The 43,687-nt window shown below is 50.9% G+C and carries 43 protein-coding genes and 2 tRNA genes; 44 read left to right on the forward strand and 1 reads right to left on the reverse strand.

All coding sequences use genetic code 11. The features are described 5' to 3' along the window. Positions 1-136: 136 nt before the first annotated feature. The 9 genes from KNP72_RS14085 to rsmI all read left to right on the forward strand — a co-directional run bounded on the left by KNP72_RS14085 (position 137) and on the right by rsmI (position 6,646). Complete coding sequence (locus KNP72_RS14085; RefSeq protein WP_251129033.1) at positions 137-1,558, forward strand: aminotransferase class I/II-fold pyridoxal phosphate-dependent enzyme; 1,422 nt, start codon at positions 137-139, stop codon at positions 1,556-1,558. A 2-nt stretch (positions 1,559-1,560) separates the two neighbouring features. After that, positions 1,561-2,199, forward strand: coding sequence for a dTMP kinase (tmk, locus tag KNP72_RS14090; protein WP_214720463.1), 639 nt, complete (start codon positions 1,561-1,563; stop codon positions 2,197-2,199). Further along, the gene (locus KNP72_RS14095; RefSeq protein WP_029594397.1) at positions 2,199-2,528 is read left to right on the forward strand and encodes a cyclic-di-AMP receptor; all 330 of its coding nucleotides are present in this window, start codon (positions 2,199-2,201) and stop codon (positions 2,526-2,528) included. Before tmk ends, KNP72_RS14095 begins: the two co-directional genes overlap by 1 nt. 17 nt (positions 2,529-2,545) lie before the next feature. After that, the gene (locus tag KNP72_RS14100; protein ID WP_214834077.1) at positions 2,546-3,538 is read left to right on the forward strand and encodes a DNA polymerase III subunit delta'; all 993 of its coding nucleotides are present in this window, start codon (positions 2,546-2,548) and stop codon (positions 3,536-3,538) included. Between the two features lie 6 nt (positions 3,539-3,544). After that, positions 3,545-4,375: a PSP1 domain-containing protein gene (locus KNP72_RS14105; RefSeq protein WP_021065761.1), complete on the forward strand. Its 831-nt coding sequence runs from the start codon at positions 3,545-3,547 to the stop codon at positions 4,373-4,375. A 23-nt stretch (positions 4,376-4,398) separates the two neighbouring features. Then, entirely contained in the window at positions 4,399-4,734 is a 336-nt protein-coding gene (gene yabA / locus KNP72_RS14110) for a DNA replication initiation control protein YabA (protein WP_021065760.1), read from the forward strand. A gap of 65 nt (positions 4,735-4,799) precedes the next feature. Beyond that, complete coding sequence (locus KNP72_RS14115; protein ID WP_058765157.1) at positions 4,800-5,534, forward strand: tRNA1(Val) (adenine(37)-N6)-methyltransferase; 735 nt, start codon at positions 4,800-4,802, stop codon at positions 5,532-5,534. After that, positions 5,527-5,805, forward strand: coding sequence for a GIY-YIG nuclease family protein (locus KNP72_RS14120; RefSeq protein WP_214834080.1), 279 nt, complete (start codon positions 5,527-5,529; stop codon positions 5,803-5,805). The genes KNP72_RS14115 and KNP72_RS14120 overlap by 8 nt, the downstream gene beginning before the upstream one ends. After that, a complete protein-coding gene (rsmI, locus tag KNP72_RS14125; RefSeq protein ID WP_214834083.1) occupies positions 5,777-6,646 on the forward strand; it encodes a 16S rRNA (cytidine(1402)-2'-O)-methyltransferase in 870 nt (289 codons plus the stop codon). The genes KNP72_RS14120 and rsmI overlap by 29 nt, the downstream gene beginning before the upstream one ends. A gap of 16 nt (positions 6,647-6,662) precedes the next feature. Here the strand turns inward: rsmI and KNP72_RS14130 are convergent, their stop codons facing one another. After that, positions 6,663-6,956, reverse strand: a complete 294-nt coding sequence (locus KNP72_RS14130) for a transition state genes transcriptional regulator AbrB (protein WP_012727742.1) — start codon at positions 6,954-6,956, stop codon at positions 6,663-6,665. A gap of 329 nt (positions 6,957-7,285) precedes the next feature. Between KNP72_RS14130 and metG the strand changes: the two genes are divergently transcribed. The 35 genes from metG (at position 7,286) to lysS (ending at position 43,333) form a co-directional block, all read left to right on the forward strand. Then, complete coding sequence (gene metG, locus KNP72_RS14135; protein WP_214834086.1) at positions 7,286-9,247, forward strand: methionine--tRNA ligase; 1,962 nt, start codon at positions 7,286-7,288, stop codon at positions 9,245-9,247. Between the two features lie 53 nt (positions 9,248-9,300). After that, positions 9,301-10,068 (forward strand): TatD family hydrolase, encoded by a 768-nt coding sequence (locus KNP72_RS14140; protein ID WP_214834088.1) that lies wholly within the window; start codon positions 9,301-9,303, stop codon positions 10,066-10,068. After that, positions 10,068-11,378, forward strand: a complete 1,311-nt coding sequence (locus KNP72_RS14145; RefSeq protein WP_251129034.1) for a 3D domain-containing protein — start codon at positions 10,068-10,070, stop codon at positions 11,376-11,378. The genes KNP72_RS14140 and KNP72_RS14145 overlap by 1 nt, the downstream gene beginning before the upstream one ends. Beyond that, on the forward strand, positions 11,371-11,931 hold the full coding sequence (rnmV, locus tag KNP72_RS14150; RefSeq protein WP_214834094.1) for a ribonuclease M5: 561 nt from the start codon (positions 11,371-11,373) through the stop codon (positions 11,929-11,931). The genes KNP72_RS14145 and rnmV overlap by 8 nt, the downstream gene beginning before the upstream one ends. Next, complete coding sequence (gene rsmA / locus KNP72_RS14155; protein WP_058765146.1) at positions 11,928-12,806, forward strand: 16S rRNA (adenine(1518)-N(6)/adenine(1519)-N(6))-dimethyltransferase RsmA; 879 nt, start codon at positions 11,928-11,930, stop codon at positions 12,804-12,806. The genes rnmV and rsmA overlap by 4 nt, the downstream gene beginning before the upstream one ends. 82 nt (positions 12,807-12,888) lie before the next feature. After that, complete coding sequence (locus KNP72_RS14160; protein ID WP_021065751.1) at positions 12,889-13,125, forward strand: Veg family protein; 237 nt, start codon at positions 12,889-12,891, stop codon at positions 13,123-13,125. A gap of 100 nt (positions 13,126-13,225) precedes the next feature. After that, positions 13,226-14,089: a 4-(cytidine 5'-diphospho)-2-C-methyl-D-erythritol kinase gene (gene ispE / locus KNP72_RS14165; protein ID WP_214720454.1), complete on the forward strand. Its 864-nt coding sequence runs from the start codon at positions 13,226-13,228 to the stop codon at positions 14,087-14,089. A 73-nt stretch (positions 14,090-14,162) separates the two neighbouring features. Continuing rightward, positions 14,163-14,987, forward strand: coding sequence for a pur operon repressor (purR, locus tag KNP72_RS14170; RefSeq protein WP_021065749.1), 825 nt, complete (start codon positions 14,163-14,165; stop codon positions 14,985-14,987). A 135-nt stretch (positions 14,988-15,122) separates the two neighbouring features. After that, positions 15,123-15,422, forward strand: a complete 300-nt coding sequence (gene spoVG, locus KNP72_RS14175; RefSeq protein WP_021065748.1) for a septation regulator SpoVG — start codon at positions 15,123-15,125, stop codon at positions 15,420-15,422. Between the two features lie 185 nt (positions 15,423-15,607). Continuing rightward, the gene (gene glmU, locus KNP72_RS14180; RefSeq protein WP_214834096.1) at positions 15,608-16,963 is read left to right on the forward strand and encodes a bifunctional UDP-N-acetylglucosamine diphosphorylase/glucosamine-1-phosphate N-acetyltransferase GlmU; all 1,356 of its coding nucleotides are present in this window, start codon (positions 15,608-15,610) and stop codon (positions 16,961-16,963) included. A 45-nt stretch (positions 16,964-17,008) separates the two neighbouring features. After that, entirely contained in the window at positions 17,009-17,965 is a 957-nt protein-coding gene (locus tag KNP72_RS14185) for a ribose-phosphate diphosphokinase (RefSeq protein WP_021065746.1), read from the forward strand. 55 nt (positions 17,966-18,020) lie between these two features. Beyond that, positions 18,021-18,578 (forward strand): aminoacyl-tRNA hydrolase, encoded by a 558-nt coding sequence (pth, locus tag KNP72_RS14190; RefSeq protein ID WP_214834098.1) that lies wholly within the window; start codon positions 18,021-18,023, stop codon positions 18,576-18,578. A 45-nt stretch (positions 18,579-18,623) separates the two neighbouring features. Further along, entirely contained in the window at positions 18,624-22,148 is a 3,525-nt protein-coding gene (gene mfd, locus KNP72_RS14195; RefSeq protein WP_214834101.1) for a transcription-repair coupling factor, read from the forward strand. Next, positions 22,132-23,679, forward strand: a complete 1,548-nt coding sequence (locus KNP72_RS14200; protein ID WP_214834104.1) for a polysaccharide biosynthesis protein — start codon at positions 22,132-22,134, stop codon at positions 23,677-23,679. The genes mfd and KNP72_RS14200 overlap by 17 nt, the downstream gene beginning before the upstream one ends. 1 nt (position 23,680) lies before the next feature. After that, complete coding sequence (gene yabN / locus KNP72_RS14205; RefSeq protein WP_214834107.1) at positions 23,681-25,096, forward strand: bifunctional methyltransferase/pyrophosphohydrolase YabN; 1,416 nt, start codon at positions 23,681-23,683, stop codon at positions 25,094-25,096. Next, a complete protein-coding gene (locus tag KNP72_RS14210; protein ID WP_021065741.1) occupies positions 25,093-25,365 on the forward strand; it encodes an RNA-binding S4 domain-containing protein in 273 nt (90 codons plus the stop codon). Before yabN ends, KNP72_RS14210 begins: the two co-directional genes overlap by 4 nt. 45 nt (positions 25,366-25,410) lie before the next feature. Beyond that, entirely contained in the window at positions 25,411-25,785 is a 375-nt protein-coding gene (locus tag KNP72_RS14215) for an FtsB family cell division protein (protein ID WP_214834110.1), read from the forward strand. Positions 25,786-25,860: 75 nt separating this feature from the next. Further along, positions 25,861-26,397, forward strand: a complete 537-nt coding sequence (locus KNP72_RS14220) for a S1 domain-containing RNA-binding protein (protein ID WP_029594406.1) — start codon at positions 25,861-25,863, stop codon at positions 26,395-26,397. 210 nt (positions 26,398-26,607) lie between these two features. Then, positions 26,608-29,010, forward strand: a complete 2,403-nt coding sequence (locus tag KNP72_RS14225; protein ID WP_214834113.1) for a YhgE/Pip domain-containing protein — start codon at positions 26,608-26,610, stop codon at positions 29,008-29,010. Between the two features lie 142 nt (positions 29,011-29,152). Beyond that, positions 29,153-29,229: transfer RNA gene (locus KNP72_RS14230), tRNA-Met, on the forward strand. A 9-nt stretch (positions 29,230-29,238) separates the two neighbouring features. Then, positions 29,239-29,310, forward strand: a tRNA-Glu gene (locus tag KNP72_RS14235). 68 nt (positions 29,311-29,378) lie between these two features. Next, positions 29,379-30,608 (forward strand): tRNA lysidine(34) synthetase TilS, encoded by a 1,230-nt coding sequence (gene tilS / locus KNP72_RS14240; protein ID WP_214720448.1) that lies wholly within the window; start codon positions 29,379-29,381, stop codon positions 30,606-30,608. Positions 30,609-30,643: 35 nt separating this feature from the next. After that, a complete protein-coding gene (gene hpt / locus KNP72_RS14245) occupies positions 30,644-31,189 on the forward strand; it encodes a hypoxanthine phosphoribosyltransferase (protein WP_021068188.1) in 546 nt (181 codons plus the stop codon). Positions 31,190-31,294: 105 nt separating this feature from the next. After that, on the forward strand, positions 31,295-33,322 hold the full coding sequence (gene ftsH, locus KNP72_RS14250; RefSeq protein ID WP_214834116.1) for an ATP-dependent zinc metalloprotease FtsH: 2,028 nt from the start codon (positions 31,295-31,297) through the stop codon (positions 33,320-33,322). Positions 33,323-33,416: 94 nt separating this feature from the next. Next, positions 33,417-34,181: a type III pantothenate kinase gene (locus KNP72_RS14255; RefSeq protein ID WP_021068190.1), complete on the forward strand. Its 765-nt coding sequence runs from the start codon at positions 33,417-33,419 to the stop codon at positions 34,179-34,181. A gap of 20 nt (positions 34,182-34,201) precedes the next feature. Next, positions 34,202-35,128: an Hsp33 family molecular chaperone HslO gene (hslO, locus tag KNP72_RS14260; RefSeq protein ID WP_285800955.1), complete on the forward strand. Its 927-nt coding sequence runs from the start codon at positions 34,202-34,204 to the stop codon at positions 35,126-35,128. Positions 35,129-35,214: 86 nt separating this feature from the next. Next, positions 35,215-36,168: a cysteine synthase A gene (gene cysK / locus KNP72_RS14265; protein WP_021068192.1), complete on the forward strand. Its 954-nt coding sequence runs from the start codon at positions 35,215-35,217 to the stop codon at positions 36,166-36,168. Positions 36,169-36,292: 124 nt separating this feature from the next. Further along, positions 36,293-37,642, forward strand: coding sequence for an anthranilate synthase component I family protein (locus KNP72_RS14270; RefSeq protein WP_251129036.1), 1,350 nt, complete (start codon positions 36,293-36,295; stop codon positions 37,640-37,642). Continuing rightward, positions 37,639-38,223, forward strand: coding sequence for an aminodeoxychorismate/anthranilate synthase component II (gene pabA, locus KNP72_RS14275; RefSeq protein WP_029594412.1), 585 nt, complete (start codon positions 37,639-37,641; stop codon positions 38,221-38,223). The genes KNP72_RS14270 and pabA overlap by 4 nt, the downstream gene beginning before the upstream one ends. Next, on the forward strand, positions 38,207-39,037 hold the full coding sequence (locus KNP72_RS14280) for an aminotransferase class IV (RefSeq protein WP_214834120.1): 831 nt from the start codon (positions 38,207-38,209) through the stop codon (positions 39,035-39,037). Before pabA ends, KNP72_RS14280 begins: the two co-directional genes overlap by 17 nt. Continuing rightward, positions 39,034-39,819 carry a dihydropteroate synthase gene (gene folP, locus KNP72_RS14285; protein ID WP_214720444.1) on the forward strand — a complete coding sequence of 262 codons (786 nt, stop codon included), beginning with the start codon at positions 39,034-39,036 and terminating at the stop codon, positions 39,817-39,819. Before KNP72_RS14280 ends, folP begins: the two co-directional genes overlap by 4 nt. Further along, positions 39,812-40,177: a dihydroneopterin aldolase gene (gene folB, locus KNP72_RS14290; RefSeq protein WP_214720443.1), complete on the forward strand. Its 366-nt coding sequence runs from the start codon at positions 39,812-39,814 to the stop codon at positions 40,175-40,177. The genes folP and folB overlap by 8 nt, the downstream gene beginning before the upstream one ends. Continuing rightward, positions 40,177-40,677: a 2-amino-4-hydroxy-6-hydroxymethyldihydropteridine diphosphokinase gene (gene folK / locus KNP72_RS14295; protein WP_353048462.1), complete on the forward strand. Its 501-nt coding sequence runs from the start codon at positions 40,177-40,179 to the stop codon at positions 40,675-40,677. Before folB ends, folK begins: the two co-directional genes overlap by 1 nt. 22 nt (positions 40,678-40,699) lie before the next feature. Continuing rightward, on the forward strand, positions 40,700-41,695 hold the full coding sequence (dusB, locus tag KNP72_RS14300; RefSeq protein ID WP_214720441.1) for a tRNA dihydrouridine synthase DusB: 996 nt from the start codon (positions 40,700-40,702) through the stop codon (positions 41,693-41,695). A gap of 147 nt (positions 41,696-41,842) precedes the next feature. Next, on the forward strand, positions 41,843-43,333 hold the full coding sequence (lysS, locus tag KNP72_RS14305; RefSeq protein WP_021068200.1) for a lysine--tRNA ligase: 1,491 nt from the start codon (positions 41,843-41,845) through the stop codon (positions 43,331-43,333). Positions 43,334-43,687: the final 354 nt, after the last annotated feature.

The raw sequence follows: 43,687 nt of genomic DNA on the forward strand, positions 1-43,687 counted from the left end.
GCGCCGAAAGTAGTTGGGGGTCTCCCCCTGTGAGGATAGGACGTTGCCAGGCCAACGCGAAAGACGATCAAGCATCCGCTTGATCGTCTCTTTTTGTATATAAGTCGCATCTATTTCGGATAGGAAGGTTGCCTATATGACTCGAAAACCTAAACATAATCCTTTCACATTTATGGAAACATTGGAGCAACATGTACGCGAAGATCGTGTCTCTTTTCATGTACCTGGTCATCACAATGGAACAGTAAGAGATGAGAAACTTCCGACTGTATTCCAAAAAATAATGCCATACGATTTAACAGAACTCGGACACTTGGATGATTTACACCATGCTGAAGGTATTATTCTAGAAGGAGAGAGGGCACTAGGATCTCTTTATCAAAGTAAAAGTAAATGGTTAGTGAATGGGTCAACGGCGGGAAACTGGAGTCTGTTGGCAGCAACTGTGAAACGGGGAGAACGAGTATATGTACAACGTAATTCCCACAAATCCGTGTGGAACGCCATTGAGTGGCTCGGTTTAGAACCCATTTTACTCACTCCTGAATTAGATAGGGGGAGCAGTTTACCGACTGTCGTCGCATTAGAAACAATTCAAGATGCTGTCACGCAGTACCCAGGTGGGAAGGCCCTCCTACTGACATCTCCTACTTATTACGGAGACATGGCAAACATCCCGGAGATCAGTGCTTATTTGCGTCCGTTGCATATTCCTCTTTTAGTTGATGAAGCACATGGCGCTCATTTGATTCATCCTACATTTCCAAAGCGATCCGCTATCTTCGAAGGAGCTAGCGCCGTTGTCCAGTCTGCTCATAAAACCCTTCCAGCGCTCACGATGGGGGCATGGGTCCATTATAAGGAAGAGATTAATGAGAAACGTTTATTTCATGCACTCTCTTCTTTTCAAACGTCTAGTCCGTCTTATTTGATTATGGCTTCACTCGATTACGCTAGAGAGTATCTCGAAAATTTGAGTGAACGAGATTGGACACATATTCAAAAAAGTCATTTTGCATTCATCATGGAAATGAGACGTGCTGGCTTTTCAATCAAAGTGGGCGATGATTTTACCAAAATGACCTTGCTGACATATCCGAAAAATGGTCTCATCTTCAGTCAACATTTGGCGTCAATCGGTATTGATACGGAACTGGCTGCAGAAGATCATGTGTTATTCTGCCTGCCGTTAAGGGAATTAAAAAGCAAAGAGATTCAACATTGGGTGAAACTGATTAAAAATGCATCACAACACGTCCCACTCATAGTCGAAGATGAAACGATCTATCCTTACCCGATGACAGAACGTGTTTCGGTGTTGCATGCTATTTCAGATGATGCGGATATCATTCGCAAATCGTTTGAACAAGCAATAGGAGCCGTTGCTGCAGAAACCGTTATCCCTTATCCACCAGGAATTCCGTGGATACTAAGAGGAGAAGTCATCACACACGAGAAAATTAGAGTATTGAATGAATGGATTTCACTAGGACGGAACCTTCAAGCGAGCAGGCATGTTATGATGAAACAAATTGATGTTATCGTAGAGGAGTTTTAATCGTGAAAGGTATGTTTATTACTGTAGAAGGTCCCGACGGTTCGGGGAAAACCACGCAGTTGCAATTGTTAGTTCGTTCATTGACTGAAAAAGGATACGAAGTAGTCGTCACTCGAGAACCAGGAGGGACCAAAGTCGGAAACAGTATTCGAGAGGTCTTATTATCACCAGAACATGATGAAATGACCCCACGCGTCGAGATGATGCTGTATGCCGCGTCCCGTGCCCAAAACATCGATCAAGTGATTCGACCTGCCCTTAAACGAGGGGCGATTGTTGTGTGTGATCGATTTGTCGATGCCTCAATTGCCTATCAAGGATATGGGCTCCAATATGATTTGAATCAAATTCTATCACTGAACGAGTGGGCAACGGCCGGGATTAAACCCGATTTGACTTTCCTTTTTGATTTGACCCCTGATCAAGCGAGCCGTCGCATGAAAGATCGAGGTCAATTAGACCGTATCGAGAGCCGAGATGAGTCTTTCCATCAACGCGTATACGATGGGTTCAAAAAATTATTAGAACAACATCCGGATCGGATGGTTCGTATCGATGCGAACGCTACAATTGAAATGATTCAAGATGAAGTGTTAGATATTACGTTAGAACGATTACATGAAAGAGGAGTGACGCAATGATGAAGATGGTAATCGCGATTGTACATGATAAGGATAGTGCTCGGTTGTCAGATGCTTTAATCGAAGAGGACTTCCGCGCAACAAAATTAGCCACAACCGGAGGTTTTTTGAAAGAAGGTAACACAACGTTTATGATCGGTGTACCAAAAGAACGGTTAGACGATTTGCTCGCGCTAATCAAATCGAATTGTTCGAGCCGAGATCAAATGATCACGCCGATTTCACCGATGGGCGGTCACGCTGATTCATATATTCCGTATCCGGTAGAAGTACAAGTTGGCGGAGCGACGGTGTTCGTCTTGCCGATTGAAGGATTCCATCAGTTTTAATGGGAACGGTCACGAATATGAGCTTTCAAGATTTAGCGAAATCTCAAACGGTTATCGCCAAAGTGATTGAAAATTCGATTGTCGCTCAAAAGGTGGGTCACGCCTATATTTTCTCGGGAGATTATGAACCTTATTTAATTGAGACGGCGCAACTGTTTGCAAGATCCCTTTTTTGCGAGTCGCCTGACGGGGTAGAGCCGTGTGGCAGTTGTCGAAACTGTAGACGGATGGATTCGGGCAACCTCGTCGACTATATGGAAGTGGAACCGGATGGGGCCAGTATCAAAAAAGAACAAGTTCAACAATTGTTGAGCGACTTGTCGCTACGTGGAGCAGAAGGGGACCGTCAAATATATGTCATTCATCAAGCGCATAAAATGACACCTCAGGCGGCCAACAGTCTCTTAAAATTTTTCGAAGAACCGGGCGTTGGAAAACTGGCCATCTTGGTCACGACCCAGCCGCAACTCCTATTACCAACCATTCGCTCGCGGGCTCAGCATTTAGTGTTTCGACCGATCAATCGAGAACGGCTTGTGGAAACGTTGGTCGCAGACGTGCAATGTACGAGCGATTTAGCGCGTCTTGCTTTAGAGACATATCCGAAATTCGAAGACGCGCGTGAGGCGCTTCATAACGACTGGTTTGTACAGGCGTATGGGCTAGTGGTACAATTAGTTGAAGTATTGACAAAACGCCCGCAAGAATTGCTTTTATTTGCCCAAGAAAAATGGCTCGGTCATTTTAAAGGGCGGAATGAATTGCGAGTCGGTCTCGAGCTATTCGGAAATTGGTTGGAGCAAGCGCTCCACTTCAAAGTGCGAACAGACTATGTTCCGGAATTGTTTACGAAAGAACAGGCGCTATATACCGCGTTTGTAAAAGATCGTCCGGTTCATAAAATCGTCCATGCTATTGAATCTGTCCATGAGGCGATTCGACGGCTTGAGGCAAACGTCAATCCTCAATTAACGTTCGAACGGTTAACGTTCGATTTGCAGAAAGGATAGGAGAGCGTGCTTGAAGTAGTCGGAGTCCGTTTTAAAGAAGCGGGAAAAATCTATTACTTTTCACCAGGCGAAGCAACGCTTGAACGTGGAGACCATGTCATCGTAGAGACGGTACGAGGCATCGAATACGGTGAAGTCGTCCAAGTTGGTAAGCAACTGGGTGAAGACGAAGTAGTATTGCCGTTAAAGACAATCCTTCGTGTCGCCGATCAAAAAGATGCCGAAATCGTTCAAGACAATCGATTGGCAGCATTTGACGCTCACGCCGTCTGTGAAGAAAAAATTCGTGAACATCGACTTGAAATGAAGTTAGTAGATGTTGAGTATACATTTGATCGTAATAAAGTCATCTTTTATTTCACGGCAGAGGGGCGCGTTGATTTTCGGGAACTCGTCAAAGATTTAGCAAGTGTGTTTCGCACCCGGATCGAACTCCGTCAAATTGGAGTTCGGGACGAAGCAAAACTGCTGAGCGGAATCGGGCCTTGTGGTCGTGTGTTGTGCTGCTCCTCGTTTTTAGGGGAATTTGAGCCGGTATCGATTAAAATGGCCAAGGATCAGAACTTATCCTTGAATCCGAATAAAATCTCCGGTGTGTGTGGTCGTCTCATGTGCTGTCTGAAATACGAGAATGATACGTATGAAGAATTGAAGCGGGACTTACCAGACGTCGGAAAACGAATCAAAATTCCAGAAGGTGACGGACGTGTCATCGGTCTCAATATCTTGGATCAATTGATTCAAGTCGAGTTGAATGATCGGACCCGTGTTGTGACGTATACAATCGACGAGCTCGTCGAGGTCGGTGCAGTCAAACGAAAACCGTCGAAACAGTGATGGGGTGCTGAGCAGTGGAAAGAATGGATAAAAAGGAAGTCATGATGCGGGTCGATGCGATCGAGCAACAAATGCAATTGTTGACGGAGCATTTAGGGGTGCTCAAAGAGCAACTCGCCTATTTGCTCGAAGAAAACCAACACATGTATCTCGAAAACCATCATTTGCGTGAAAAAGTGGAGCAACTTGCAGAAGTCGAGACGCCTGATGGAGATCCCCAAATTGCGTTGTCCGGAAAAGGACAGAACAATCTGGCGGCGTTATACCAAGAAGGATTTCACATTTGTAATTTGCACTATGGACAAGTCAGAAAAGACGGAGACTGTCTCTTCTGCATGTCGATGCTAAATAAACATTAATAAGGGGCGATAGACGGGGGTATTCCCGTCCGTCGCCTTTGTACGTTATGTAGGAGGGAAATGGCGTGACTGTTAAACAAGGTGAACGTCTTGATGATTTGTTAGGGCGTCCCGGCAAGATCATTCAAAGTGATGACGTTTTTTCATTTTCATTGGATGCCGTATTACTCGCCGAATTTGTATGGGTGCCGATTCAAAAAGGAAAGCTCGTCGATTTGTGCGCCGGCACGGGGGCGATTCCGCTCTTTTTATCATATCGAACGAAAGGGACGGTCACGGGTGTTGAAATCCAGCCTCGCCTCGTCGACATGGCCAATCGAAGCATTGCCATCAATGAGTTGGACGAGAGGCTCCACATCGTTGAAGGGGACGTGAAAACTGCTGCCAGTCTATTAGGTCATGCCCGTTACGATGTTGTCACATGCAATCCCCCTTATTTTTTGGCGAACGAGACATCGCTACGCAATCAAAATGAACATCATACGATTGCACGCCATGAAGTCCTTTGCACACTAGAAGACTGTATTCGTTCAGCCAGTCAACTCGTCAAACCGGGTGGCAAAGTGGCCTTCGTCCATCGTCCGGAGCGATTACTCGACATTCTGACGCTCATGCGGGCATATCGGATTGAACCAAAGCGAATGCAACTCGTTTATCCGAAGCAAGGTCGAGACGCGAACACATTGTTAATAGAGGGGTCGAAAGATGGAAAAGCAGGGCTCACAATCTTACCTCCGTTTATCGTTTATGAGGAAGATGACACGTATACGAGCGACATGCGGGCAATCCTCGATGCGTAAGTACTTTGCCTATATTCTCGAGTGCAACGATGGAACGTACTATACCGGTTATACGACGGACGTTGATAAGCGGATGGAAGTGCATAACAACGGCAAAGGTGCGAAATATACACGAGCTCGTCTCCCGGTGACGTTGCGATATGTCAGGTCGTTTGCGACCAAACGTGAAGCCATGCAGTACGAATGGTCCATCAAACAACTCACGCGGGCTCAAAAACAGCAATTGATGGAGGGAACGAGTAATGAACTCACAGAAAAGTTATCAGACTGATGGGCCCACGCTCTATGTTGTGCCGACGCCGATTGGAAATTTAGAAGACATGACGTATCGGGCGGTTCGAATTCTAGGAGAAGTTGATTTGATTGCGGCTGAAGACACGCGCCAAACGATGAAACTCTGTCGTCATTTCGGCATTGAGACGAAACTGGTCAGCTACCATGAGCATAATAAGCACGTGAGTGGCTCGCGCTTAATCGAAGATATTGAGGCGGGCAAGTCGGTCGCCGTGGTCTCAGACGCTGGCATGCCGGGTATTTCGGACCCTGGGATTGACCTCGTGAGGTTGGCCATTCAAGCGAGGCTCCCCGTCGTCGTACTCCCTGGAGCGAACGCAGCGTTGACGGCTCTTGTCGCCTCTGGTCTTGCGACCGAGCGGTTTTTGTATTATGGATTCTTGCCCCGTAAAAAGAAAGAGCGGCTCGAGGTGTTGTCATCCTTACAATATGAACCGGGCACCATCATTTTTTATGAAGCGCCACATCGGTTAAAAGAGATGCTGACCGGGATTCAAGACGTGTTCGGCAATCGGCAACTCGTTCTCGGACGAGAGTTGACGAAAACGTTTGAAGAGTTTTTACGAGGGACGGTAGAAGAAGCGCTTGTCTGGTGCGGAGGCGAAGTACGCGGCGAATTCGTCGTCATGGTGGAAGGATCGACGGAAGCGGCACCGACACACGATTGGTGGGAGGCGCTATCGCCCCTCGAGCACGTCGACCGTTACATTGAGGATGGCTTAAAACCGAACGCCGCCATTAAACAAGCCGCTAAAGAGCGGGGTCTGTCACGAAGTGAAGTGTATGACGCGTATCATCAAGTCGACAAAAAAGAGTAAGCAAGGAATCCCTTGCTTACTCTTCGCTGTAGTAGTTTTCGAGCATGTTTTTCAACTCGACGAGAACGCGTTGTGCGCCTTCCGGTGAAAGGATCAATTTACCGTCAGCCAACTTGAAGTTGTCATCCGATACTTCGCCCGTCACTTGGCAAGTCATGTTCGGTTTGTATTTTTTCAACACGATTTGATCGTTGTCGACGTAGATTTCAAGTGCATCTTTCTCAGCAATCCCGAGTGTGCGGCGCAATTCGATTGGAATGACGACACGACCGAGCTCATCAACTTTCCGTACGATACCTGTAGATTTCATTTTGTGTTTCCTCCTCCAATGGTGTCGAAATCTCTTGGTGACATGAGTCGTCAAAATTCGACAATGTTACTACAGCAAAAAGCATACTAAACTTTCCAATTGCAGTCAACTGCTTACTATTGGAAATCTACATTTTCGAAAAATGACGATGTAGGAGCGATATATACCTAAAATTCCCCGAAAGTTAGGAAATGAAACAAAGAAAGGGTTTTTTTGGAACATATTTTATGAGATAACAACAAAAAAATTCCAAACAATTGGTTTGGAAATTCTTTTGTCGAACCGTGTATAATGGAAATTGCAAATGTCGAAAGGATGGAGAACATACAATGGCGAAGCCTACTTTTTATATTACGACTCCGATTTACTATCCGAGTGCCAAACTACACATCGGTCACGCTTATACGACGGTGGCCGGCGATGCGATCGCGCGCTATAAGCGTTTGAAAGGTTTTGACGTTCGTTATTTGACGGGGACGGATGAACACGGTCAAAAGATTCAAGAAAAAGCGAAAGAAGCCGGTGTGACACCGCAAGCGTTCGTGGATGAAGTTGTCAAAGACATCAAAGTGTTATGGGACCGTCTCGAAATCTCATATGATGACTACATCCGTACAACAGACGCACGCCACAAAGCTGTCGTCGAGCATGTGTTCGAGACGCTTCTTAAAAATGATGATATTTATCTAGGAGAGTATGAAGGTTGGTACTCGATTCCTGATGAGACGTATTATACGGAGTCTCAGCTCATCGACGGGAAGAGCCCGGACAGCGGTCACCCAGTCGAACTTGTACGCGAAGAGTGTTACTTCTTCCGTCTCAGCAAGTATGCGGATCGTTTGATCGAGTACTTCGAGTCGCACCCTGACTTCATCTTGCCAGAATCGCGTAAAACGGAGATGATCAACAACTTCTTGAAGCCGGGCCTTCAAGACTTGGCTGTCTCACGGACGACGTTTGACTGGGGTGTACAAGTCCCATCGAACCCGAAGCACGTCGTATATGTATGGGTCGATGCCCTCACGAACTATATCTCTGCCCTCGGCTACGGATCGGACAACGACGAGTTGTTCAACCGCTATTGGCCAGCCGACGTCCATTTGGTCGGAAAAGAGATCGTCCGGTTCCATACAATCATTTGGCCGGCGTTGCTCATGGCGCTTGACCTCCCGTTGCCGAAACAAGTTTTCGCGCATGGTTGGTTGCTCATGAAAGACGGCAAAATGTCGAAATCAAAAGGCAACGTCGTTGACCCGATTCCACTCATCGACCGTTACGGACTCGACTCGCTCCGCTACTATCTTCTTCGTGAAGTTCCATTCGGAGCAGACGGCACGTTCACACCGGAAGCGTTCGTTGATCGCTTGAACTTTGATCTTGCGAACGACCTCGGAAACCTGCTCAACCGGACCGTGGCCATGATTAAGAAGTATTTTGATGGCGAAATCCCTGCTTATGCGGGTAATGTGACGGAGTTCGATGCCTCGTTGCTTCAAGTCGTCAACGAGACGACAGAGAAGACGGAAGCGGCCATGGAGCACATGGAGTTTTCAGTCGCGCTCACAAGCATCTGGCAACTCGTCAGCCGTGCCAATAAATACATTGACGAGACACAACCGTGGGTCCTTGCGAAGGATGAAACGAAACGAGACGAACTGGCGTCGGTGATGACTCACCTCGCCGGCGTGCTCCGTCACGTCGCGGTCATGATTCAACCGTTCATGACACGGGCGCCAAAAGAGATGTTCCGTCAGCTCGGTCTCGAAGGAGAAGATATGTCATGGGAAGCACTCGATACGTTCGCGGCGTTCGATGGAGCCTTCGTCACAGACGGGACACCGATTTTCCCGCGTCGTGACGTCAAAGAAGAAGTCGATGCGATTCAAGAGATGATGCGTCAAGCTTCGCAAGCACGCGTCGAAGAAGCCGAAGCGGAAGCGGGCGACATCGAAGATGAGGACGTGCGTCCAGAAATCACGATTGACGTCTTTGATCAAGTCGAGTTCCGTGTCGGTCAAATCATCGAAGCCGATAAAATCAAGAAGGCGAAGAAGTTGTTGAAACTTCAAGTCGACCTTGGCGGGGAGACGCGTCAAATCGTCTCGGGTATCGCGGAATGGTATGCGCCGGAAGACTTGGTTGGCAAGAAAGTCATCGTTGTGGCCAACTTGAAGCCGGTCAAACTGCGTGGCGAGTTGTCACAAGGGATGATTTTAGCGGCTGATAAAGACGGCAAGCTTGAACTTGCGACCGTATCTGAGAATATGCCGAACGGGGCCATCGTCAAATAATCGTTTGGGGGAGACTTCGGTCTCCCTCTTTGTCTATACAAGGAGGAACCATCATGTTGATTGATACACACACACATATCAATGCAGAACAGTTCAATGAAGACGTCGAAGCGACGATTGAACGGGCTCGTGCTGCTGGCGTTTCCCCGATGCTCGTCGTCGGGTTCGACAATCCGACCATCACGCGTGCCATCGAGCTCGCGGAAACGTATGAAGACATTTACGCGATCGTTGGCTGGCACCCGGTCGACGCCGTCGATTGCACGGAGGCCGACTTGGCAAGAATCGAGACGTTGATGGATCACCCTAAAGTGATGGCGCTCGGGGAGATTGGGCTCGACTACCATTGGGACAAATCGCCTAAAGACGTCCAACAACGCGTGTTCCGGCAACAAATTGCCATCGCGAAACGGACGAATATGCCGATCGTGATTCACAATCGTGAAGCGACCGCGGACGTGCTCGATATTTTAGAGGAAGAACACGCCGAAGAGGTCGGTGGTGTGTTCCATAGTTACAGCATGTCCGTCGAATTGTTGGAGCGCTGTCTGCGTTTGAACTTCTATATTTCTCTTGGGGGACCAGTGACGTTCAAGAATGCGAAAGTACCGAAAGCGGTGGCACAACAAGTCCCGCTCAATCGACTCCTCGTCGAGACGGACTGTCCGTATTTAACGCCGACACCGTTCCGTGGCAAGCGGAACGAACCGGCTTACGTCACGTATGTCGCTGAAGAGATTGCATCGCTACGTGACATGTCTTACGACGCACTTGCCGAGGCGACGACCGCTAATGCGAAGCGCCTGTTCCGTCTTCCATGATGCTCAGACGGATCGTGTTAAGCGTCGGCGTCGTGGCCACCGCTGTGTTCGCTTATATGGCGATGCAACCAGAACCTGTCACCATCATCGATGACGGAGTGACGATGGTGCATGAAAGTCGGGGCGAGTCGGTGTTAGACGTGCTTGAAGAGACAGGGATTGTCGTTGACGAGTCAGACGTCGTGACACCGGCCTTGAGTGCGGATATTCCGCTCGACCGAGTTATTCAGATTGAGCGGGCCCGCACCGTCTCGCTACAAATTGGTTACGGACAAATCGAAACGATTGAGACGCGTGAACGAACTGTCGAAGACGTGTTGCTTCGTTATGGAGTGAGTGTCCGTGACGGGGACGATGTCTACCCGGGCGTCCGTACCCCGATTACATCGGGTATGACCATCCGGTATCAGCCTGTCGTCACCCTCGATGTCATTGTCGGCGATGAGGCGAAGACGGTTTATACGATGGCTCAAACTGTCGAGCAGGCGCTACAGGAGGCGAATGTGACGGTTTCTGACAAGGATACCGTCGAACCGGCTCTGGCGACACCAGTACGAGACGGGATGACAATCACGGTCAACGTGAGTCGAGACGTCGTGCAGTATGAGAATCGACTCATCCCATTTGAAATCGTCAGAAAAGAGGATGACACGCTTGCGCTCGGAGAAACCGAGGTTGTTCAAGTCGGTGTCCCTGGACTCGAACGGACGCGGTATGCACTGACAGTGGAAAATGGTACAATTACAAATCGGACCGAAACGAGCGTGGAAACGCTGCGAACCGTACGCCCTCAAATCATAAAACTTGGAACGAGAATCGTAGCTGAACCAGAGGCGAATCAAGAGACCGAGCAAGAACAAGAGGAGACGGCAACGACCGAACCGTCGAGCCCGTTTCGAGAGGAAGCAGAGATTAAAATCGAAGAGACGCCTCGAGCCGAGGATGTCTTAGATTTCACCTCTGCGAAACAGCTTCTCGTCGAGGCGACGGCGTATACGAACAATGCAGAAGATACAATTACGTTTGACGGCAGGGTACTGACGCGCAGCGGTTATGATGTGACGGACACGATTCTGTATGAAGGCATGCGAATCATCGCGGTCGATCCAGCCATCATCCCACTCGGCACACGCGTGTACGTTGAAGGGTTTGGGATGGCGATTGCCTTAGATACAGGCAGTGCCATCAAAGGCAATAAAATCGATGTGATGATGGACTCAAAAGAAGAGGCGGTGACGTTTGGGCGTCAGCCACTCACGATTTGGGTCATCCCGAAGCAAGAAGAGAAAGAAGGAACCGATGATGCGTGAAAAGATACAAGAAGTGATCGTCGTCGAAGGTCGAGACGACACGACGCGGCTACAGGAAGTATATGACGTCGATACGATTGAGACGAACGGGTCGGCCGTTTCGAAGCAAACAATCGAGCGAATCAAACGTGCCCAAGAGACACGAGGCGTGATTATTTTGACGGACCCGGATTATCCGGGTGACCGGATCCGGGCCATCGTCGAGGAGCAAGTCAAAGGGTGCAAGCATGCCTATCTCCCTCGAGCCGAAGCGAAAGACAAGCGCGGTAAAATCGGGGTCGAGTATGCTTCTCCAGCGACGATTCGCCGTGTGCTCGAAGCGTTGTATGAACAGCGGATTGAGACTGACATGCCGCTCGTCACCCGTCAGATGGTGCTCGAGGCCGATTTGATTGGCGGACCAGACGCGGCGCGGCGGCGCAAACGGCTCGGGGTGTTACTTCGCATTGGTGAACCGAACGCGAAACAGTTTGTGAAACGCGTGGAAGCGTTACGGGTCACGATTGAAGAATGGGAACGAGCACTGGCTCAGTTAGAGGAGGAAAATCATTGAAAGACATCGCCACAATTCAACGCACGAAATCAATTCTAGAACGTCACGGCTTCTCGTTTAAAAAGTCGCTTGGGCAGAACTTTTTAATCGATTTAAATATTTTGAATAAAATCGTGGACGCCGCGGAGCTGGGAGAGGCGAGCGGGGTGCTCGAAATCGGTCCCGGTATCGGGTCATTGACGGAACAGTCTGCCAAGCGGGCGAAGAAGGTCGTCGCCCTCGAAATCGACCAACGTCTGCTTCCGATTTTGGAAGACACGATGTCTCCTTATCCACACGTGCATGTCATCCACGGCGATGCGCTCGAGCTCGATATTCAAGCCATCGTCGAGCGTGAGTTTTTCAGTCAAGGCATCGAAGACATCTCGGTCGTGGCGAACTTGCCGTATTATGTGACGACGCCAATTATCATGCGTTTACTGGAAAGCCAAATTAAGTTCCGTTCACTCGTCATGATGATTCAAAAAGAAGTTGCCGAGCGGATTGGAGCGAAGCCTGGTACGAAAGCATACGGCTCTCTCTCGATTGCAATTCAATATTACGCAGAGGCGAACGTAAGCTTTATCGTCCCGAAAAGTGTGTTCATGCCGGCTCCGAACGTCGATTCAGCGGTCATCACGTTGAAGATGCGTCCCAAACCGGCGGTCGACGTGAAAGATGAAGCCTTCTTTTTCGAGATTGCCCGTGCCAGTTTCGCGCAACGTCGGAAAACGATCTTGAATAACTTGACGAACCACCTGGGCAAAGATAAAAAAATGGAAATCGAACGTCTCTTGGGTGAGGCCGAAATCGATCCAAAACGGCGAGGCGAAACGCTTTCGCTTGAAGAGTTTGCCCGGTTAGCGGACACAATTTTACCACTTAAAAACAGTTGACGACCGGATAGCGAATCGATATAATATTAATCTTTATTTTCATTTATGAATGTGTTATACTTGTAACAGTGAGGTGAAGCGTATGCCAAAGACGTTGCAAGAAATCAGACAGAAACTCGAATCGCATGTTGGAGAACGATTGACGTTGAAAGCAAACGGCGGTCGTAAGAAAGTCGTTACTCGGTTTGGAACGCTCGTTGAGACGTATCCCGCGGTGTTTGTCGTCAAATTGGATGAAGACCACCATAACGTGGAACGTGTCTCATATAGCTACGCTGATGTCCTAACGGATACAGTTAAAATTGAATTCAGCAATTGAACGATAAATGAGAGGCGGATGCATTGGCAGCTGCTTCTTTTTTTGTGCGCTCGTTTACGGTACAATGGCGAACAGGAGATACATGGGAAGGGTGAACGATATGCGCACGATCAGTGTGAAAGCGCCGGCAAAAATCAATTTGACGCTTGACGTCCTTGGGAAGCGGGCAGATGGCTATCATGAAGTAGAAATGGTAATGACGACAGTAGATTTATCGGATCGACTGGAATTGACCGTCCTTGATACAGACGAGATTCGGATTCAATCTGAACATGCCTATGTGCCGAATGACCACCGGAACTTGGCGTATCGTGCAGCCGAGTTGTTGCGGAAGCGATTTGGCATCAAGCAAGGTGTCGAAATCGTATTGGACAAGCAGATTCCGGTCGCGGCAGGGCTAGCTGGCGGATCGAGTGACGCTGCCGCGACGCTTCGAGGCATGAACGACCTGTTCGATCTCGGCCTGTCGTTAGAAGAGTTAGCCGAACTTGGGGCCGCCGTTGGATCGGACGTATCGTTTTGTGTCATGGGGGGAACAGCCATCGCGCGCGGACGCGGTGAACAGTTAGAGACAATCCCGTCACCGCCACCGTGTTACGTCGTCTTGGCGAAACCGAAAATCGGTGTGTCGACGGCCGACGTCTATCGCGCGGTGGAGATGGAGAAGATTGTGCATCCGAATACCGAGGCGATGGTCACGGCGATTCGTGATCGTGATTTTGATGGCATCTGTGCAAACTTAGGCAATGCCCTTGAGGCGGTCACGCTCGAACTTCATCCGGAAGTTCGCCAAATCAAAGAAACGATGCTCCACTGCGGAGCGGATGGGGTGCTCATGAGCGGAAGTGGTCCGACCGTATTCGCACTAATTGAGCATGAACAAAAAGCACATCGTGTCTATAACGGGCTGAAAGGATTTTGTCCTGAAGTGTTCGTCGTTCGGATTCTCGGCAAAAAACATTGAACAAAGACGAATGAGAATGATATATTCTGTTTAGAACATTCGTCTATTATTGAAGAAGTGAAGGGGAATCCGTATGAAAATTCGTAGAAGTGGTCGTCTCGTTGATATGACCCGTTATTTGCTGGACCATCCGCACCAGCTCGTCTCGTTATCGATGTTTTCGAGCCGTTATAAAGCAGCCAAGTCATCTATCAGTGAAGATTTGGTCATCGTCAGTGAAATGTTGGCCCACGATGGCACAGGTAAACTGGTCACGGTGCCAGGAGCGGCCGGTGGCGTCATGTTCATCCCAGGGTGGAGCAAAGATAAGTCGCTCTCGATGATCGATGGGCTATGTGAACAGTTGTCGAAGCCAGAACGGTTGCTTCCGGGAGGCTACCTCTATTTGACAGACGTTCTCGGTAACCCGCGTCAAGTGAAGCCGATGGGCCAAGTCTTCGCCTCGGTATTCGCCGATCGGAAAGTCGATGTCGTCATGACGATTGCGACGAAAGGAATTCCGCTCGCCTACGCTGTCGCCGAGCAACTCGGGGTACCGTTTGTCATCGTTCGGTCCGATAGTCGTGTCACCGAAGGTTCGACCGTGAGTATCAACTACGTCTCCGGTTCGTCGAAGGCGATTCGCACGATGGCGCTCGCGCGTCGTAGTTTGCCACGTGGTGCGAACGTGCTGTTGATTGACGATTTCATGAAAGCTGGCGGAACGATTCGCGGGATGATGAGTCTCTTGAACGAGTTCGAAGCGAACCTTGCCGGTGTCGGCGTACTTATGGAAGCAGAAGGCGCCGAGAAGAAAATGGTGAGCGAATACGTCAGTTTGATGAAATTGACGAACGTCGACTCGGATGAAGGTCTCGTCACGATTTCGCGTGGAAACGTCGAACAATTCTTAAAGTGATTGGCAAAAATTTGATTTCGTTTTATGATGAAAGGGTATAAGATTCGTACGAAGTCAATCGGTTCGCTTGGAATCATCTCAGCCTTTTAGAAAGTACACCACGGTCCAGACAACGATGAAAAGGGGATGCGAAACATGCAGATCACAGACGTAAAAATTCGCAAAGTCGCGACGGAAGGTAGAATGAAGGCACTGGCCTCCATTACACTCGACCACGAATTTGTGGTACACGACCTTCGAATTATTGAAGGGAGTACCGGTCTGTTCGTAGCGATGCCGAGCAAGCGGACGCCAGAAGGGATTTTCCGTGACATTGCTCACCCGATTAATGGAGATATGCGTCAGAAAGTCGAGGCTGCCGTTTTAGAGGCGTACGGTCAAGAGGACGTCGCTATCGCCGAGACGCAAGCCCAATATAATGCCATGAACGAGTAACATTTGACAGCGGATGGGGGATCCTTCCGCTGCCTTTTTACGTTTCATTGGTTACGAATAGGTACAACGGTTGAAACCGCGTCATGGTTTCGATATAGTAGATACGGTGTAAATAAGGTTTGAATGTATAAAAAACCGAACATTTGAGTACATTACAGTCGATATGAGATAGGAGCGAATCAAGAATGGATCGTTTTGCAGTCATTTTGGCAGCAGGTAAAGGGACGCGCATGAAGTCGAAGCTTTATAAAGTACTTCATCCGGTCCTTGGAAAACCGATGGTCGAACACGTCGTCGATCAACTCGACAAGATCGGGGTCAGTCGTCAAATCGTCATCGTCGGCCATGGGGCTGAAGCGGTACAAGAGACGTTAGGCTCACGCGTGGAGTATGCGGTCCAAGAACAACAGCTCGGTACGGGCCATGCGGTACAGATGGCAGAAGCTGAACTCGCAGGCAAACCTGGCGCGACGCTCGTCGTTTGCGGCGATACACCGCTATTGACAGCGGAAACGCTCGAGGCGTTGTTGGCCCATCACGAGGCGCAACAGGCAAAAGTGACCGTGTTGACTGCGATTGCTGATGATGCGACTGGATATGGCCGCGTCATCCGCGGGGAAGACGGAAATGTCACAAAAGTTGTCGAGCATAAAGATGCGTCTGACACTGAACTAGAGATCCGTGAAATCAACACCGGAACGTACGTGTTCGATAACGAGCTATTGTTTGATGCATTGAAGCAAGTCGGAAACAACAACGCTCAAGGCGAGTACTACTTGCCGGACGTCATCTCGATTGCGAAAGAAGCAGGCGAAGTCGTGGCAGCACACACGGCGCCGACATTCGATGAAACGATCGGCGTCAACGATCGTGTCGCTCTCTCACAAGCTGAAGCGGTCATGCGCAAGCGGACGAACGAACGCCTCATGCGTGAAGGTGTCACATTCATGGATGCAGCTTCGACATACATCTCACCAGATGCCGTCATCGGTTCGGATACGATCATCTATCCAGGGACGGTCATTCTCGGGAAAACGATTATCGGTTCAGAGTGCGTGATTGGTCCAAATTCAGATATCCGCAATAGCGTCATCGAAGACGGTACGGCGGTTCGTCAATCGGTCGTAAGTGACAGCCGTGTCGGAACTGAAGCACAGGTCGGGCCGTTCGCCCACCTTCGTCAACAAGCAGTCCTCGGCGCGAATACGCGCGTCGGTAACTTCGTGGAAATCAAAAAATCAACGTTCGGAGACGGTGCGAAAGCATCACATCTCAGCTATATCGGAGATGCTTCGATCGGGGAACGCGTCAACCTCGGCTGTGGCTCGATTACGGTCAACTATGATGGCAAGAACAAGTTCGAAACGGTCGTCGAAGCCGATGCATTCGTCGGCTGCAATGTGAACTTGATCGCTCCGGTGAAAGTCGGAAAAGGCTCAATCGTAGCAGCCGGTTCGACGATCACGGATGACGTTCCTGAAGAGGCGCTTGCGATTGCACGCGAACGCCAAACGAATAAAGAAGGTTACACGAAACGATAAGTTGCTGCCTATTATTATGGAAAACGATGGAGGAGAATCCTAAACATGTCTACTGTATATGAACGTGAAATTCGCCTATTTAGCTTAAACTCAAACCGCCCACTCGCCGAAGAGATTGCCAAGGAAATTGGCATCCCGCTCAGCGATTGCCAAGTGAAGCGGTTTAGCGACGGAGAACTTTACATCAACATCGAGGAGAGCGTGCGAGGCGATGATGTGTACATCATTCAATCGACGAGCTCACCGGTGAACGAAACGCTCATGGAGTTACTCGTCATGATCGATGCGTTGAAACGAGCATCGGTTCGGACGATTAACGTGGTCATGCCATACTACGGTTACGCTCGCCAAGACCGCAAGGCGCGCTCACGTGAGCCGATTACAGCGAAACTTGTCGCTGATTTATTGACGGTTGCAGGTGCCACGCGTTTAATCACGATGGACTTGCATGCTGCTCAAATCCAAGGTTTCTTCAATATCCCAGTAGACCAATTATTAGGTGTTCCACTCATCTCGACGTATTTTGAGACAGATGAATTTAAAGCGAAAGACATTGTCGTCGTTTCACCGGACCACGGTGGCGTCACGCGTGCCCGTAAGCTTGCCGAACGCTTGAAGGCTCCAATCGCCATCATCGACAAGCGTCGTCCTGAAGCGAACGTGGCTGAAGTCATGAACATCGTTGGCAGTGTTGAAGGCAAGACGGCCATCTTGATCGATGACATCATCGATACAGCTGGAACAATCACGCTCGCGGCCGATGCCATCGTCCAAGCTGGTGCAAAAGAAGTGTACGCCTCGTGTACACACCCAGTGTTATCTGGACCGGCGATGGAACGGATCGACAACTCGTCAATCAAGGAACTTGTTGTTTTGAACACGATCGATTTAGAAGGTCGCGAATGTTCAAGCAAAATCAAGCAGATGTCGGTTGCCCGTTTGCTTGGAGAAGCGATCATGCGTGTCCACGAGCACAAATCGGTGAGCACACTGTTCGATTAAAAAAACGAGGCCCGAAGGCGTTCGCCTTTGGGCTTTTTTGTTCAGGAGGAATAAGATGAAATGTATCGTCGGCCTCGGGAATCCAGGCAAAAAGTATGAGATGACCCGTCACAACGTCGGATTTTTGGCGATTGATCGCCTTGCCGACAAACATGGGATCAAACTCGATGAAACCAAGTTTAAAGCATTGATTGGAACGGGAAGAATCAATGGAGAACGTGTCGTCCTCGTCAAACCGCTCACGTATATGAATTTATCAGGCGAGTCGGTCCGTCCGATTTTAGATTATTATAAGATTGAGATTGACGACTTGCTCGTCATTTATGATGACTTGGACATGGTCCCAGGAAAACTGCGGTTCCGTCCGAAAGGCAGTGCCGGCGGACATAACGGCATCAAGTCGTTGATTCAGCATTTAGGCACACAAGACTTTAAACGTCTGAAACTGGGAATCGGCCGTCCGCCGCATCCGATTAAAGTGGTCGATTGGGTGCTTATGAACTACCGTAAAGAAGACATGCCAGAATTAAATGATACGCTCGATCAAGCTGTGTCCGCCGCAACCGATTTTGTGGATACTGAATGGATTGCGCTCATGAATCGATATAACTAAAGGGTCAACGTACCCTTTTTTGTCGTATGAGGTGGAGGAAAACAAATGAATGCTTTAGAGAAATTCATGGTGACGTTACCTGAGACGAATGTGATTCGGGAGCGGTTGCCGAAAGTCGATCGACAACTCGTCACCGGATTAACGACAAGTGCAAAGGCGCTTGTATTGGCGGGTTTGGCGAAAAATTCGCCGAGACGTCTCGTCGTCGTCACGCATAACATGTATCAAGCTCAAAAAATGTACGATCAACTCGAGTCGCTCATCGGTCCGAGCAAAACGTTGCTTTATCCGATTGATGAGACGCTCGCTGGCGAACTATCCCTCACATCGAGCCCAGAACTGCTTGCCGCTCGGATTGAGGCTCGGACACGTCTCCTTGACGAAACGGGAGGCGTCATTGTCGTGCCTCTCGGTGGCTTGCGCCGTTATATCCCGAACCCGTCAGACTGGCAGATGAGCCATCATCACATCAAACCTGGACAAGAGCTTGATTTAAAGCCGTTCGCCGAGACACTCATCACGCTCGGTTATGAACGGACGGCCACCGTGACCGCACCGGGTGAATTCTCCGTCCGCGGCAGTATTTTAGACGTTTATCCGCTCACGGCAGCGCGCCCGTATCGTATCGATTTGTTCGACACCGAAGTCGATTCCATCTTTACGTTTGATGCCGAGACGCAGCGTTCGCTAGGTGTCGTCGGCGAAGCGGTCATCCCACCCGCCACCGAGTTCATCGCCTCACGCGACCAGTTGCAGCAGGCCGGACAAGCACTCGAACGTCAATACGAGCGGACGCTCTCGCTCATCGAGACCGAGACGATCCGGCAAGCGCTCGAAGATGGAATCGCCCGGGACATCGAACAGTTCGGTCGAGGCGAGGCTCCTGAAAAAGTTGGGAAGTACACACCGCTCCTGTATAGCTCGACGCTCCTCGATTATGTCGGGGCGGAAGCGGTCTTGATGTTAGATGAAGTGGCACGGATTGAAGATGCTGCCGACGTGCAAGACCGCGAGGAAGCGGAATGGTTCTCGTCGCTCATCGAACGAGGGGAGTCGGTCAGCAACTACACGCTCGCCGTCCCAATGCATAAAGTATTCCGGACGTTGAAACAAGTCGCGTTCTCCTTGTTACCGTCACGACGGTCCGGGATTCCGGAGACGAACACGGTCCACCTCAGCTGTCGCCCTCTCCCGGCGTTCCATGGGCAGATGCACTTGTTGAAACAAGAAGTCGAACGGTGGCAACAAGGTGACCATCGTATCGTCTTCTTGGCAGGCGATCAAACACGGGCCGATAAAGTGGTGGAGCTACTTGACGATTATGGAATCTCATCCACGTTCACAAATGTGGACGGTGAGCTGTTGCCGCGTCACGTTCATGTCATGATCGGCCAAATCGAAGGCGGCTTTGAACTCTCGACGAGTCGTCTCGTCGTCGTTTCCGAAGAAGAACTGTTCAAGCGCGTCACGAAGCGGAAACGTCAGACGAAGAATTTGACGAACGCCGAACGGATTAAAAGTTACCAAGAATTGAAGCCGAACGACCACGTCGTCCACATCCATCACGGAATCGGGAAGTACCTGGGCATCAAGACGATTGAAGTCGGCGGCATTCATCAAGACTACTTACATCTCGTCTATGCCGGCGACGATGCGCTGTACGTCCCCGTCGATCAAATCGATCTCGTTCAAAAGTATGTCGGGGCCGAAGGCAAAGAGCCGAAGATTTACAAACTCGGCGGGACTGAGTGGAAGAAGGTCAAATCGAAAGTCGCCAAATCGGTGGAAGACATCGCCGATGAACTGATCAAGCTGTACGCGGCGCGTGAAGCGTCCGTCGGCTACGCGTTCCCGGGTGATGACGAGGAGATGAGTCAGTTCGAAAGCTCGTTCCCGTATGCGGAGACGGAAGACCAAGTCCGCTCCATCGCTGAAATCAAAGCGGATATGGAACGGTCACGGCCGATGGATCGTCTCCTTTGTGGCGATGTCGGTTACGGCAAAACAGAAGTGGCGATTCGAGCCGCGTTCAAAGCCGTGCTCGCTGGGAAGCAAGTCGCGTTCCTCGTTCCGACGACCGTGCTGGCGCAACAGCATTACGAGACGATGCTTGAACGGTTCAGTGAATTTCCAATTAACGTCTCCGTCATGAGCCGCTTCCGCTCTAAAAGTGAGATGGCGGCGACGAAGAAAGGCTTGAAGGAAGGAACGATTGACGTCGTCGTCGGGACGCACCGCGTCTTGTCGAAAGACGTGACGTTCGCCGACCTCGGTCTCGTCATCATCGATGAAGAGCAACGGTTCGGGGTCAAACATAAAGAACGGCTCAAACAGTTGAAGACGAATATCGACGTCCTGACGCTGACGGCGACACCTATTCCGCGGACACTCCATATGTCGATGATTGGCATCCGAGACTTGTCGGTCCTCGAGACACCGCCAGAGAACCGCTACCCGGTGCAGACGTACGTCATGGAATACGATGGTATCGTCTTGCGGGAAGCACTTGAGCGCGAACTCGCGCGAGGCGGACAGGCATTCTTCCTCTACAACCGCGTCGAAGGTATCGAGCGGAAGGCAGAAGAGATTCGGGCCTTGTTACCGGAAGCACGCATTGCGACGGCACACGGTCGGATGACCGAGACCGAACTCGAGAGCCAGCTCATCAGCTTCCTTGAAGGAGAGGCGGACGTGCTCGTCTCGACGACGATCATCGAGACCGGCATCGATATCCCGAACGTGAACACACTCATCGTCCACGATGCGGACAAGATGGGGCTGTCACAGCTGTATCAGTTGCGTGGTCGCGTCGGCCGTTCCAACCGGATCGCCTACGCCTACTTCACGTATCGGAAAGACAAGCGTTTGACGGAGGTAGCGGAGAGTCGGCTACAGGCCATCAAAGAGTTCACGGAGCTCGGGAGCGGGTTCAAGATTGCGATGCGCGACTTATCGATTCGCGGCGCCGGCAATCTGCTCGGAGCCCAACAGTCCGGGTTCATCGATTCGGTCGGGTTCGACTTATACTCGCAGATGTTGTCCGAAGCCATCGAGGAACGGAAAGACCGGATGCGCGGACAGGCGAAACAAGTCGTCTTCAAACCAGAAATCGCGTTCCAAGCGGATGCGTACATTCCGGACGACTATTTATCGGACAGCGAATTGAAAATCGAGATGTACAAACGCTTCAAGTATGTCGATACACCAGAGGCGTTGTTCGCCCTCCAAGACGAGTTGATTGAACGGTTCGGCGAATTCCCGGAACCGGTCGCGCTACTCATCCAACTGACGCGTCTGCGCATCTATGGCGAGATGGCGAAAGTGGCGCGCATCAAGCAGTCGCCGGGCCGCATCGAGATGGTATTGTCGCTCGAATCAACGACGGCGCTCGATGTCCCGTCATTCATGGAATGGACGATGCCACTCGGTCGGAAACTCGGTGTCGGACAAGACAACGGCGCCCTCAAATTGTCGCTCAGTGGCCGCATGCCGGTCGTCGAACTGTTGAACGATGCCGATACGGTGCTTGAGGAGCTCGTGAAGAGGTTGGCGCATGCGGTCGCCAAGTAAGTTTGCGACCGGCGTCGTCTTATTTGCGCTCGCGGGCTATCTTTCAAAGTTCATCAGTTTCGCGTACCGAGTCCCTTACCAAAATATCGCCGGAGACTTCGGGTTGTATGCTTATCAAACCGTGTATCCGTTTGCCGCAATCGTCGCTTCGCTCGGCATGTATGCGATGCCGGTAGTGATTGCCAAAATCGGTGTCGGGGCCCATGGACCGAGGCGAAAGCTCGAGGTGTTATGGGGCAGTTTTTATGTCTTGTTCGGTCTAGCCGTCATCCTTGTCGTCACGATGTGGATGCTAGCACCGGTCATCGCTCGTCTCCTCGGGGACATGGAACTCGCACCGACGCTGCGGATCATCAGCCTGAGTTATTTACTCATGCCGGCTTTGGCCGTGCTCCGCGGTTCATTTCAGGCTGTCGATGACTTGCGGCCGAGTGCGATTTCTCAAGTGCTTGAGAACCTCGTTCGCGTCACGGTCTTACTCGTCGCCTTGTTGATTGGCGTGCGCTTCGGTCAAGACGCCTATACGCTCAGTCGATACGCGTATGGGGCGACGCTCGTCGGAGGTGTCATCGCCATCGTCATCTTGTCATTATGGGCGAAGCAGTTACGGCTCGTACCGGTACAACCCGCGACGTTGCGGTCTGTCCTTCGAATCTTACTGACGACGGGGTTTGCCGTCGGTTTCGCCTCGCTCGGAATTTTATGGATGCAACTCGTCGACTCGTTCACGATTGTCAATCTGATGGGCGGGGATTATGCGGCGAAAGTCGGGAAAGGGGTATTTGACCGAGGCTATCCGCTCGTTCAATTTGCGATTCTTTTCACGACGGCGCTCGGAATGGCAAATGTCCCGAACTTGGTGCGGCATTATCGTGCCGGTCGTATAGAAGCGACCTCTTCCGGACTCAGTTCGATGATTCGCGTGACGACAACGGTCGCTGCTGCGGCCACAATCGGCTTGATGGGTGTCATGTTCCCGTTGAATGTCGCGCTATTTGAAAACGCGGCCGGGACGACAGCGCTCGTCTTGCTCTCGACGAGTACGTTCGCCGCGTCGCTTGCCGTGGCGAGCATGACGTGTCTACAGGCGATTGACCGGGAACGCACAGCTGCTGTCGGTATGATTCTCGCCATCGGCGTGAAGCTCGGCAGCAACTTGTGGCTCGTCCCTTACTATGGCATCGCGGGGGCTGCCCTCGGGACCTCGATTGCCTTTTTAGCGATGGCCGGTTTCAATTTCAATCGGCTCGACCAAATCATCCCGCTCGGCATGCTCCGGTTTCGACATTATGGACGTCTCGTCAAAGCGGTGGCGCCGATGGGCGTCATCTTGCTCGGCTTGAACGTCATGGCAATGGATGGGCTGACGCATCGTCTCGATGCCCTCGTCTGGCTCGTCTTCATGCTCGTGCTTGGGGCCGGCATTTATGTCTGGCGGTTATGGAAAGAACAAATTTTGACGATAGAAGAATGGGAAATGATTCCGTTCGGAGGTCGTCTCATCAATCTGCTAGAAAAAAAGGAGAACTGATATGAGTTACGGAATTACGGTCGTCGGCCTCGGGTCTGGCGAACTTGATCAACTACCGCTCGGTGTCTATCGTCATTTGAAGCAGCAACCGCTCGTATGGTTGCGCACGAAAGAACACCCTGTCGTCAGCGAACTTGAGGCGGAAGGCGTGACGTTCGAATCGTTTGATTCGATTTACGAGGCGAGTGACACGTTCGAGGACGTCTACCGACAAATCGTTGAGACGTTGCTTGAAAAGAGCGAAGAGCTAGCCATCACCTATGCCGTACCGGGGCATCCGTTCGTGGCGGAGCGGACGGTCGAGCTGCTCGTCGAACAAGGTGCGGACGTCACGTTCCTCGGCGGTCAGAGCTTTTTGGACGCCATGTTCCAAGCCCTCCGCATCGATCCAATCAACGGCTTCCAATTACTCGATGCGACGGCGCTCGATGTCGAACGGATTCAAGTGACCCAACACGTATTGATTGGTCAAGTGTATGACGGATTCGTGGCCGGAGACGTGAAAGTCCAATTGATGGAACGATATCCGGATGAGCATATCGTCAAACTCGTGACAGCCGCTGGAACGAAACATGAGCGGGTCAGTGAAATCCCGCTCTACGAGATGGACCGCGTGGCAGAAGTCGACAACTTGACGACGCTCTATGTGCCGCCGTTGACGGACGAGACGCATTTGGCGCGCGAATTTTCGACGTTGAAGCACATCATCGCGACGCTCCGCGGTCCGGACGGCTGCCCGTGGGACCGGAAACAGACGCATGAGTCGCTCCGCAAATATTTGCTCGAAGAAGCGTATGAATTGATTGAAGCAATCGATACGGAAGACGATGATGCGATTGTCGAAGAGCTCGGTGATGTGTTACTCCAAGTCATGCTCCACGCCCAAATCGGAGCGGACGAAGGCTATTTTGATATCCGAGACGTCATTGGCACCGTCAGTGAGAAGATGGTCCGCCGTCATCCTCATGTGTTCGGGGATGTGAAGGTCGATGATGCCGATGAAGTGGTGACGAATTGGAATGCGATTAAACAAGTGGAAAAAGGGGAAAAGAGAAAATCGCAGCTAGATGGTGTTCTCATGACGCAACCTGGTTTGATGCGGGCCGAGCAATTGCAGAAAAAAGCTGCGCAAGTCGGTTTCGAATGGGACGATGTTCAAGGCGCGTTTGAGAAATTGGAAGAAGAACTCCACGAGTGGAGAAGTCAGCCTGAAGATGAACGAGAACTTGGCGATGTCCTCTTCTCAATCGTCAACGTGGCGCGCTATTTCAAGTTGAACGCCGAACAGGCGCTCGAACGAACCAATCAAAAATTTAAGAGACGATTCGAATACATTGAAGCGAACGGCTCCCTCGAAGAGATGACGCTCGAAGAGATGGATCGGCTCTGGGATGAAGCGAAGGAGAAGGGATTATGAGACTAGACAAGTTTTTGAAAGTATCCCGCTTGATTAAGCGGCGTACGTTGGCGAAAGAAGTCGCCGACCAAGGCCGGATTCAATTGAACGGACAAGTAGCGAAAGCGAGCACCGACGTCAAAGTCGGTGACGAGTTGCAAATTCGATTCGGGAACAAGCTCGTTACGGTCGTCATTGACTCGATTGCCGAGCATGCCCGCAAAGAGGATGCGAAAGAAATGTACCGCCTGCTCAAAGAAGAAAAGGTGAACAGTGGTACGGAAGCGTAAAAAAAAGGTATACTGAACGTAACAGGACAGGAGGAAGGTGATTCGATGAATGGACGTAACCCGATGGAACGCAAACAGCGGATTCGGGCTCTTGATGAACGGAGAGAACAGCTGGAAAAAGAACAGAACCGGCGACGTATCCATCTTCGACGCCGCCTGGCTGCGGCCTCACTTCTCTTTTTGTTAATGGTTGTCTTCATCGGTCAGAGTTACTTCTCGAAAGTCGGATATGTGTCCGAGCAAGAACGGAAACAAAATGAAGCGCAAGTCGAACTTCGGGAAACGAAGAACGAACAATCAGAACTGAAAGAGCAGGTCGAGCGTTTACAAGACGAAGAATACATCGCTAATCTAGCGCGCAACGAGCTGTTGTTCTCGAAAGATGGCGAGATTATTTTTTACTTCTCACCAGAGGAATAAGTGGGTTCGTTGACCGTTGACGAATCGACTCGTATAATTGTAGGGAATCAATCAAAAAAAGGAGTACATTATTTTATGTCAATTGAAGTAGGAAGCAAGGTACAAGGTAAGGTTACAGGGATTACGCATTTCGGAGCGTTCGTAGAACTTCCAAATGGCAAAACGGGTTTGGTGCACATCAGTGAAGTGGCAGATTCTTACGTCAAAGACATCAATGAAGTGCTAACGGTCGGTCAAGAAGTGACGGTCAAAATCTTGAACGTCGAAACAGATGGCAAAATCGGGTTGTCTATCAAAAAGGCCGTCGATCGCCCTGTCAGTGAACGTCCAGAGCGTCCAGCCGGCGAGCGTTTCTCTCGTGGCCCACGCCCAGGCGGCCCGGGTCAAGGCGGCCCACGCCCAGGTGGTCCAGGACAAGGTGGCCCACGCGGTGGCGGCGGTCCACGCGGTGGCGGTCCACGTGGCGGCGGCGGACGTCGCGAAGTACGCCGTGAGCCAGAAACGTTCGATACGTTGATGAGCAAGTTCTTGAAAGACAGCGACGAGCGCTTGACGACGTTAAAACGTCAAACCGACTCAAAACGCGGTGGACGTGGAGCCAAGCGCGGGTAACCCTTCGTAAACCATCAGCTTCTACTCGTAACGATAGACGGTCTTCCTCAAGAAGACGACGAACCACAGACTTTTATAGTCTGTGGTTTTTTTTTGATTCTTTTTTGTTATGAAAAATAACTAAAAAGGGTTGCATTTTTTCGAGGAAGCGAGCACAATAGGTAACATGAAAAAATAGTTATGTTTTATAAGTGAAAGGTGAGAATGAAAATGAATGGATGGAAACTGTGGTTGGCGGAATGGAGAAGCATCGGGAAGAATCCTCGGGTCTGGGTCCCGATTCTCGCGGTCGCACTCGTACCGCTCATGTATGCCGGGATGTTCTTATGGGCGTTTTGGGATCCGTATGGACAGATGAAAGACTTGCCGGTGGCGATCGTGAACGAAGACCAGGGAGCGACGTTCGACGGGGAGCAACTTGCCGTCGGGGACGAACTCGTTGAGAAGTTAAAGACGTCTGAGGCGTTCGAATTTATCGAGACGACGAAACAAGAAGCCGAGTCAGGGTTGAACGATCATGACTATTACATGGCGATTGAGATTCCGGCAAACTTCTCAGAAAAAGCGACGACGGCTCTCAGTGAACAACCTGAGAAGCTCGAACTCAAATATATCGCCAATGAATCGTATAACTTTTTAGCGGCTCAAATCGGCGGTTCCGCGATGGAGCAAGTGAAAGGTGAACTGTCGACCGAAGTCGCGAAACAGTACGTCAGTGCGATGCGTGACGGGATTCAAGATGCCGCTGCTGGACTCGATGAAGCGGCGGCTGGGGCGGGAAAACTGGCAGATGGATCGCAGACGGCCGAACAGGGGGCGACCCAATTGGCCGACGGGACCGCATTGCTCGCTTCAAAACAACAAGAATTGGCTGACGGGGCGAGTCGGTTGAATGAAGGTGTGGCCCAACTCGAGACAGGGACGACGGAATTGGCGAAGGGAAGCCAGCAAGTTTATGCAGGTAGCGCCGCCTTATCAGACGGGGCACGTCAAGTGAATGACGGGGCGTCTGCCCTTCAAGACGGAACGAGCCAACTTGTCGAAGGGACAGGCACGTTCGCCTCGAAGTTGGAGGAATTGCACAGCGGGACGGCTTCTCTCAATCAAGGCGTTCAACAACTCGCGGCCGGGATTCAGCGTTCGAAGGACGGCAGTGAGCAATTGAGTGCCGGTTCAAATGAATTGGCGGCCGCGATGACGGCGGCGAAAGAAGGAAATGCCGCCTTGATGGCAGGAGAGACGGAACTTGTGGCCGGGATTGGTCAGATGAAGACGGAAATGTTGGCCAGTCAAGATCAGTTGATGGCCCAGCTGTCAGCACTCGCTGAGGCAGGGCAACCTGCTTCACCAGAGATGCTACAGGCGATTGTGGCCCAATTGGCGGAAGGTCAAACAGCGACGGCAGCTGGATTCGATGCACTGTCCACGGGAGCGACGCGTGTGAAAGAAGGGCAGGCCGCGCTCGGTGACGGATTGACGCAAGCGGAGGCTGGTGCCAATGAACTCGCTTCGGGACTGGTGACGTTACGTGACGGACAAGCCGAGCTCGCAAGCGGGGCACAGGCGTTGGCGGATGGGTCGACACAAGTGGAACAAGGGGCGCAAACGGCAGCCGTGAGTTCGAAAGAGTTGGCTTCGGCAAGCAATCGCTTAAATGCCGGCGTCGGAGCGTTGAAAGACGGGACCGCCGAACTCGCGTCCGGCAGTACGCAGTTGACCGAGGCGACGGGCGCCTTGTCAGAGGGGAGTTCGAAACTCGCGGACGGGGCGAAGAGCGCCGGCGCGGGCACGAATACACTCGCGAACGGGGCTGTACGTTTGGCAGAGGGCGGTAAAGACCTTCAGTCAGGTAGCGACCAGCTCGCAGACGGAGTGTCCGAACTTGCGGCTGGTAACAGCAAGTTACGGGACGCGCTCGCCGATGGGGCCGAAGCGGCCGCAATCGACATCCGAGACGATAACGTCGACATGATGGCCGGACCGGTCACGGTCGTCAACGACTCGATTCACAAAGTCCCGAACTACGGAACAGGTTTTGCACCGTACTTCATGTCACTCGGACTATTCGTCGGGGCTCTCTTGCTCTCGATTGTCTATCCGCTGTACGATCCAGCTGGAAAACCGAAACGCAGTCTGTCATGGCTCGTCTCAAAATCGGGTGTGTTGCTCGTCGTCGGATTTATTCAAGCGCTCGTCTTGGATGTGGCGATGGTCATGTTGCTCGGACTTGAAGTCGATGCACCGCTCCAGTTCTTCGGATTCAGTTGGCTCGTCAGCATCACGTTCCTTTTAATCGTGCAGCTGCTCGTCACGACGCTCGGAAATCCGGGGCGTTTCGTCGCCATCGTCTTATTGATCCTTCAATTGACGACGTCGGCTGGAACGTTCCCGCTCGAACTGATTCCGAGCGCCCTTCAACCGTTCAACGCCTGGTTACCGATGACGTATACCGTCTCGGGCTATAAAGAAATCCTGTCAGCGGACGGCTGGAGTTACTTGCAACAAGCGATCGTCTATTTGGCGTCCGTCTCGACCGCTTGCTTCTTCTTGCTCTGGGGATATTTCCGCATCGCCTGGAAGAAAAAATATCGGCTGACGACGTCAGAAGCGTGATGCACAACGAACTGAAAATCGTGTATAGTGGATAAGACGACACTATACACGATTTTTTTGTGAAAAAACTTTTAAAAAAGAATTGACACTGACGTGGGTACTGGTTATTATAGAAAATGTGCTTAGGACACAACAATAACATGGCGGTGTAGCTCAGCTGGCTAGAGCGTACGGTTCATACCCGTGAGGTCGTGGGTTCGACTCCCTCCGCCGCTACCATTTTATTTAGGCCCGTTGGTCAAGCGGTTAAGACACCGCCCTTTCACGGCGGTAACACGGGTTCGAATCCCGTACGGGTCACTTACCTAAGCGAAAAGAAGCCATCTCACTCGAGATGGCTTCTTTTGTTATATCAAGGAGGCGGACGGATGACGAAAGTATTGGTTGCCGTGTCCGGTGGGGTCGATTCGATCGTCTTATTGGATCGAGTCATTCGAACCGGTATGGAAGTGGGCGTGGCCCATGTCCATCATGGGTTACGTCCCGAATCGGACGAGGAATATCGGTTCGTGCAATGTCTCGCCGCATCCTATGGGGTTCCATTTCACGGAAAGCGACTCACTTTTCCGGATGGCGGTTCGCAGGCGAGTTACCGGACGGCACGATATGCGTTCTTTGAACAGGTTATGCAGAAGTTCGGCTATACACAACTGATGACGGCCCATCACGCGGACGACCAACTCGAGACCGTCCTCATCCAACTGCAGCGTAACGTCATCGAAGTGACGGGAATTCCCGAGCGTCGTCCGTTCGCAGGAGGAGAACTCGTTCGTCCGCTCTTATCGGAACCGAAGCGGGAATTGATTGCCTATGCCAAACGATACGGACTTGAATGGAGAGAAGATGCAAGCAACGCCACGACCGAATATTTGCGCAATCAAGTGCGGCATCAGATCGTGCCCCAGCTCCTCGCGTCGCAACCGGATCTTGTTCAAGTTGTGAGCGAAACAGCTCGGCATCAACGCGAACTGTGGCGGACCCGCTACCGACAGATGGAGAATTGGATCCAGGACAACGTGCGGCTCGAGATGAAAGCGTTTCACGTGAAATTGGATAACTTAATGTGTCTAAATCCTGTCGAACGATACACCGTCGGGCGCCTGCTATCAATGCGCTACGGGGTAGAGGTGGGGACCGCGATCGACCGTCTGTTAACGAGTGCCCAAGGTTCTGGCCACTTCGACTTAGAGGGGCCATGGGGCCTGCGGAAACAAGACGGGCTCTTATCGTTACAGGCAACTGGTCAATCGCTCCTAGCCCCACACAAACAAGTGGTAACGACCTTCCCAGCACATGTAGTGTTCGGGACTTCGTTATTCTCACTAGACGTTGAGGATGATACGGAAGGCATCCCGCTCGAGGCAATCGAGTTGCCGTTGATCATCCGCTCTGTCGAGGCTGGGGACGCGATGAAACTGTCCATCGGGACGAAAAAAGTCGCCCGCATCTTCATTGACGCGAAGATTCCGCGAGAAAAACGGCCATTCGTCCCATTGGTAGTTGACGCAACGGGACGGATTATCGCTATAGTAGGGGTAAGAGTTTCCGATTTTCCGGATAAGTCGGGTGCGATGTGCCCACGATTAATGGTAAAATGATGATTGTGTCGGATAAGAAAGAGGAGGATTTTAAGATGTCATTAATGAACGATATGGAGAAAGTACTGATTTCAAGCGAAGAAATTCAAGGTAAAGTGAAAGAACTCGCTACAACACTTAGCGAAGAATATAAAGAAGAGTTTCCACTCCTCGTCTGCGTGTTAAAAGGTGCGATGCCATTCATGTCAGACCTCGTCAAAGAAATGGACATCCATTTAGAAATGGATTTCATGGACGTGTCGACGTACCATGGCGGAACGTCATCGACGGGTGAAGTTAAAATTGAGAAAGATTTAAATACATCTGTAGAAGGACGCGACATCTTGATTGTAGAAGATATCATTGATAGTGGACTTACGCTCGGCTATCTCGTCGACTTGCTCAAGTACCGCAAAGCCAAATCGGTTAAAATCGTGACGCTTCTCGATAAACCGACGGGCCGCAAGAACGGATTGTCGGCAGATTATAGCGGTTTCGTTATTCCGCACGAGTTTGTTGTCGGCTATGGTCTCGATTACGAAGAGAAATATCGTAACCTTCCGTACGTCGGTGTGCTCAAGCCGAGCATTTACGGGGGCTAACGTTTTTCTTTTGAAAATGCGTCGTGTTAAGATAAAAGAAATACCCAAAGTATACACATATACTGAATGGGCGAGAACATCGTTTCTCGGAATAGGAGGCAGAGAATGAATCGTGCAGTGAAAAACACCTTAGTTTTCGGTGTGATTTTCCTAGCCTTGATCTTGTTCCTTCAATATTTACAAAACCCGAATAGCCAGAGCGAGACGCTTACGTATTCGAAGTTCTTGGAATATGTGGAAGAAGGTCGGATTGAAACGGCAACCGTACAAGAAATTCCGGGAGCCATCTCAATTACAGGAGATCTAACAGGAGACGAAGATCAGCGTTTTGAAACGAATATCCCGGCCAACGAGGCCGAATACGCCGAAGTGCTCTCGTCGCTTCGCGCGGATACCGACATCCAAATCGAAGAAGCAGAGTCGAGTGGTAGCTGGTTCAGCATCGTATTCGCGATCTTACCGTTCATCATCATCTTCATCTTATTCTTCTTCTTGCTCAACCAAGCCCAAGGTGGCGGCGGTGGCGGTCGTGTGATGAACTTCGGGAAATCGAAGGCCAAACTATACGACCAAGAGAAGCGCCGTGTGACGTTTAAAGACGTCGCCGGAGCAGACGAAGAAAAACAAGAGCTCATCGAAGTCGTTGAATTCTTGAAAGACCCACGTAAGTTCTCGAAACTCGGGGCACGGATTCCGAAAGGTGTCTTGCTCGTCGGTCCTCCGGGAACAGGTAAAACATTGCTCGCTCGTGCAGCTGCAGGAGAAGCCGGTGTACCGTTCTTCTCAATCTCAGGTTCTGATTTCGTCGAAATGTTCGTCGGTGTCGGGGCGTCACGTGTTCGTGACTTGTTCGAGAATGCGAAAAAGAACGCACCGTGTATCATCTTCATCGATGAAATTGATGCGGTCGGACGCCAGCGTGGTGCCGGTCTTGGTGGTGGCCATGACGAGCGTGAGCAAACGCTTAACCAATTGCTTGTTGAGATGGATGGATTCAGTGACAACGAGGGCATCATCATGATTGCCGCGACAAACCGTCCGGATATTCTTGACCCAGCCTTGCTTCGTCCAGGTCGTTTCGACCGTCAAATCACGGTTGATCGTCCAGATGTCAAAGGGCGTGAAGAAGTCCTTAAAGTTCATGCGCGCAACAAACCGCTCGATTCGACAGTCGACTTGAAGTCGATTGCGCAGCGGACGCCTGGGTTCTCAGGTGCCGACCTTGAAAACTTATTGAACGAAGCAGCGCTCGTCGCAGCCCGGTCTGACCGTTCAGCGGTATCAGTCGTGGATGTCGAGGAAGCGATTGACCGCGTCATCGCTGGTCCTTCTAAGAAGAGCCGTGTCATCTCGGAGAAAGAACGACAAATCGTCGCCTATCATGAAGCAGGTCATACGATTATCGGGATTGAACTTGAGAATGCAGATGAAGTGCATAAAGTGACAATCGTTCCTCGCGGTAACGCAGGCGGTTATGTCGTCATGCTTCCAAAAGAAGATCGCTACTTCATGACGAAACCTGAGCTTGAAGATAAAATCGTCGGTCTCCTCGGGGGCCGTGTGGCGGAAGACGTCATCTTCGGTGAAGTGTCAACAGGAGCCAGCAATGACTTCCAACGTGCGACTGGTATCGCGCGGAAGATGGTCATGGATTACGGGATGAGCGACAAGCTCGGACCGCTCCAACTTGGATCGAACCATGGGGGACAAGTCTTCCTCGGCCGTGATTTCCAAACGGAACAAAACTACTCGGATGCGATTGCACAAGATATCGACCTCGAAATCCGGGATATCATCAACCGTTGTTACGCGAAAGCGAAACAAATCTTGACGGATCGTAAAGACGATCTCGAACTCGTCGCGAAGACGTTGCTCGAAGTTGAGACGCTCGATTCGAAACAGATTCGTCACTTGATTAAGACGCGCGAATATCTTCCACACGAACCGGAAGAGCCGTCTGAACCATCGAAAGATGATGCAAGCGACGAAGCGAAAAAAGATGAGGCGGCCGTCAAGCACGGACAAGTCATCGATCAGCCTGGAGTCGTTCAAGAAGCGAAGCCTGACGTGGTCCCTGAAGGCGATAAGCCGGAAGCGACGCCGACGGAACGCCCGAATAACGAATCACGCTAAGTGTAAGAGACGAATGCCCTAAACAAGGCATTCGTCTTTTTTCGTGTTATAATTCGAGCGAACTGTAATTGACAACAAAGTGAGGAACGCTATCATGATTTTAGTGATTGATGTTGGGAATACAAATATTGTCCTTGGGATGTATGACGGCGAGACGCTCGTCCATCATTGGCGCATCTCGACAGACCGTACGAAAACAACCGATGAATACGGCATGCTCGTGAAATCACTGTTCGATCATTCGAACGTCTCGTTCGATCAGATTGACGGCGTGATTCTGTCTTCGGTCGTTCCACCGGTCATCTTTCCGCTCGAACAGATGTCGCAACGTTATTTTAATGTCCGGCCGATTGTCGTCGGTCCCGGCGTGAAAACCGGTCTCGACATTCATGTCGATAATCCGCGCGAAGTCGGTGCAGACCGCATCGTCAACGCGGTCGCTGGAATTGCCAAATATGATGGACCGCTCATCATCGTCGATTTCGGAACGGCGACGACGTACTGCTATATTGATGAGAACCGCCGTTATCACGGAGGCATCATTTCACCGGGGATCATGATTTCGGTCGAGGCGCTCTATCAACGGGCGGCCAAGTTGCCGCGCATCGAGCTCGCGACACCACCTACGGTCGTTGGGAAAAATACAATTCAAGCGATGCAGTCCGGGACGTATTACGGCTATGTCGCACAAGTCGACGGGATTGTCGGTCGTATGAAGCGTGAAGTCGGAGAAGCGACTGTGATCGCCACAGGCGGTCTCGCGCGTTTGATTAGCGAGCATGCAGAGACGATTGATGTCGTCGATTCATTTTTGACGCTCGATGGGCTTCGTCTCATCTATGAGCGCAACCAGAAATAAACTTAAAGGAGTTACTCGATATGATTCAACCAGAACAACAAGCATTACTTGACCAAATGAAAGCCGATTATCTTGTCCGTGCCCTCGGGTTCAACGGGGAAGTCCGCGCGTTTGCCGTCCGGACGACGAAAACAATCTTTGAAACGCAACTCCGTCACCAGACGACACCGGTCGCTTCAGCAGCGCTCGGACGCACGATGACGATTGGGACGATGATCGGTGCGATGCAAAAAGGCGCCGCTCGCGTGACGCTCAAAGTCGAAGGCGATGGACCGATTGGGAAAATCATCGTCGATGCTGATACGGCGGGAGACGTGCGCGGTTACGTGTCACATCCTCGTGTCGAAGGCGGCACGTTTGTGAATGATCACGGTTTGACGAAGTTGAAAGTCGGTGAAGCCGTCGGACGCGGGACGATTTCGGTGATTAAAGACCTCGGTTTGAAAGATTTTGTCGGCGGCTCGTCTGAGATTCAAACGGGTGAGATTAGCGAAGACTTCACGTACTACTTCGCGACGTCAGAACAAGTGCCGTCAGTCGTTGGTGCGGGTGTGCTCGTCCTCCCGGAAGATGAATCGATTCTTGCGGCTGGTGGCATTATCGTTCAATTGATGCCGGATGCGTCAGAAGAGACGATTCAAGCGCTTGAACAGGCGCTCAAGACGTTCCCACCGGTGTCGGTCCTCATCGGGGAAGAGAAAACGCCAGAAGAAATGCTGCAGATGCTCCTTGGCGACAGCCTCGAAGTGTTGGATCAAAAACCGGTCCAATTTAATTGCACATGTAGCCGCGACCGTATGGAGAGCGCGATTATCGGACTCGGTGCCGAAGAGATTCGTCACATGATTGAAGAAGATGGCGGCGCTGAAGCGGTTTGTCATTTCTGTGGCGAGAAATACCACTTCTCGGCGGAACAGTTAGAAACGATGAAACAACAAGCACGCTGACCGCTTTGCTCCAAATTGCATATTTTGAATCTGATAGGGTATGATTACAATATCGGAATAGTCGGAATTATGGAGGAGGAAATGAAATGCGTATCGTAGATTCAGTAACAGACCTGATTGGAAAGACACCGATTGTGAAGTTGAATGGATTGACTGGCGCTGAAGATGCCACGGTTTACTTAAAATTGGAGTATATGAACCCAGGCTCTAGCGTAAAAGACCGGATTGCGCTCGCGATGATTGAAGCGGCGGAACGAGAAGGGGTCTTGAAGCCAGGAGATACGATTATCGAACCGACCAGTGGGAACACAGGGATTGGTCTTGCCATGGTCAGTGCGGCCAAAGGCTATAAAGCGATTTTGGTCATGCCGGAAACGATGAGCATGGAACGTCGCAATCTGCTTCGTGGCTACGGTGCGGAACTCATTTTGACGCCGGGTCCTGAAGGGATGGGCGGAGCGATTCGTCGTGCGACGGAAGAGGCTGAACAAAACGGTTATTTCCTCCCGCAGCAATTTAACAATGAAGCCAACCCGAACGTGCACGAGATGACGACGGGACCTGAAATCGTCGACGCATTCGATGCGTCAGGCCTCCAAGTCGATGCGTTCATCGCCGGCGTCGGGACAGGTGGAACGATTACGGGAGCGGGTAAAGTGTTGAAAGCCCACTATCCGAACGTACAAATCCTAGCGGTCGAACCGGTCGATTCACCGGTTTTATCGGGCGGTAAACCAGGCCCGCATAAAATCCAAGGCATCGGGGCCGGGTTCATCCCGTCGATTCTCGATACGGAGATTTATGAAGGTGTCCTTCAAATCACGACCGATCAGGCGTTCGAATACGCACGTCTTGCGGCCAAAACGAACGGCGTGCTCGGAGGCATCTCGTCTGGGGCGGCGATCGCTGCCGCTGTCGATACGGCGAAACGTCTCGGCAAAGGGAAAAACGTGCTGGCGATTATCCCATCAAACGGAGAACGCTACCTCAGCACACCGCTCTATCAATTCGATGAAGAATCAGATAGCGTACGCTCGTAAACAAACGGCAGTTACCGGGAGACAACTTCTTTCGGTAACTGCCTTTTCTTGTGTACAATTAAAGGCATGAATCAGTGGAACGGGGGAATGTGGCGTGAGACAAACAGCGTTCAAAACCATGCGCATGACAAAAGAGAAAATGTACGACACGTATATGACATTGACGGAAGGGGAGAAGCACTACGCGTGGTTAGAGAGTGGACGCGTCGGCCGCTATACGATGGCCGGGATTGAACCGTTCGCTACGCTTCACGTGAAAGATGGGGTCGGAACGTTCGCTACATCAGATGCGACGGAAACACTGTACGGTGAGCCGCTCGACATCGTCGAAACAATCCGGACCCGGTACGCTACCGAGCGACCGGCTGGCGCTCCCCCGTTTTTTGGCGGGATGATCGGTTATGTGAGCTATGACGTGGCCCGAACGCTCGAACGGTTACCACGGCAGGCAGCGGACGATTTGGCGACACCGGATGTCTCCTTCTTACTGTTCGATGAAGTGGCGGTCTTCGATGAAGAAGAATCGCTCTTATATATGCTCGTCACGGCGGACGACCAGGTAGAGGTGAAACTCGATCGCTTTGCCGCCCTTTGGCACACCGAGACGCACTATGCGTTCCCGCCGGTCGCAAGCGGGACGCTCGAACGTTCACGCTCGCTGTCACAAGAGAAGTTCGTGACGGCGGTGCAAAAGATTCAAGACTATATCGTCGAGGGTGATGTGTTTCAGGTGAACTTGAGCGTGCGGCAATCGGAACCGTTGCTCGCGCATCCACGTCACATCTACGACACGCTCCGGAAAGTGAACCCGTCACCGTATATGGGTTATTTCGCTGACGACTCGCTTACGATGGTGTCGGCTTCACCGGAACTGTTGCTCGAGAAACATGGCGCCGCCATCTCGACCCGTCCGATCGCCGGAACGAGACCGCGAGGCCGGGATGAGGCGGAAGATCTGGAACTGGCTCGGACGCTGCTCGACAATGAGAAAGAGCGGGCCGAACACGTCATGCTCGTTGACCTTGAACGAAACGACTTGGGCAAAGTCGCGGCTTACGGGACAGTGCATGTCGATGAGCTGATGGTCATCGAGAAATACTCGCACGTCCAACATATCGTCTCGAACGTGCGCGGTTTGATGCGGGACGGCGTATCGGGAGCCGAAGCACTTGGCGCGATGTTCCCGGGCGGCACCATCACCGGGGCGCCGAAAATCCGGACGATGGAAGTCATCGAGGAACTCGAACCGGTCCGGCGTGGGATTTACACCGGCTCATACGGATGGCTTAGTTGGGATGATGACCTCGTGTTCAACATCACGATTCGGACGATGGTCGTGAAGGACGGAATCGCCCATGTTCAGGCTGGTGCCGGGATTGTGATTGATTCGGATCCTGAAGCGGAGTACGCCGAATCACTTTCCAAGGCGAAAGCGCTATGGACGGCGAAAGAAATGACGGAGGCGACGGTATGATTTTACTCATCGATAACTATGACTCGTTCACATACAATTTAGTTCAATACTTTGGGGAGCTCGGTGAACAACTCGTCGTCCGTCGTAACGATGACATCACGATCGAGGAAATTGAAGCGCTCGCCCCAAGTTATCTCGTCATTTCGCCTGGTCCGTGCACACCGAGTGAGGCGGGTATCAGCATCGATGCGATTCAGGCGTTTGCCGGTCGCATCCCGATTCTTGGCGTTTGTCTAGGACATCAAGCGATTGCTCAAGCGTTCGGCGGAAAAGTCGTCCATGCCGAGCGGCTCATGCATGGCAAGACGTCAGCGATTCAACATGACGGAAACACGCTGTTTAACGGCATCCCGCAACAGACAATCGTGACACGCTACCATTCGCTCGCGGTCGAACGAGATGCGTTACCGTCGTGCTTGAAAGTCACGGCCGAGACGAGCCTAGGAGAAATTATGGCACTCCGGCATGAAACGTTACCGATTGAAGGGGTCCAGTTTCATCCGGAAGCGATTTTGACAGAACACGGCAAAGACATGATTCGTAATTTCGTCGAGGTGTATCGTCATGTGGCTTTGGCATAACGGCGAACTAAGGGGCAGCTCTGAAGTAACGATTCCGATTGAAGATCACGGATTTTTATATGGGATGGGCCTATTCGAGACGTTTCGAACGTTCAATGGCATCCCATTCTTGTTTGATTTTCACTGGGAACGTCTCGAGAAGAGCTTAGCGGAACTATGGATTGATTTACCGTATACGAAACAAGAGATGGAGCAGGCGATTCAAGACGTCGTTCGTCAAAACGGGACCCCGAACCTGTATGTGCGCTTGAACGTGTCCGCGGGGGTGGCGCCACTTGGACTCTATGACGGACGCTACACGCATCCGAACGTGACGCTACTCGTCAAACCGCTGCCGGAGTCGTTTCAACCCGTCGAAAAACGGTTGGAAGCCATTCCGTTTCCAAGAAGTCGGCCCGAAGCTTCATTCCGCTTAAAATCCCATCATTATATGAACAATATATTAGGGAAGCGCATGCTCGTTGATCGGGAGGCGGAAGGGCTGTTCGCCGATGACTCAGGACATGTCGTAGAAGGGCTTGTCTCGAATATCTTCTGGGTCGAAGCTGACCAACTTTGGACGACGCCGCTCGCGACAGGACCTCTGGCTGGGGTCACGCGACGTTGGGTGATGGATACGTTTGATGTGAAGGAACGTGATGTGACGTTTGCGGAACTTACACAGGCAGACGAGGTTTGGTTGACCAATTCGGTTCAACAGATTGCTCCGGTCACAGACTATGCCGGGAACAGCTATCCAGGAAAAGACGGGGCAAAATTTAAAGCATGTTGGTCTGTCTTGTTGCATGCGATTGAGAGGGAAGAAACGCGATGACAAAAATCATGGGAATTTTAAATGTGACACCGGATTCGTTTTCGGACGGAGGACGATATACGGCGCTCGAACAGGCGGTCGCTCACGCCAAGCAACTCGTTCAAGACGGAGCGGACGCGATTGATATCGGCGGGGAATCGACACGTCCGGGAGCCCGGTTCGTCTCGGTGGAAGAAGAAATCGAGCGAGTCGTTCCTGTCATTCGTCAACTGAAGCAAGAGCTCGACGTGCTCATCTCGATCGATACGTACAAACCGGTGGTGGCAAAGGCGGCATTAGAAGCCGGGGCAGATATCATCAATGACGTCTGGGGCTCGAAGTGGGGCGATCAATCGATGGCACAAGTGGCAAGGGCGTTTAACGTTCCCATCATCTTGATGCACAATCGCGACAATCGAAATTATAGCCATTTCATTGAGGAGGTCGTCGGTGACTTGTACGAATCGATTGAAATCGCCCAAGCGGCCGGTGTGCCGGATGAGATGATTTGGTTAGACCCGGGAATCGGCTTTGCGAAAGACTATGCGCAAAACATGGAGTTGATGAATCGACTCGACGTGATCACGAACCTCGGTTATCCGGTGTTACTCGGAACGTCGCGGAAATCATTTATTGGGCAAGCGCTTGATTTACCGACTGAAGAACGACTAGAAGGGACACTGGCGACGACGTGTCTAGGCATCATGAAAGGCTGTGCGTGGATTCGGGTCCATGACGTAAGAGAGAATAAACGAGCGTCACTCATGATGGACGCGATGCTGGGAGGCGGACAAATTGGATAAGATGTTTGTGAATGGGATGCGTTTCTATGGCTATCACGGTGTGTTTGAAGAAGAGAATCGACTCGGTCAACGCTTTAACATCGATTTGATGTGTGAGTTGGATTTGGCGCCGGCGGGACAATCGGACGATTTATCAGACGGAGTCAGTTATGCGGGTCTCTATCAATTGACGGAAGAGATCGTCACCGGTGAGCCGGTCAATCTGCTCGAGGCGCTGGGTGAACGCATCACGAAGGCTGTCTTGGCCCACAGTGACAAAATTCAAAGCGTCACCGTCAAAGTCATCAAGCCGGACCCGCCCATCCCGGGTCATTATGACTCGGTCGCGATCGAGATGACACGGAGACGGAACGTATGATGTACGTAGCGTTGGGATCGAACATTGGGGAGCGTGCCAACTATCTAGCAGAAGCGATTCAAGCGATGGCGGTAAACGGTCTTCAGGTAACGAAAGAGTCATCCGTATATGAGACGGCACCGGTCGGATACACAGATCAGCCATCCTTCTATAATATGGTCGTCGAAGTCGAGCCGTCCCTTTCTGCGGAAGCGGCCTTGCTTCAACTCCAACAGATTGAACGGGACCTAGGGAGAGAACGACTATTCAAGAATGGACCGCGTACAATCGACCTTGACATCTTGGTCTATAACAGCGAAGATATACAATCGAAGCAGTTAACTGTTCCGCATCCACGGATGCATGAACGCGCTTTTGTCCTTGCCCCGTTCGCGGAGATTGCTCCGGCGGTCGAGGTAAAGGGAATGACGGTGCGGGCATGGCTAGAAGCCCTTCCTGCGTCGGAACGACAAGATGTCGTCCGTCTCGGACCGTTACAATCATTGGTCAGCTCGGTTTAACGTTAGCAAAGGAAGTGGAGAAGTGTCAGGGTTCAAGATTGGTAACATCGATATAAAGAACCGCGCCGTCCTTGCCCCGATGGCCGGAGTGACAAACCCTGCGTTTCGTTTGATCGCGAAAGAATTCGGCGCGGGACTCGTCTGTGCGGAAATGGTCAGCGATAAAGGGATTTTATTGGAGAATGCAAGAACGCTCCGGATGCTGTACGTCGATGAACGGGAAAAACCGCTCAGCCTTCAGATTTTCGGAGGTTCGAAAGACACACTCGTCAGAGCGGCCCAGTACGTGGATCAAAACACGAATGCGGACATCATCGATATCAATATGGGTTGCCCAGTCCCGAAAGTCACGAAGTGTGAGGCGGGTGCCAAATGGTTGCTCGACCCGGACAAAGTTTACGAGATGGTGAACGCCGTCTCGAATGCGGTCGATAAGCCGGTCACGGTCAAAATGCGCCTCGGTTGGGACGAAGACCATATTTATATTCTCGACAATGTTCGGGCGGCTCAATCTGGCGGAGCGGCGGCGATTGCGATTCATGGTCGTACGCGGTCTCAACAATATGAAGGAACCGCAAACTGGGATTGGATTGGCGAAGCCAAGAAGATTGCGACAGTTCCGATTATCGGTAACGGCGATATCTCGACACCACAAGAAGCAAAACATGCGATTGATCATTATGGTGTCGATGCTGTCATGATCGGACGGGCAGCGCTCGGTAACCCATGGATGCTGTATCAAACGGTGCAGTATTTGGAGACTGGTGAACTTCCGCCAGAACCAGCGGCGCGTGAAAAGATCGACATCTGTATGTTGCATCTCGATCGCTTGATTGCCATCAAAGGAGAAGTAACCGCCGTTCGCGAGATGCGTCAACATGCGGCATGGTACTTGAAAGGGTTGAAAGGCAGCGGCCCGGTTCGGAAGCAAATCAACGAAACGGAATCGCGAGATGCGTTTGGCATCGTGTTGTATCATTTTGTGGAACAGCTCGAGCGACACATGCAAGAAGTGTGAACTAGTGAAAAAAATTGATTTGTGGTAAGCTTGTTTGGCGAAAAAGTGAACCACACAAGCAAACGGTTTAGGCTGTGCTGTTGGCCGTGAGGCTGACAGTTTTTTATTAGGAACATCCCCAATACGTATAGAGGAGTGAATGGAGTAGTGAGTCACGAGTTGGAAATGAATGATCAAATGCAGGTTCGGTTTGAAAAAATGACCGAGATGCGTGAACAAGGGCTTGACCCGTTCGGACGTCGGTTCGAACGTTCTGCCCACGCCGGTGAATTACATGAACAATATGAGGCGATTGAAAAAGAAGCCTTGGCCGAACAAGACGTCGAAGTGACGCTTGCCGGACGAATCATGACGAAACGTGGAAAAGGGAAAGTCTTCTTTGCCCACATCCAAGACGTCACAGGACAAATCCAAATCTATGTGCGTAAAAATGACGTAGGTGACGAACCGTTCGATTTATTTAAGTCATCTGACCTTGGTGACATCGTCGGGGTGAAAGGGAAGCTGTTCAAGACGAACGTCGGCGAATTGTCGATTCATGTTGAAGAGTTCGAACTCTTAACAAAAGCACTTCGTCCGCTTCCTGATAAATACCATGGCTTAAAAGATGTTGAGCAACGCTATCGTCAACGTTATTTGGATTTAATTACGAATAACGATTCGCGTCAAACGTTTATTCTGCGTAGCCGGATTATCTCGGAAATTCGGAATTTCTTGAACCATCGCGGTTACTTGGAAGTCGAAACGCCGATGTTGCATACAATCGCAGGTGGAGCGGCGGCCCGTCCGTTCTTGACGCACCATAATGCACTTGATATGGAGTTATATATGCGGATCGCCATCGAGCTTCATTTGAAACGCTTGATTGTCGGTGGTCTCGAGCGCGTGTATGAGATTGGCCGTGTCTTCCGTAACGAGGGGATCTCAACACGTCATAACCCAGAGTTCACGATGATTGAATTGTATGAAGCGTATGCGGACTATAATGACATCATGGATTTGACAGAAGAACTCGTAGCTCACGTAGCCCAAGAAGTTCTTGGCACGACGGACGTTCAATATGGAGAAGATACGATTCATTTGGCTGTCGGTTGGAAACGTGCGCACATGGTCGACTTGGTTAAAGAAGAAACAGGCGTCGATTTCTGGCAACAGATGTCTGATGAAGATGCACGTGCGCTTGCAAAAGAGCACGGTGTCGAGATTCAAGACCATATGACATTCGGTCACATCGTCAATGAATTCTTTGAGCAGAAAGTTGAAGAAACATTGTTACAACCGACGTTTGTCACAGGTCATCCTGTCGAAGTATCGCCATTGGCGAAAAAGAACGATACAGATCCACGCTTCACGGATCGATTTGAATTGTTCATCGTTCGTCGTGAACATGCTAACGCCTTCACGGAATTGAATGATCCGATTGATCAGCGTGAGCGTTTCGAAGCTCAACTTCTTGAGAAAGAAGCAGGGAATGACGAAGCCCATGAATTGGACAACGATTTCCTTGAGGCACTCGAATACGGAATGCCACCAACGGGCGGTCTTGGAATCGGAATCGATCGCCTCGTCATGTTGTTGACGAATGCACCATCGATTCGTGATGTTCTATTGTTCCCGACGATGAGACACCAACAGTAAAGAATCGTTTTAACCTCTCGCTCTTACGGGCGAGAGGTTTTTCTATAGAGAATGTTGCCGATTTAAAGAGGATAAAAACTTTTTTAGAAAAACTTTTGCAAAAAGTCTTGCGTTCTATTTAGGGATGCGGTAAAGTAATAAACGTTGCCGCTGATGGCAGCGGAAAAGGATAAAAAAAGTGGTTGACAACTGTGTCGATGACTTGTATTATTTTAAGAGTCGCCAATGAGCGACAGACGAACTTTGAAAACTGAACGATGAGGCAAAAAAAGTTTTACAATGTTTGAATGAAGCGCAAGCTTCGTCATTTTTAAAGAGCTATATCAAATTCTTTGGAGAGTTTGATCCTGGCTC

The organism is Exiguobacterium sp. s152 (assembly GCF_018618335.1).
Classification (GTDB): domain Bacteria; phylum Bacillota; class Bacilli; order Exiguobacteriales; family Exiguobacteriaceae; genus Exiguobacterium; species Exiguobacterium chiriqhucha.

What these genes read in the sequence shown, in the direction of transcription:
- KNP72_RS14085 (WP_251129033.1), top strand. Translation starts at nt 137, where the DNA reads ATGACTCGAAAACCTAAACATAATCCTTTCACATTTATGGAAACATTG.
- KNP72_RS14095 (WP_029594397.1), top strand. Translation starts at nt 2,199, where the DNA reads ATGAAGATGGTAATCGCGATTGTACATGATAAGGATAGTGCTCGGTTG.
- KNP72_RS14100 (WP_214834077.1), top strand. Translation starts at nt 2,546, where the DNA reads ATGAGCTTTCAAGATTTAGCGAAATCTCAAACGGTTATCGCCAAAGTG.
- yabA (WP_021065760.1), top strand. Translation starts at nt 4,399, where the DNA reads ATGGATAAAAAGGAAGTCATGATGCGGGTCGATGCGATCGAGCAACAA.
- KNP72_RS14120 (WP_214834080.1), top strand. Translation starts at nt 5,527, where the DNA reads ATGCGTAAGTACTTTGCCTATATTCTCGAGTGCAACGATGGAACGTAC.
- rsmI (WP_214834083.1), top strand. Translation starts at nt 5,777, where the DNA reads ATGAACTCACAGAAAAGTTATCAGACTGATGGGCCCACGCTCTATGTT.
- KNP72_RS14130 (WP_012727742.1), bottom strand. Translation starts at nt 6,956, where the DNA reads ATGAAATCTACAGGTATCGTACGGAAAGTTGATGAGCTCGGTCGTGTC.
- metG (WP_214834086.1), top strand. Translation starts at nt 7,286, where the DNA reads ATGGCGAAGCCTACTTTTTATATTACGACTCCGATTTACTATCCGAGT.
- KNP72_RS14140 (WP_214834088.1), top strand. Translation starts at nt 9,301, where the DNA reads ATGTTGATTGATACACACACACATATCAATGCAGAACAGTTCAATGAA.
- KNP72_RS14145 (WP_251129034.1), top strand. Translation starts at nt 10,068, where the DNA reads ATGCTCAGACGGATCGTGTTAAGCGTCGGCGTCGTGGCCACCGCTGTG.
- rnmV (WP_214834094.1), top strand. Translation starts at nt 11,371, where the DNA reads ATGCGTGAAAAGATACAAGAAGTGATCGTCGTCGAAGGTCGAGACGAC.
- KNP72_RS14160 (WP_021065751.1), top strand. Translation starts at nt 12,889, where the DNA reads ATGCCAAAGACGTTGCAAGAAATCAGACAGAAACTCGAATCGCATGTT.
- ispE (WP_214720454.1), top strand. Translation starts at nt 13,226, where the DNA reads ATGCGCACGATCAGTGTGAAAGCGCCGGCAAAAATCAATTTGACGCTT.
- purR (WP_021065749.1), top strand. Translation starts at nt 14,163, where the DNA reads ATGAAAATTCGTAGAAGTGGTCGTCTCGTTGATATGACCCGTTATTTG.
- spoVG (WP_021065748.1), top strand. Translation starts at nt 15,123, where the DNA reads ATGCAGATCACAGACGTAAAAATTCGCAAAGTCGCGACGGAAGGTAGA.
- glmU (WP_214834096.1), top strand. Translation starts at nt 15,608, where the DNA reads ATGGATCGTTTTGCAGTCATTTTGGCAGCAGGTAAAGGGACGCGCATG.
- KNP72_RS14185 (WP_021065746.1), top strand. Translation starts at nt 17,009, where the DNA reads ATGTCTACTGTATATGAACGTGAAATTCGCCTATTTAGCTTAAACTCA.
- pth (WP_214834098.1), top strand. Translation starts at nt 18,021, where the DNA reads ATGAAATGTATCGTCGGCCTCGGGAATCCAGGCAAAAAGTATGAGATG.
- mfd (WP_214834101.1), top strand. Translation starts at nt 18,624, where the DNA reads ATGAATGCTTTAGAGAAATTCATGGTGACGTTACCTGAGACGAATGTG.
- KNP72_RS14200 (WP_214834104.1), top strand. Translation starts at nt 22,132, where the DNA reads ATGCGGTCGCCAAGTAAGTTTGCGACCGGCGTCGTCTTATTTGCGCTC.
- yabN (WP_214834107.1), top strand. Translation starts at nt 23,681, where the DNA reads ATGAGTTACGGAATTACGGTCGTCGGCCTCGGGTCTGGCGAACTTGAT.
- KNP72_RS14210 (WP_021065741.1), top strand. Translation starts at nt 25,093, where the DNA reads ATGAGACTAGACAAGTTTTTGAAAGTATCCCGCTTGATTAAGCGGCGT.
- KNP72_RS14215 (WP_214834110.1), top strand. Translation starts at nt 25,411, where the DNA reads ATGAATGGACGTAACCCGATGGAACGCAAACAGCGGATTCGGGCTCTT.
- KNP72_RS14220 (WP_029594406.1), top strand. Translation starts at nt 25,861, where the DNA reads ATGTCAATTGAAGTAGGAAGCAAGGTACAAGGTAAGGTTACAGGGATT.
- KNP72_RS14225 (WP_214834113.1), top strand. Translation starts at nt 26,608, where the DNA reads ATGAATGGATGGAAACTGTGGTTGGCGGAATGGAGAAGCATCGGGAAG.
- tilS (WP_214720448.1), top strand. Translation starts at nt 29,379, where the DNA reads ATGACGAAAGTATTGGTTGCCGTGTCCGGTGGGGTCGATTCGATCGTC.
- hpt (WP_021068188.1), top strand. Translation starts at nt 30,644, where the DNA reads ATGTCATTAATGAACGATATGGAGAAAGTACTGATTTCAAGCGAAGAA.
- ftsH (WP_214834116.1), top strand. Translation starts at nt 31,295, where the DNA reads ATGAATCGTGCAGTGAAAAACACCTTAGTTTTCGGTGTGATTTTCCTA.
- KNP72_RS14255 (WP_021068190.1), top strand. Translation starts at nt 33,417, where the DNA reads ATGATTTTAGTGATTGATGTTGGGAATACAAATATTGTCCTTGGGATG.
- hslO (WP_285800955.1), top strand. Translation starts at nt 34,202, where the DNA reads ATGATTCAACCAGAACAACAAGCATTACTTGACCAAATGAAAGCCGAT.
- cysK (WP_021068192.1), top strand. Translation starts at nt 35,215, where the DNA reads ATGCGTATCGTAGATTCAGTAACAGACCTGATTGGAAAGACACCGATT.
- KNP72_RS14270 (WP_251129036.1), top strand. Translation starts at nt 36,293, where the DNA reads ATGACAAAAGAGAAAATGTACGACACGTATATGACATTGACGGAAGGG.
- pabA (WP_029594412.1), top strand. Translation starts at nt 37,639, where the DNA reads ATGATTTTACTCATCGATAACTATGACTCGTTCACATACAATTTAGTT.
- KNP72_RS14280 (WP_214834120.1), top strand. Translation starts at nt 38,207, where the DNA reads ATGTGGCTTTGGCATAACGGCGAACTAAGGGGCAGCTCTGAAGTAACG.
- folP (WP_214720444.1), top strand. Translation starts at nt 39,034, where the DNA reads ATGACAAAAATCATGGGAATTTTAAATGTGACACCGGATTCGTTTTCG.
- folK (WP_353048462.1), top strand. Translation starts at nt 40,177, where the DNA reads ATGTACGTAGCGTTGGGATCGAACATTGGGGAGCGTGCCAACTATCTA.